General features: G+C 70.6%; 52 protein-coding genes (1 of these 52 only partly in view). 34 read left to right on the forward strand and 18 right to left on the reverse strand.

Annotated features, from left to right (window positions below; genetic code table 11):
• From ACIBH4_RS10745 to ACIBH4_RS10775, 7 genes are all read left to right on the forward strand, one after another.
• Nucleotides 1-361: hypothetical protein (locus ACIBH4_RS10745; RefSeq protein WP_362766700.1), on the forward strand; the 361-nt coding region annotated here is incomplete at its 5' end.
• 260 nt (nt 362-621) lie between these two features.
• Nucleotides 622-2307 (forward strand): serine/threonine-protein kinase, encoded by a 1686-nt coding sequence (locus ACIBH4_RS10750; RefSeq protein ID WP_362516243.1) that lies wholly within the window; start codon nt 622-624, stop codon nt 2305-2307.
• Between the two features lie 349 nt (nt 2308-2656).
• Nucleotides 2657-4087, forward strand: coding sequence for an NADP-dependent phosphogluconate dehydrogenase (gene gndA, locus ACIBH4_RS10755; protein WP_362516241.1), 1431 nt, complete (start codon nt 2657-2659; stop codon nt 4085-4087).
• Nucleotides 4088-4641: 554 nt separating this feature from the next.
• On the forward strand, nt 4642-5418 hold the full coding sequence (locus ACIBH4_RS10760; RefSeq protein ID WP_362766703.1) for a hypothetical protein: 777 nt from the start codon (nt 4642-4644) through the stop codon (nt 5416-5418).
• Between the two features lie 28 nt (nt 5419-5446).
• Complete coding sequence (locus ACIBH4_RS10765; protein ID WP_362516237.1) at nt 5447-6574, forward strand: hypothetical protein; 1128 nt, start codon at nt 5447-5449, stop codon at nt 6572-6574.
• Nucleotides 6571-8040, forward strand: a complete 1470-nt coding sequence (locus ACIBH4_RS10770; RefSeq protein ID WP_362766706.1) for a hypothetical protein — start codon at nt 6571-6573, stop codon at nt 8038-8040. The genes ACIBH4_RS10765 and ACIBH4_RS10770 overlap by 4 nt, the downstream gene beginning before the upstream one ends.
• 100 nt (nt 8041-8140) lie before the next feature.
• Nucleotides 8141-9439, forward strand: a complete 1299-nt coding sequence (locus ACIBH4_RS10775; RefSeq protein WP_362516232.1) for an AAA family ATPase — start codon at nt 8141-8143, stop codon at nt 9437-9439.
• A 128-nt stretch (nt 9440-9567) separates the two neighbouring features.
• Here ACIBH4_RS10775 and ACIBH4_RS10780 read toward each other — a convergent pair whose 3' ends face one another.
• The gene (locus ACIBH4_RS10780; protein WP_362766708.1) at nt 9568-10521 is read right to left on the reverse strand and encodes a GNAT family N-acetyltransferase; all 954 of its coding nucleotides are present in this window, start codon (nt 10519-10521) and stop codon (nt 9568-9570) included.
• A 130-nt stretch (nt 10522-10651) separates the two neighbouring features.
• The gene (locus tag ACIBH4_RS10785; RefSeq protein WP_362516227.1) at nt 10652-12208 is read right to left on the reverse strand and encodes an MDR family MFS transporter; all 1557 of its coding nucleotides are present in this window, start codon (nt 12206-12208) and stop codon (nt 10652-10654) included.
• Between the two features lie 134 nt (nt 12209-12342).
• Between ACIBH4_RS10785 and ACIBH4_RS10790 the strand changes: the two genes are divergently transcribed.
• From ACIBH4_RS10790 to ACIBH4_RS10805, 4 genes are all read left to right on the forward strand, one after another.
• A complete protein-coding gene (locus ACIBH4_RS10790; protein WP_362516225.1) occupies nt 12343-12894 on the forward strand; it encodes a helix-turn-helix domain-containing protein in 552 nt (183 codons plus the stop codon).
• The gene (locus tag ACIBH4_RS10795) at nt 12891-13208 is read left to right on the forward strand and encodes a DUF4031 domain-containing protein (protein ID WP_362516222.1); all 318 of its coding nucleotides are present in this window, start codon (nt 12891-12893) and stop codon (nt 13206-13208) included. The genes ACIBH4_RS10790 and ACIBH4_RS10795 overlap by 4 nt, the downstream gene beginning before the upstream one ends.
• A complete protein-coding gene (locus ACIBH4_RS10800) occupies nt 13208-13786 on the forward strand; it encodes a type 1 glutamine amidotransferase domain-containing protein (RefSeq protein WP_362516220.1) in 579 nt (192 codons plus the stop codon). Before ACIBH4_RS10795 ends, ACIBH4_RS10800 begins: the two co-directional genes overlap by 1 nt.
• Nucleotides 13787-14049: 263 nt before the next feature.
• Nucleotides 14050-14577: an ATP-binding protein gene (locus ACIBH4_RS10805; RefSeq protein ID WP_362516217.1), complete on the forward strand. Its 528-nt coding sequence runs from the start codon at nt 14050-14052 to the stop codon at nt 14575-14577.
• Here ACIBH4_RS10805 and ACIBH4_RS10810 read toward each other — a convergent pair.
• Both ACIBH4_RS10810 and ACIBH4_RS10815 read right to left on the reverse strand, forming a co-directional pair.
• Nucleotides 14464-15939 (reverse strand): wax ester/triacylglycerol synthase family O-acyltransferase, encoded by a 1476-nt coding sequence (locus ACIBH4_RS10810; RefSeq protein WP_362516215.1) that lies wholly within the window; start codon nt 15937-15939, stop codon nt 14464-14466. The genes ACIBH4_RS10805 and ACIBH4_RS10810 overlap by 114 nt on opposite strands.
• A 162-nt stretch (nt 15940-16101) precedes the next feature.
• Entirely contained in the window at nt 16102-17172 is a 1071-nt protein-coding gene (locus ACIBH4_RS10815) for a helix-turn-helix domain-containing protein (protein WP_362516213.1), read from the reverse strand.
• 162 nt (nt 17173-17334) lie between these two features.
• On the opposite strand from ACIBH4_RS10815, the gene glyA reads away from it, so the two are divergent.
• Complete coding sequence (gene glyA / locus ACIBH4_RS10820; protein ID WP_362516210.1) at nt 17335-18642, forward strand: glycine hydroxymethyltransferase; 1308 nt, start codon at nt 17335-17337, stop codon at nt 18640-18642.
• 198 nt (nt 18643-18840) lie between these two features.
• Here the strand turns inward: glyA and ACIBH4_RS10825 are convergent, their stop codons facing one another.
• Complete coding sequence (locus ACIBH4_RS10825) at nt 18841-19938, reverse strand: NADH:flavin oxidoreductase/NADH oxidase (RefSeq protein WP_362516208.1); 1098 nt, start codon at nt 19936-19938, stop codon at nt 18841-18843.
• 136 nt (nt 19939-20074) lie between these two features.
• Between ACIBH4_RS10825 and ACIBH4_RS10830 the strand changes: the two genes are divergently transcribed.
• Both ACIBH4_RS10830 and ACIBH4_RS10835 read left to right on the forward strand, forming a co-directional pair.
• Complete coding sequence (locus tag ACIBH4_RS10830; protein ID WP_362516206.1) at nt 20075-20431, forward strand: helix-turn-helix transcriptional regulator; 357 nt, start codon at nt 20075-20077, stop codon at nt 20429-20431.
• Between the two features lie 178 nt (nt 20432-20609).
• The gene (locus ACIBH4_RS10835) at nt 20610-20828 is read left to right on the forward strand and encodes a DUF2277 domain-containing protein (protein WP_350948434.1); all 219 of its coding nucleotides are present in this window, start codon (nt 20610-20612) and stop codon (nt 20826-20828) included.
• On the opposite strand, the gene ACIBH4_RS10840 is transcribed toward ACIBH4_RS10835, so the two are convergent.
• From ACIBH4_RS10840 to ACIBH4_RS10850, 3 genes are all read right to left on the reverse strand, one after another.
• Nucleotides 20800-21678: a MaoC family dehydratase N-terminal domain-containing protein gene (locus ACIBH4_RS10840; protein ID WP_362516203.1), complete on the reverse strand. Its 879-nt coding sequence runs from the start codon at nt 21676-21678 to the stop codon at nt 20800-20802. The genes ACIBH4_RS10835 and ACIBH4_RS10840 overlap by 29 nt on opposite strands.
• A 117-nt stretch (nt 21679-21795) precedes the next feature.
• Nucleotides 21796-22635, reverse strand: a complete 840-nt coding sequence (locus tag ACIBH4_RS10845; protein ID WP_362516199.1) for a CoA ester lyase — start codon at nt 22633-22635, stop codon at nt 21796-21798.
• A complete protein-coding gene (locus ACIBH4_RS10850) occupies nt 22632-23789 on the reverse strand; it encodes an acyl-CoA dehydrogenase family protein (RefSeq protein WP_362516197.1) in 1158 nt (385 codons plus the stop codon). The genes ACIBH4_RS10845 and ACIBH4_RS10850 overlap by 4 nt, the downstream gene beginning before the upstream one ends.
• 146 nt (nt 23790-23935) lie before the next feature.
• Between ACIBH4_RS10850 and ACIBH4_RS10855 the strand changes: the two genes are divergently transcribed.
• Nucleotides 23936-24874: a LysR family transcriptional regulator gene (locus ACIBH4_RS10855; RefSeq protein WP_362766711.1), complete on the forward strand. Its 939-nt coding sequence runs from the start codon at nt 23936-23938 to the stop codon at nt 24872-24874.
• A gap of 193 nt (nt 24875-25067) precedes the next feature.
• Here the strand turns inward: ACIBH4_RS10855 and ACIBH4_RS10860 are convergent, their stop codons facing one another.
• From ACIBH4_RS10860 to ACIBH4_RS10880, 5 genes are all read right to left on the reverse strand, one after another.
• A complete protein-coding gene (locus ACIBH4_RS10860; protein ID WP_362516193.1) occupies nt 25068-25238 on the reverse strand; it encodes a hypothetical protein in 171 nt (56 codons plus the stop codon).
• Between the two features lie 146 nt (nt 25239-25384).
• Nucleotides 25385-27385 carry a Xaa-Pro dipeptidyl-peptidase gene (locus ACIBH4_RS10865; protein ID WP_362516190.1) on the reverse strand — a complete coding sequence of 667 codons (2001 nt, stop codon included), beginning with the start codon at nt 27383-27385 and terminating at the stop codon, nt 25385-25387.
• Between the two features lie 101 nt (nt 27386-27486).
• Nucleotides 27487-28506, reverse strand: coding sequence for a glycoside hydrolase family 6 protein (locus ACIBH4_RS10870; RefSeq protein WP_362516188.1), 1020 nt, complete (start codon nt 28504-28506; stop codon nt 27487-27489).
• Nucleotides 28507-28596: 90 nt separating this feature from the next.
• Nucleotides 28597-30615 (reverse strand): galactose oxidase-like domain-containing protein, encoded by a 2019-nt coding sequence (locus ACIBH4_RS10875; RefSeq protein ID WP_362766727.1) that lies wholly within the window; start codon nt 30613-30615, stop codon nt 28597-28599.
• Nucleotides 30612-32354, reverse strand: coding sequence for a cellulose synthase catalytic subunit (locus ACIBH4_RS10880; protein WP_362516184.1), 1743 nt, complete (start codon nt 32352-32354; stop codon nt 30612-30614). Before ACIBH4_RS10880 ends, ACIBH4_RS10875 begins: the two co-directional genes overlap by 4 nt.
• A gap of 238 nt (nt 32355-32592) precedes the next feature.
• Between ACIBH4_RS10880 and ACIBH4_RS10885 the strand changes: the two genes are divergently transcribed.
• The 3 genes from ACIBH4_RS10885 (at nt 32593) to ACIBH4_RS10895 (ending at nt 34919) form a co-directional block, all read left to right on the forward strand.
• Nucleotides 32593-33339, forward strand: a complete 747-nt coding sequence (locus ACIBH4_RS10885) for a pirin family protein (protein WP_362766730.1) — start codon at nt 32593-32595, stop codon at nt 33337-33339.
• A gap of 158 nt (nt 33340-33497) precedes the next feature.
• The gene (locus tag ACIBH4_RS10890; protein WP_362516178.1) at nt 33498-34154 is read left to right on the forward strand and encodes a pyridoxamine 5'-phosphate oxidase family protein; all 657 of its coding nucleotides are present in this window, start codon (nt 33498-33500) and stop codon (nt 34152-34154) included.
• Nucleotides 34155-34268: 114 nt separating this feature from the next.
• Nucleotides 34269-34919, forward strand: coding sequence for a DNA polymerase beta superfamily protein (locus ACIBH4_RS10895; RefSeq protein WP_362516176.1), 651 nt, complete (start codon nt 34269-34271; stop codon nt 34917-34919).
• A gap of 78 nt (nt 34920-34997) precedes the next feature.
• Here ACIBH4_RS10895 and ACIBH4_RS10900 read toward each other — a convergent pair whose 3' ends face one another.
• Nucleotides 34998-36179, reverse strand: a complete 1182-nt coding sequence (locus ACIBH4_RS10900) for an MBL fold metallo-hydrolase (RefSeq protein ID WP_362516174.1) — start codon at nt 36177-36179, stop codon at nt 34998-35000.
• 265 nt (nt 36180-36444) lie between these two features.
• Complete coding sequence (locus ACIBH4_RS10905; protein ID WP_362516257.1) at nt 36445-36741, reverse strand: thiamine-binding protein; 297 nt, start codon at nt 36739-36741, stop codon at nt 36445-36447.
• Nucleotides 36742-36867: 126 nt separating this feature from the next.
• On the opposite strand from ACIBH4_RS10905, the gene ACIBH4_RS10910 reads away from it, so the two are divergent.
• From ACIBH4_RS10910 to ACIBH4_RS10920, 3 genes are read left to right on the forward strand one after another with little or no spacing between them, the layout of a single operon-like run.
• Entirely contained in the window at nt 36868-37560 is a 693-nt protein-coding gene (locus ACIBH4_RS10910; protein WP_386208149.1) for an endonuclease V, read from the forward strand.
• Between the two features lie 2 nt (nt 37561-37562).
• Nucleotides 37563-38528 carry an ankyrin repeat domain-containing protein gene (locus tag ACIBH4_RS10915; protein ID WP_362516169.1) on the forward strand — a complete coding sequence of 322 codons (966 nt, stop codon included), beginning with the start codon at nt 37563-37565 and terminating at the stop codon, nt 38526-38528.
• 41 nt (nt 38529-38569) lie between these two features.
• Nucleotides 38570-39121, forward strand: coding sequence for a hypothetical protein (locus tag ACIBH4_RS10920; RefSeq protein ID WP_362516167.1), 552 nt, complete (start codon nt 38570-38572; stop codon nt 39119-39121).
• A 13-nt stretch (nt 39122-39134) separates the two neighbouring features.
• Here ACIBH4_RS10920 and ACIBH4_RS10925 read toward each other — a convergent pair whose 3' ends face one another.
• The 3 genes from ACIBH4_RS10925 to ACIBH4_RS10935 are packed head-to-tail and all read right to left on the reverse strand — an operon-like array spanning nt 39135 to nt 42770.
• Nucleotides 39135-40322, reverse strand: coding sequence for a M20 family metallopeptidase (locus ACIBH4_RS10925; RefSeq protein ID WP_362516164.1), 1188 nt, complete (start codon nt 40320-40322; stop codon nt 39135-39137).
• On the reverse strand, nt 40319-41491 hold the full coding sequence (locus ACIBH4_RS10930) for an amidohydrolase family protein (protein ID WP_362766736.1): 1173 nt from the start codon (nt 41489-41491) through the stop codon (nt 40319-40321). Before ACIBH4_RS10930 ends, ACIBH4_RS10925 begins: the two co-directional genes overlap by 4 nt.
• Nucleotides 41481-42770, reverse strand: a complete 1290-nt coding sequence (locus ACIBH4_RS10935; protein ID WP_362766739.1) for a glutamine synthetase family protein — start codon at nt 42768-42770, stop codon at nt 41481-41483. The genes ACIBH4_RS10930 and ACIBH4_RS10935 overlap by 11 nt, the downstream gene beginning before the upstream one ends.
• A 196-nt stretch (nt 42771-42966) precedes the next feature.
• Here ACIBH4_RS10935 and ACIBH4_RS10940 point away from each other — a divergent pair, with 196 nt between their 5' ends.
• From ACIBH4_RS10940 to ACIBH4_RS11000, 13 genes are all read left to right on the forward strand, one after another.
• A complete protein-coding gene (locus ACIBH4_RS10940; protein WP_362516158.1) occupies nt 42967-43764 on the forward strand; it encodes an SDR family NAD(P)-dependent oxidoreductase in 798 nt (265 codons plus the stop codon).
• Nucleotides 43765-43965: 201 nt separating this feature from the next.
• The gene (locus ACIBH4_RS10945) at nt 43966-45273 is read left to right on the forward strand and encodes an ABC transporter substrate-binding protein (RefSeq protein WP_362516156.1); all 1308 of its coding nucleotides are present in this window, start codon (nt 43966-43968) and stop codon (nt 45271-45273) included.
• Entirely contained in the window at nt 45270-46115 is an 846-nt protein-coding gene (locus ACIBH4_RS10950) for a polysaccharide deacetylase (RefSeq protein WP_362516153.1), read from the forward strand. Before ACIBH4_RS10945 ends, ACIBH4_RS10950 begins: the two co-directional genes overlap by 4 nt.
• A gap of 28 nt (nt 46116-46143) precedes the next feature.
• Entirely contained in the window at nt 46144-47733 is a 1590-nt protein-coding gene (locus ACIBH4_RS10955; RefSeq protein ID WP_362516151.1) for a gamma-glutamyltransferase, read from the forward strand.
• A gap of 63 nt (nt 47734-47796) precedes the next feature.
• Entirely contained in the window at nt 47797-48612 is an 816-nt protein-coding gene (locus ACIBH4_RS10960) for an SDR family oxidoreductase (RefSeq protein WP_362516149.1), read from the forward strand.
• On the forward strand, nt 48609-49349 hold the full coding sequence (locus tag ACIBH4_RS10965) for an ABC transporter ATP-binding protein (RefSeq protein WP_350948408.1): 741 nt from the start codon (nt 48609-48611) through the stop codon (nt 49347-49349). Before ACIBH4_RS10960 ends, ACIBH4_RS10965 begins: the two co-directional genes overlap by 4 nt.
• On the forward strand, nt 49346-50077 hold the full coding sequence (locus ACIBH4_RS10970) for an ABC transporter ATP-binding protein (RefSeq protein WP_362516146.1): 732 nt from the start codon (nt 49346-49348) through the stop codon (nt 50075-50077). Before ACIBH4_RS10965 ends, ACIBH4_RS10970 begins: the two co-directional genes overlap by 4 nt.
• On the forward strand, nt 50064-50939 hold the full coding sequence (locus ACIBH4_RS10975; protein WP_362516143.1) for a branched-chain amino acid ABC transporter permease: 876 nt from the start codon (nt 50064-50066) through the stop codon (nt 50937-50939). The genes ACIBH4_RS10970 and ACIBH4_RS10975 overlap by 14 nt, the downstream gene beginning before the upstream one ends.
• Before the next feature lie 5 nt (nt 50940-50944).
• On the forward strand, nt 50945-51943 hold the full coding sequence (locus tag ACIBH4_RS10980) for a branched-chain amino acid ABC transporter permease (protein WP_362516255.1): 999 nt from the start codon (nt 50945-50947) through the stop codon (nt 51941-51943).
• Nucleotides 51940-53265 carry an ArgE/DapE family deacylase gene (locus ACIBH4_RS10985; protein ID WP_362516141.1) on the forward strand — a complete coding sequence of 442 codons (1326 nt, stop codon included), beginning with the start codon at nt 51940-51942 and terminating at the stop codon, nt 53263-53265. Before ACIBH4_RS10980 ends, ACIBH4_RS10985 begins: the two co-directional genes overlap by 4 nt.
• A gap of 126 nt (nt 53266-53391) precedes the next feature.
• Nucleotides 53392-54330 carry a MurR/RpiR family transcriptional regulator gene (locus tag ACIBH4_RS10990; RefSeq protein WP_362516138.1) on the forward strand — a complete coding sequence of 313 codons (939 nt, stop codon included), beginning with the start codon at nt 53392-53394 and terminating at the stop codon, nt 54328-54330.
• A gap of 549 nt (nt 54331-54879) precedes the next feature.
• Nucleotides 54880-56484: a M4 family metallopeptidase gene (locus tag ACIBH4_RS10995; protein WP_362516136.1), complete on the forward strand. Its 1605-nt coding sequence runs from the start codon at nt 54880-54882 to the stop codon at nt 56482-56484.
• 265 nt (nt 56485-56749) lie between these two features.
• Nucleotides 56750-57297, forward strand: the start of a protein-coding gene (locus ACIBH4_RS11000; protein WP_362766742.1) for an MFS transporter. It continues 904 nt past the right edge of the window; only the first 548 of its 1452 coding nucleotides appear in the window; its start codon is at nt 56750-56752; the stop codon falls past the right edge of the window.

The raw sequence follows: 57297 nt of genomic DNA on the forward strand, positions 1-57297 counted from the left end.
ACTGGCTTTTAACACACTGTTGAGTTCTCAAGAAACGGACGCGTACACCATCACCCACACCCGACCAACCGGTCCGGCAGAACTCCGGGGCGTTCGTTTTATTCTGTTCTTTCGTTGTGCCTTTATTCTTTCAGGCCCGCTTTTTCGTGTCAAACCGACCCGATCCGGCCTACCTGTTTCAAAATTTACTGCTCCCCCTTCTCAGGAGGACCCGCCTAACGTACTTGATGGTCCGATTCATGTCGAATCAAACCCCTTTAAGGGACAAACATCCCATCAAGGCAAAGATCGTCAGAGAGGGTTCCGAGGCCCCGGCGCCACCGCCGTCTCCCTCGGGTCTGGTGAACTTTATGAACCCTGACCCGCATCGTCAAATCAACCGCGCCCCACGTGGAAGCAGGGCGCCTTGGCGTGCGTGCTTCAGGGAAAGCGGCTCCGACAAAACGAAGGATCCGGACACGCCGGCGAGGGGCCGGAGACGGAGTGGGCATGTGATGTCCCGGCGGCGGGCCTTCAACGCGAGGCGGGCGCGGCGCACCCCGGCGGCGAAACGAAGGGAATACGCCCATGGTTCGCGCTGGAAACTCCGGTAATCTGCCGCTCGTCTTCAGGAGGTGGCAGGTGGCCGGAGCTGGCGCCTTTGCGGTACCGGGCTACGAGGTGTCCGGGGTGCTCGGCCAGGGCGGTTTCGGGATCGTCTACCGGGCCAGACAGCTGGCGGTGGATCGTGAGGTCGCGCTCAAGGTGGACAACCGGGTGCTGGTCTCCGAGCGGGACCGGCGCCGCTTCATGCGTGAGGTGACCTCGGCCGGCGCGCTCTCCGGTCACCCGCACGTCGCCCATGTCTACGACGCGGGGGTCCTACCCGACGGACGGCCGTACATGGTCCTGGAACTGTGTCCCGGCGGGTCTCTGCTGGACCGGATGCGGGCCGAGAAGCGGTTGCCGCCGGCCGAGGTCGCCGACATCGGCATCCGGATCGCCGACGCGCTGTCGGCCGCGCACGCCGCCGGGGTGCTGCACCGCGACATCAAGCCCGCCAACATCCTGATCAACCGGTACGGCAATGTGGTGCTCTCCGACTTCGGCCTCGCCACCATGCCGTCCTCGGGCAGCGAGGCGTCGGTGACCCGGGAGTCCCTCACTCCCGCCTACGCCCCGCCCGAGGCGTTCGAACTGACCGAACCCGCCGCCGCCGGTGACGTCTACTCCCTGGCCGCCACGTTGTACGCGCTGCTCTCGGGGCGCCCACCGCGCTTCCCCGAGAGCGGCGTGGTCAACATCGCGGTCATCATGGCCCTGCACCGCCTGCCGATTCCCGAGATCCCGGAAGTGCCGCCGGAGCTGACCGCCGTGCTCAGGGAGGCCATGGCCACCGACCCCGCGCGACGCACCCCCTCGGTGGCCGCGCTGCGCGACGCCCTCACGGACCTGCGCCTGGAGGGAGGCGTCCCGGTCCACCGGTCCCACACCCCGCGCCCCGCCATCCCTCACCTGGCTCCGAGGCCCACTTCGCCGCCGGTTTCGACACCGGAGAAGAACCCGGTGCCCATGCCGCCGCACGCGTCACCGTACGGCACACCGCCGGGACAGCGCGGGGAAGCTGTGCGGTCGCATCTGACGTCACCGGGCGTGAAGGGGTTCTCCGGTACCCAGCCGCCCGCGGCGGCCCCGGAGCATCCGGCCGCGTCGAACGCGCGGGTCTTCGTCGCGGTGGCCGTGGCCTTCGCGATCCTGCTGATGGCCGGAGTAGGGCTCATGTACATCGAGAAGCGCGACCAGACCCCGTCCACCGGGCAGCGGCCCAGCTCGCAGGCCCTCCAGAGCACGGGCGAGGACGGGAGCGCGACCCCGGAGGCGGGCACGTCCGCGGCTCGCGAGGTTTTCGAGGTCGCCACGGTCACGACCCCCTGCCCCGCTGCGGCGGTGACGGGCGCGGGGGCAGTGTGCGTGGCGGAGAACGAGTGCTGGGGCGGCCTCGTCGCGATCGCGGGCGACACCACGGCCAAGCGGATCCGCTGCCAGGAGCCCCATGTGTGGGAGACGTTCGCGATCGCCCCGCTGCCCCGGGACTCTCTCACCTACGATCTGGCCGTCCTGGAGAACCATCCGACGGTGAAGAAGGTCTGCTCGGACCAGGTGATGTTCGCCTCCATGTTCGACGAGCGCAATGACCGGCGGACAAGGTGGCACAAGACGATCCTGCCGCCCTCGCGGGAGCAGTTCCAGGGCGGGGCGCGGACCTACCGGTGCCTGGGCGGCCTCATCGGACGGGAGCTTCCGGGCGTCATCAGCTTCGGCCGCTGAGCCTTCTGGGCGCGGGTTGGTTCCCGCAAGGTCGTCCCCGTTCCCGCCGGAGGTCGGAGCCATCGGAAAAAGCAGGTCGTCCACCGATCGGCACGGTGCCGGGACCTTCTTCGCACGTTCGATCGGGGTGGGTGCAGACTTGCCTTCCCGAACGTGAAAAATTAGACGCGGTTGGACGGAGGTGGAGCGTGAACGTCCGCCTCCCGATCCGCGTAGGTCACAAAGTAGGTCACAAAGGGTGCGGCATTCACCACGAAGTCGCTCAGGTTTTCGAGAAATCGGCCAACGGCATCCCGCCGCGTTCTCCTTCCGGTCGTGAAGACCGGGTTTTTCGAGCTGGAGGTTTTTGATGACTCAGGCACAGATCGGCGTGACAGGACTGGCCGTGATGGGGGCGAACCTCGCCCGCAACCTGGCCAGGCACGGGCATTCGGTAGCGGTACACAACAGGTCCCAGCACAGGACCAAGGCGCTGATCGAGGAGCATGGGCACGAGGGAACCTTTGTCCCCTGCGAGACCCCCGAGGAGTTCGTCGCGGCGCTGGAGCGGCCCCGCCGCATTCTGATCATGGTCAAGGCGGGTGCGCCGACCGACGCGGTGATCGAGGAGTTCGCTCCCCTGCTTGAGCCGGGCGACATGCTCGTGGACGGCGGGAACGCGCATTTTCTGGACACGCGCAGGCGCGAGGCCGCGCTGCGCGAGCGTGGTCTCCACTTCGTCGGCGCCGGGGTTTCCGGTGGGGAGGAGGGCGCGCTGCTCGGGCCGAGCATCATGCCCGGCGGTTCGAAGGAGTCGTACCAGGCGCTGGGCCCGCTGCTGGAGGACATCGCGGCGAAGGTGGACGGCGTGCCCTGCTGCGCGCACATCGGCCCCGACGGTGCCGGGCACTTCGTGAAGATGGTGCACAACGGCATCGAGTACGCCGACATGCAGCTCATCGCCGAGGCCTACGACCTGATCAGGCAGGGACTCGGCCGGACCCCGGCGGAGCTCGCGGACATCTTCGCGGAGTGGAACGAGGGTGAGCTGTCCTCGTACCTGATCGAGATCACCGCCGAGGTGCTGCGTCAGGTCGACGCCGCGACGGGCAAGCCGCTCGTCGACGTGATCGCCGACCGGGCGGAGCAGAAGGGCACCGGCCGCTGGACGGTGCAGATCGCGCTGGACCTGGGCGTTCCGGTGAGCGGAATCGCCGAGGCGGTGTTCGCCCGTTCCCTGTCCGGTCACGCGGACCTGCGGAAGGCCGCACGGGGTCTGCCCGGCCCGTCGGGCGTGCCCGCGGGGGCCGTGGGCGAGGACTTCGCCGAGGACGTGCGGCGGGCGCTGTACGCCTCGAAGATCGTCGCTTACGCCCAGGGGTTCGACCAGCTCAGGGTCGGCAGCACGGAGTACGGCTGGGATCTCGACCTTGGCACCCTGGCCACGATCTGGCGGGGTGGCTGCATCATCCGCGCCGTCTTCCTCGACCGTATCCGCGAGGCGTACGCGGCGGAGGACAAGCCGGTCACCCTGCTCGCCGCCCCCTACTTCGCCGAGGCGCTGACCCTGGCGCAGGACTCGTGGCGGCGGGTGGTGGCGAAGGCCGCCGAGTTGGGCATCCCGGCGCCCGGCTTCTCGACCGCGCTCGCCTACTACGACGGGCTGCGCGCCGAGCGCCTGCCCGCGGCCCTGATCCAGGGCCAGCGTGACTTCTTCGGCGCTCACACCTACGAGCGGATCGACCTCGAGGGCTCCTTCCACACCCTGTGGTCGGCCGACCGCACGGAGGTCAAGGGCTAGCCCTCATATCCCGCATGTCACCCCTCCTCGCCCCGGGGTGACCGTCTGCCGCACTGGATCGGACGCGGTCGCCGACCCGCGACAGGCGGCACATTCAGGGCAGGGACCGGCCGCCCCTGACCCGAGCGCTCAGGGAGGTTCGGGGAGCAGCGCGGTCGGCGGCGACGGCCGAGGAGTGGGTCTCCTCGGCCTTCGCGCCCCCGACCAGGTCAGCCGGTCGCGCCGGGCCGGCACCCGCTGCGCGGCGAGGACCTGATCGGCGACGAACCTAACCGGCGGGGATCGCGGGAACGGGAGAGTGGGGTCCCGACCTGCCCTACGCCGCGCTGACCCGGCCGGATGTGCTGCACCCCTTCCGCTCCCCCGCGTGGTTCCCGCCTGATTCACCGTCCGAGGTGGGATTCGGCCGTGTCGACTGACTCCGCCTCCCACACGATGGGTTTCGCATTAAATGACCTTTTTGTACCTTTATTTCCATTACACGGCTCGCACTTAATACTGGAATTCGCTGGAATTCAAGGGAGGCTGGTGGAACTCCTGTTACGCTCCGGGCCGTGAGTGATTCACTGGACGCGCTGGAACGGCGAATAGCCGAGCTCCGCGCCGAGGTGCGACGGGCGGTCAAGGCGAAGGAGAACTCGCTCGCCCGGTCGCTGCGCGGCGACCTGCGCAGGGCGGAGCAGGCGTGGGACGCGGCGATCACCTCCGAGACCCCCGCGCCGCCACACGAACCCGAGACCTCGCTGGTGCCCATCAGGGAGCAGGTGCACCAGGCGCTGGCCATGCTGGGCGTACCGACGGCGGCCAAACTGATCGTGGCGGTGAACGACGCCTTCTTCTCCCGCGAGTTGCGCGGCTCCCAGCTCACCAGCCTGCGGCGCGACGAGGAGCGCTCGTTCCGCGGTGACCCCTACGCCAGGCCGTACTACCTGTGCGCCGCGCTGACCGACCGCCTCTCCCCCGCCCGCGGGCTGTTCGCCGACAGCACGTGGCCGCCCGAGTCGCGGGTGCTGGGACCGCTGAGCCCGCGCGTCGACTTCCTCGTCTCGGCCATGCGCGTCGCCGAGCACCTGACGCGGCTGGCGGAACCTCCCGCGGGGGCGGTGCGGCTGCTGTCGCGGATGGCGCAGAACATCCCGGGCGCCGTCGAGGGCTTCGCCCCGGCCGACCCGGCGACCGCGATCCGCGCGGCACGGGCCGAGCTGGAGGTGCACCTCGCCGCCGACTCCGCGCAGCGGGTCGAGGTGGCGGCGCGGGCGATGAGGCAACTACCGGACGTGGAGCGCCTGTTCGGCGCCACCGCGATGAACACCTTGAGGGGGGCCTGTTGAAGACCAGGCTGGACGGGGAGACCGGCTCATGAACAAGCTCGGGGAGAGGGCCTTCCTGAACAGGCTTGACGAGCTGCGCGGGCCGATGCCCTCCCGCCCACACGACGCGCGGGCCATCGCGGCGCTCGCCGCCAACCCCGGCTGCGTCCGCCGGGCGGTGATGGACGCCGCGGGTGTCGACAAGGACCTCACGGCCCGGCACGTCGGCTTCCCCGCCCCGTTCGGCCAGTCCCAGTTCGCGATCACCCGCGGGAACGTGTTCGAGACGCTGGTGAAGGAGAACGGGTGCGCGGAGCTGCTGCGCCTCCTGCGCGAGCTGCTCGGCCTGGAGGTCGCCCAGGTCGGCTATCAGGACGTGGAGAGTGTCGGCTCCCACCTGCGTCACTCGCACACCCGGGCGCTGATCGACCGCGCGGCGCGCGAGGACGACGGGACCGCGGTGTTCTACGACCACCCGCTGCTCAGCCTGGAGATCGCCGGGCACACCTCCTACCTGGAACCCGACGTGGTGGCCTTCCAGATCGGGAGGCGCTTCCACATCGTGGAGATCAAGTCGTTCAGCATGATCGACGGGCAGGCCGAGCCGGAAAAGGTCGCGGCGGCGGCGCGACAGGCGTCGGTCTACGTCATGGCGCTGCGCACGCTCATGGCCGACCTCGGGCACGACCCGGAACGCGTCTCCCACGACGTGGTCCTCGTCTGCCCGGAGAACTTCGCCAACCGCCCGACGGCGGCGCTGGTCGACGTGCGCAAGCATCTCTCCGTGCTCAACCGCCAGCTCGCCCGGATGACCAGGGTCGAGCGCCTGCTGGAGGGCCTGCCCGGCGGCCTCACCTTCGATCTGGCCCCCGGCGAGGACGGTGTGCCGACCCGCTCGGCCGAGGAGCTGGCCCAGGCACTGCTCCAGGTGCCCGCCCGCTACGCGCCCGACTGTCTGTCCACCTGCGACATGTGCATGTTCTGCCGTCACGAGGCCCGCTCCTGCGGGACCACCGACCTGCTCGGGCGCCAGGTACGCGACCAGCTGGGCGGCGTCTCCGGCATGGACGAGGCCCTCGGCCTGGCCGAGGGCACCCGCGAGGTGGCCGAGGGCCAGGAGGAGATCGCCCACCTGCTCCGGCTGGCGCATCGGCTGCGCGAGGAGTCGCTGCGGTGAGCACACTGACGGCGCTGGCGCGGCTGCGGGCCGCCAGGGACGGCGTCGCGCAGCGGATCACCACGGTCCGGCACTGCCACGTCTCCGCCCAGCCGCTGGTGTTCATCCCGCTCAAGCTCGCGGGCGAGGCCGCCGCGCCGCTCGCCGCCATGGTCGGCACCGATCCCGGTCATCCCCGGCTGCTCGTCGTTCCCCAGCCCCGCAACCGCGACCTGCGGTTCGCCTTCGCCGCCGGGTTGGCCGAGGTGCTGCTGCCGTACATCGAGGGGTTCCAGAAGAGCACCGAGACGGTCGAGCGAAAGAGCGGCGATCCGTACGAGCGTTGCCTGGACGCGCCACAGATCCTGGTGCCGAACCGGCCCGCGGCCTCGTTCGCCGCGCTGCTCGGCCGCTCAACCCGCTTCCGCAAGGCGGAGGGCCCCTACCCGGTGCACCCGTCGGTGCCGCTGCTCGGCCGGTGGCTGACCTATCTCGCCGACCGGTCGCTGCAGCCGGGCTCCTCGATGCTGCTCCCCGCCACCGAGGCGCTGAGCCTGCACTGGGCGACCGGACAGAGCAACCTGGAGGACGCCAACCTGGCGGCGCTGCTGGGATGGATCGATCCGCCGCGAGGAATGTCCGGGCGGCGGGCGGCCGAGGAGGCCGAGGACCCGCTGCTCTGGCCTCCCGCGGGCCCCGCCACCGACCCCGGCTTCGACAACGAGGTGCTCGGCCCCGCGATCCGCGCCTACGAGGAGGCGCCGACCGATCGCGCCGTCGACCGGATCAGCCAGGCGTTGCGCACCCAGCTCGAACCCACCTGGCGGCTGATGTGGCGCAGTGTGGAGCTGCTGCGCTCGCTGCCCGAGGGGGCGCGGGTGAAGGACCGCTGGGAGATCGACCGCGGGTCGTTCACCCGGTTCGTCGAGCGGATCGCCGAGGGCGGGCCGCCTCAGGCGCGCAGGGACGGGGCGGTCGGTGCCGCCGCGCGGCTGGCGGGGCTGGAACGGGCGCGGGCGAGCTACGACGTGCAGCGCGCCCATGACGACCCGCTGCTCATGGCCGAGTACCGGCTGAGCGGCGAGGCCTTCGCCGGGACGGTGACGTCCGCCGATCTTGAGCACACCGAGGGCGAGGGTCGCTCGCGCAAGCTCAGGCCCCTGATCACGGTGCGGACCGACGACCCGGTGCGGCTTTCCCCCAAGACCACGGTCGGCAGCCCCGACCGGCGTGGCCACGCCGCCGAGATCGTCGAGATCGGGAACGGGGAGATCACCCTCAAGGTCACCAAGGGGATGGGGCGGGGCAGGACACCCGTCCCCGGTTCCGTACCCGAACCGGGCGAGCAGGTCTCCTACACCTCACTGACGGACGACTTCCAGTCGTCGGCGGCGCTGCCCGATCCGGAGCAGACGCCGTGGACCCACGGCGGCCCTCCGCAGGAGTACGAGCCCGGCGACGACGACGCGCAGGAGGAATGGCTTTGAGCGTTCACCGGATCCCGTGCCGCCGGGCGATGCCCCGTCCCGCCGCGTGCGGGACGGGCCGTGACGGGGGCCTTTACGGGGGCCTTTACGGGGGCACGGCATGACGACCCCGCAGCGGGAGGCCGCCGCCGTGGTGGAGGCCGTGCTGGCCGACCTGCCCCGCCATCGCGGCGTGGTCGTGGACTCGCCGCCGGGCGCGGGCAAGTCCACGCTGGTGGTGAGGGCGGCGGGGCACATCGCGGAGACCGGCGAGCCGCTGATGATCGTCGCCCAGACCAACGAGCAGGTCGACGACCTGGTGGAGCGGCTCGCGGTCGAGCACCCCGACCTGCCGATCGGCCGCCTGTCGGCGAGCGGCTACGTCACGCCCGGCCGCGTCCTCGCCCACCCCAACGTCTCGGTCGCGGGCAAGCTGCCCGACCTGGGGGATCCGGCCGTGGTGATCGCCACTGCCGACAAGTGGGCCTGGATCGGCGACCGCACCTGGCCCTGGGCCATCGTCGACGAGGCGTACCAGATGCGCTCGGACAAGTTGCTGCGCATCGCCTCGCTGTTCGAGCGGTCGCTGTTCGTGGGCGATCCCGGCCAGCTCGACCCGTTCTCCATCGTGGACGGCGACCGGTGGGCGGGCCTGTCGTGGGATCCGGTGCAGAGCGCGGTCTCGGTGCTGCTGCGGCACAACCCCGACCTGCCGGTGCACCGGCTGCCGGTCTCCTGGCGACTGCCCGCCTCGGCGGCGCCGGTGGTCTCCGAGGCGTTCTACCCGTTCACCGGGTTCCGCGCGGGGACGGGTCCGGACGACAGGTCGCTGGAGTTCACCGTGAACGGCATGCGCACCTCCCACGACCTGGCGCTGGAGGAGGCGGCCGTCTCCGGCTGGGCGCTGTACGAGCTGCCGAGCCGTCACACGGTGCGCACCGACGCCGAAGCCGTCGCGGCGACCGCGATGCTGGCGACGCGGCTGCTCCAGCGGGGCCCGGTCGCGCACTCCGAGCGCGGCAGCCATCCCGTCACCGCCGACAGGATCGCCATCGGCGCCGCGCACCGCGACCAGGTCGCCGCGATCAGGGCCGCCGGGGTGCCGCCGGAGATCACGGTGGACACCGCCAACCGCCTGCAGGGCCGGGAGTACGACGTGACGATCGTGCTTCACCCGCTGTCCGGGCGCCGCGACGCCACCGCGTTCCATCTGGAGTCCGGGCGGCTGTGCGTGCTCACCTCCCGGCACCGCCACGCCTGCGTCGTGGTCGCCAGGGCGGGCATTCCCGAACTCCTGGACGCCCACCCGTCGTCCGAGCCGGTCCAGCTCGGCGTGCCGGTGAAGTTCCCCGACGGCTGGGAGGCCAACCAGGCGGTGCTGGCCCACCTCTCCAAACACCGGGTGACCCCGGACCGATGACCCGGACGCGCCGCGCCGGAGTCCGCACCGTCGCGCCGCAGTGATCCGCAGTGATCCGCAGTGATCCCCACTGTGATTTCCACGGTGATCCCCACGGTCTCGTGCGGCGAGGCCCGTACGGCGGGAGGTCAGATCGTGCGCCGCCAGACGTCGATCGCCAGCACCTGACGCATGCCCACCGAGAGGTAGAGGTCGAGGGCGGGCGTGCTGTTGTTGGCGTCGACGTGGAGGTAGGTGCCGACCCGCCCGCGGCGGGCGTCGTCGGCGAACGCCCCACGCAGCATGACCTTGCCCAGACCCCGGCCCCTGAAGGCGGGGAGCACCGCCAACTGGCGCACGTACCCGCAGTTCTCGTCCCCCAGGAAGGCGTTGGTCCCCAGCAGCATCGCCACGGGCTCGCCGTCGAGGCGGGCGACCGTCAGCTGCGCCCAGTCGGTGGTGACCGAGGAGTCCAGCTCCTCGTACCACTCGTCGTAGTCCTTCGGGGCGAACCCGAAGTGTTCGGCGAAGCCCGCCTGCTGCACGGCGTGCCCCTGACGGCGTACCTCCTCGGTGAGCCCGTCGTGCACCGTCACCCCGGCCGGGAGTTCGGGCCCGGGGACCGTCCCCTCGTGGTCGGCGCGAAGCCGGATGAAGCTGGTGGCGGCGGCGAAGCCGCGGGACGCGGCGATGGCGCGCTTGCCGCTGTCCTCGCGGTAGAGGCCGATGTCCACCACGGCCCGGTCGTGGCCGAGTCCGGCCGTGATCTGCCTGGCCCGCTCGGTCACGGTGTCCCAGAGCGGGCCGGTCAGCTCCGGTGCGGCGGGGTGTACGACGACGTCGATGTCGACGTTGTCGCTGCCCCCCTTGCGGCAGGCCCAGGCCCACGCCACCAGGCGCCCGCTCTCGTCGTGAACTAGCCAGCCGTCGGACTCCCCGTCGAAGGAGGAGTCGTTCAGATGGTCGGCGACGTCGTCGAGGGTCATGTCGGCCTTGCCGATCACCTGGGTGTCGCAGAGCGAGATCAGCTCGTGGATCTCGCGGACGTCCTCGGCCAGTGGCCGCCGGGTGACGTACCCGGCGGCGGGGATGGTTGACTTCATGACCCCATCGTCGCGAGGGCGACTTGGGGATCGCTGGGTCGGGACTTGGCTGCCGGCTCATCGATCGACCTGCCGATGAGCCGGTCAGCCGGATGCTCCGGTGGTCGTCAGGCGACAGGAGCGAAGCCGGTCAGTCGAGTGCCGGGACCGCCGCCGGGGTGTCCTCGGAGGCCTCGGGCGCGCCGCGCAGCGGGATCTCCTTGATGAAGGCCGCCAGCAGCGGCACCAGGACGGCGAACAGGATCGCCCACCAGAAGACGCCGGAGATCGACTCGGCCAGCGACTCCAGGAAGCCGACCCGCACGTTGGCGGGAAGCTCGTGCAGCGCGGCCGGGTCGAACTGGGCGCCTCCGGAGGCGAGCCGCTCGCCCGCGGCGCCCAGCTTGCTCTCCAGGCCGGAGGTGAGCTGGTTGTTGAAGATCGCGCCGAACAACGAGACGCCGAACGAGCCGCCGATGGAGCGGAAGAAGGTCGAGGCACTGCTGGCGACGCCGAGGTCCTTCTGCTCGACGCTGTTCTGGGCGATCAGCATGGTGGTCTGCATCAGGAAGCCCATGCCGACGCCGAGCACCGCGATGAACACCCCGGTCTGCCAGGCGGGGGTGTTGACGTCCATCAGGGAGAGCAGCCACATCGCGACCGCCATACCCACGCCACCGAGGATCGGATACATCTTGTACTTGCCGGTCCTGGTGATGGCGCGGCCGACGAAGAGCGAGATCACCATGGCGGCGCCCATCATCGGGAGCAGCAGCAGGCCGGAGTTGGTGGCGCTCGCCCCCTGGACGGTCTGCTGGAACAGCGGGAGGAAGTTGATCGCACCGAACATGGCGAACCCGAGCAGGAAGCCCACTCCAGAGATCAGGCTGAAGTTGCGGTTGCGGAAGACGTTGAGCGGCATGATGGGCTCGGCGACACGGCGCTCCACCAGGACGAACACCGCCAGCGTGATCACGGCGAGCCCCGCCAGGCCGAGGATCTGCCACGAGCCCCACGCGTAGTCGTTGCCGCCCCAGGTGGTGATGAGGACGAGCGCGGTGATGCCGACCGAGAGCAGGGCCGCGCCCAGCCAGTCGATGCGGTGCTCGGTGCGGAGCTTGGGCAGTTGCAGCTTGACCGCGAGCAGGGCGAGGGCGACGAACCCGATGGGCAGGTTCACGTAGAAGGCCCAGCGCCAGTCGAGGTGGTCGGTGATGAACCCGCCGACGAGCGGACCCGCGATCATGGCGAGTGACATCACGGCGGCCATGATGCCCTGGTACTGGCCGCGCTCGCGGGGCGGGACGAGGTCGCCGATGATCGCCATGGCGTTGACCATCAGGCCCCCGGCTCCCAGGCCCTGGAGCGCGCGAAAGGCGATGAGCTGCGTCATGCCGTCGGACGGCCCGCCGAGCATCTCGGATCCGGCCATGCCGCAGAGCACGGAGCCGATCATGAAGATGACGATGGAGGCGAGGAAGATGCTCTTCCTGCCGTACAGGTCGCCGATCTTGCCCCAGATGGGGGTCGAGACGGTGGTGCCGAGCACGTAGGCGGTCACCACCCAGGACAGGTGCGTCAGTCCGCCGAGTTCGCCGACGATGCGGGGCATCGCGGTGCCGACGATCATGTTGTCGAGCATGGCCAGGACCATCGCGAGCATCAGGCCTGGCAGCACCACCATGACCTCGCGACGCCGCGCCGGCACGGCCGCGGTCTCCTTCACTTCTGCGCCCCCAGTTTTTGTGATCTTGCTTACTTGCCGACCGGCTAGCGTCGGCTATGCTGGAATGTAGGCCGCTTACTTGCCGGCCGTCAAGTTAATTTCTCGGTAAGGGAACCATGAGGGAAAACGCCGACACACGGACGCGCATTCAGGAGATCGCCCTGAAGCTCTTCACCGAGCAGGGCTACGAGGCCACCTCGCTCCGCGAGATCGCGGAGGCCCTCGGCGTGACCAAAGCGGCACTTTACTACCACTTCAAGACCAAGGACGACATCATCGCCAGCCTGGCGGAGGACCGGGTGAGGGCGGTCGAGGAGCTGATCGCCTGGGCCCGCACCCAGCCGCGAACCGACGAGACGCGCGAGGAGCTGATCCGCCGCTACGCCCACGACCTGCAACGGGGCAGGCACCACGAGATCATGCGGTTCTTCGAGCGCAACCAGACCTCACTCAAGAACCACCCGATGACGGAGAAGACCCGCGAGCGGATGTTCGAGCTGCTCACCTTCCTCGTCGATGCTGAGGACCCCCTGGCCACGCAGCTGAAGCACTCGATGTCCCTGTTCGCGCTGCACGCCTCGTGGTTCACGCTCAGGGACGAGTCGATCACCGACGAGGAGCGCCAGGCGGCCGCCCTGGAGGTCGCGCTCGACCTCGCCAGGCGGTGAGCGTTCTCATCGACCCGCCCAGCTGGCCGGGTCCGCGCGGTCTGTTCTGGTCACATCTGGTCAGTGACACCTCCACCGGGGAACTGCACGCCTTCGCGGAGCTGCTCGGCGTGCCGCGCCGGGCCTTCGACCGTGACCACTACGACGTGCCGGAGACCGTCTACGAGCAGGCCCTCGTGCTGGGCGCCGAGGCCGTCTCCTCCCGCGAGCTCGTCACCCGTCTCATCGCCGCCGGTCTGCGCCGGCGCAGGGTCCGCCCTGGGATCGACACTTCTCGCATAGATCCCGGCAGTGCGGGCATGGCATCCCGTTGATGGCATATCCGCACGTCAACGAAGGGAACGACATGCTGAGCGGCAAGACGATCGCGTTTCTCGTGGCTCCCGAGGGGATCGAGCAGGTCGAACTCACCGAGCCGTGGAAGGCCGTCAAGCAGGCGGGGGGCACGCCCAAGCTGATCTCCACCGAGCAGGGTCAGGTCCAGGCGTTCAACCACCTCGACAAGGCCGACACGTTCCCGGTGGACGCGACGGTGGAGCAGGTCTCCGTCGCCGACTTCGACGGGCTGCTGCTGCCGGGCGGCGTCGCCAACCCCGATCTCCTGCGGACCGTACCCGCGGCCGTGGGCTTCGTGAAGGGCTTCTTCGACGCGGGCAAGCCCGTCGCGGCCATCTGCCACGCGCCCTGGGCACTGATCGAGGCCGACGTGGTACGTGACCGCAAGGTCACGTCCTGGCCGAGTCTGCGGACCGACCTGCGCAACGCCGGGGCGACCTGGGAGGACAACGAGGTCGTGATCTGCTCCTCGGGCCCGAACACACTGATCACCAGCCGTAAGCCCGACGACCTCAAGGCCTTCTGCCAGGCCGCGACGGACGCCTTCTCCGGGTAGCGTCCCTCGATCACCGAAGCGCGGGGCAGGGGTCGGTGACCCCTGCCCCGCCGGCGTTCCACGTCCGGCTCCGGACCACCTCGTGAACCCTGAACCCTGAACCGGAGAGAATCCTCCGCACACCCGATTTCAAGTCACGAAAGAAATGTTTTGCCGTTTTTTGCCGCATCCCAGGGACACGATCACCCATCCCCGGTTAGGACGGTTTCCCCAGGGCAGGGCTTCTACGTCGGCTGTGAATCGGCGGTGAAAAGGGGGAGACCGTGGAGGCCACCATCGCGTTGCGTCTACCGCGTGACGCTGCGAGTGTTCCCGTGATCAGACAGCTTCTCGACTCCTCGCTGCAGGCCCTGGGGGTGGTGCCCCAGATTCGCGAGGACATCCAGCTCATGCTCTCCGAGGCGTGCTCCAACGTCATCCAGCACGCCGTCCCCAGCGACGACTACATGGTCAGCACCGAGCTGACCAGGGGTCGGTGCGTGATCAAGGTGGTGGACGCCGGCAACGGCTTCGACTTCTCCGAGACCTCCTCCCCCGCCCCCACCTCCGAGCACGGTCGCGGGCTGCTGATCATGCAGGCCCTCGCCGATGACATCCGGTTCGTCAAAAGGCAGGAACGGGGCTCGATCGTCTGCCTGGAGAAGACTCTGCGCTTCACCGAGGACGCTCCCGGGCTGTCACTGCTCCTCAACGAGGAACTTGAGCTCCAGCAGGGTGTCCCTGAGGTAGTCGGTAACGGTCCACACGTCGGGAACCATCTCCCTGCAGGCGATCACGCCGACGTCAAGTGAGCCGTCGTAGGAGAAGACCGTGATGTTGATGCCGCCGCTGGCGTCGGTCACGACGGAGACGGGGTGGTACGCCAGAAGCCTGGCGCCGCTCACGTAGAGGGGGATCTGCGGGCCGGGCACGTTGGAGATCACCACGTTGATGGGGCCCGCGCTGCCGGCGAACAGGTTGAAGGCGGCGCGGGAGGCGAGGCCGGTCAGCGCGGAGGGCATCATGTCGCTCAGCTCCTGGAGCCAGCGCGCCGGGGCGAGCGACGAGCGGTCCTTGATCAGCCGCATCGCGTCACGCACCGCCAGCAGCCGTTCCACCGGGTCGGCGACCTGTGTCGCCAAGGTGGTGATCATGATGCTGACCTGGTTTCCCGCGCTCTGGTCACCGGGCAGGCGGAGCGAGAACGGCACCCCCGCGACCAAGGGCTGCTCGGGCAGCGCGTCGTGCTTGAGCAACCACTGGCGCAGCGCACCGGCGCACAGGGCCATCACCACGTCGTTCACCGTGACACCGAAGGCGTTCTTGACCAGCTTGACGTCCTCCAGCGGCAGGGCGGTGTAGGCGAACCGCCGATGCGCGCTGATCCTGCCGCTGAAAGGGGTGCGGGGAACGGTCATGCGGGGCATGGCGGGCACCTCGGCGGCCCCGGATCCGGACAGGCGGGTGGCGAGGTCCCTGGTGATCCGTGAGACCAGCCCCGCCCCGGGTGCCTGGGAGATCAGCGGGATCTCGTCGAGGTGCGGGACGGCGTTGATCAGGAACCGTATCGCGTTGGCCGGGTTGACGGCGACCTTGGCGAGCCCTCTGACGACCATCTCCCCCGTGTCGATCTCCTCCTCCGGCTCGCCCGGGGGCGCCAGCTCGACCTCCGCGGGCTCGGGTGAGGTGTCCAGCAGGCCGGCCAGCACGTCGGCGCCGGTGACGCCGTCGACCGCGGAGTGGTGGACCTTCATGTAGAGGGCCGTACGGTCCCCGTACAGGCCGTGGATGAGATACATCTCCCAGAGCGGGCGGCGCCGATCCAGGCGTCGGGCGTGCAGCCTGGCCACCTGCTCGCCCAGTTGCATATCACTGCCCGGTTTGGGCAGCGCGATCTCGCGCACGTGGTAGTCGAGGTCGATTCTGGAGTCCTCGGTCCAGTAGGGGTGGTCCAGACCGAACGGGACGAAGGCGAGCCGCATGCGGAAGGGCGCGGCCAGGTGGAGCCGGCGGGCCAGCAGCGACACCAGGTCACCGCGGGTCAGGCCTCCCGACAGGATCGCGAGTCCCCCGATGTTCGCGACGTTCGTCGAGGTCTCGAAATTCAGGAACTGCGTATCCACCGCGTTGAGCTGCCGCACCGTCTTACCTCCGCCGGGATGTCGTTCTCCCATCCTGCTCCCGTGAAGTCACCAGAGCCAACGCGGCCAGCGCGAGGAGGACCACAACGGACACGAGAATTAACGACAGCGGAATGAGTACGAGCACGACGACGATGGCCATGATCTCGCTGATCAACTGCAACACCGGAAAGCTGTGCCCGGATTATCCGGCCGTTACACCGCATTCCAGCGACCGAGCTTCAGCGCGAGATGGAGTTCTAACCTGTGGGTTCCGTTCTTGAGGTTGCGGCCGGCCAGGTGCTCGATTCTGGTGAGGCGGTAATAGAGGCTGGTGCGGTGCAGGTGGAGCAGCCTGGCGGTCTCCTGGGCGTCTCCTCCGCTGTCCAGATAGGTCTCCAGGGTGGTGAGGAGCGCCGGGTGCTCGCGCAGCGCGTCGAGCGGGCCGCCGGCCGACCCGTGCGGGCCCGCGACCGGCTCGGCGAGCAGCCGGTAGACGCCCAGATCCGGCCAGCGGGCGACCGGCCGCAGCGCGGGTTCGGCCGCGGCGGCCCTGGCCGCGGTGAGCGCCTCCTCGTGCGCCCGTACGGCCGATTCCAGTCCGGGGTGCGGCGCGCTGAGCCCGGCGCCCGCGCGGGTCCTGGCGGCGAGCCGCTCCCCCAGTGCCACCGCGTCCTCGCCGCGGTTCAGCAGCAGCACGGCGTGGCGGTCCAGGATCGTGAAGGCCGGCGGGCGGCGCACCCTGGCGAGCTCCGCGCCGACCGCCTCGCGCAGACCGTCCGGATCGCCCCGCAGCGCCAGGACGCGCAGCGGCCCCTCGCCGAGCACACCGGCCGCACGCCGCACGCCGATCTCACCGGTGAGCAGCTGGCTCAGGATGTGGGAGCTGCCGCCGTCGTCGAGCAGGGCGGCGATCGCGGCGGCGTCGCGCACGGCCCTTTCGCGCTCCTGCGGGTTGAGCGGGCCGGGACCCTCGATGATCCACAGGTAGCCGACGCGGCGGTCCTGGTGGAGGAGGGGGACACAGAGCCTCGCCGCCATCCCCAAGTCAGGATTTTTCGGGATCTGTACCGGCTCGCGGGTCGTGGTCACCCCGTGCGCCTCCTGCCAGGCCCCCACCTCGGCGGGAACCGAGCGCGAGAGGATGGCCTGTGCCCTGACCGGATCGACCTCCCCGTGGTGGGCACTGTGCGCGACGACCCGGCCCTCCAGGTCGTCCACGGACATCCCTCGGCCCACGGCCACGGCGAGCGACTCCAGCAGATCCTGAACATCATCCGCTATCACGGTCCAATCCTACAGATGTAGGAAGTATCTCCGGCGCCGGAACGATGACTCGACCTGGCGTGAGCCGTAGCGTCGCACTTACTCATTTCGGGGGACCCGCCTCCTGGGAGTCGGGGAGCCCGCCTCGTGAGAGTCGTCCGATCGCCCGGTGAAAGGAACCTCGTGGAGGAGCGCAGCCGCGTCGCCCCGTGGGCGCCGCCACGGGCACAGTTGCGCCTGGCCGAGCTTGAGGCCGAGGTGGGCGGGCTGGGGTTCGACGCGGTATCCCGGCTGGTCGACGCGGTACTGGCCGAGCACCGCGGCCGCCTCGACGAGGACGGCGTGGTGCTGTACGCGGGAACCAACACGATGAGCGAGCGCGCCAGGGCCGCGCACGAGATCTCTCTGGGGTGCCGCCCTTCGATGGGCTGGCCGGGCGAGAAGTTCCAGACCGGCCTGGAGGAGCTGGACGTGCTGGAGGTCCTCGCCCCGCTCCAGGTCGCGGCGCTGATGGGCGGTGAGTTCGCCGAGGTGCGCCTGCAGAGCGCCACGATGGCCAACCTCGCCTGCTACAGCGCGTTCACCAGCCCAGGCGACACGATCGCGGTGCTTCCGGAGGCCGCCGGGGGTCACGCCAGCCACCACGCCCAGGGCGCCGCCGGGATCCGGGGCCTGCGAGTCGCCGACCTGCCCTACGACGCCGAACGGCTCGACGTCGACCACGTGGCCCTGCCGGCGTTCCTGCGCGCACACCGGCCCGCGCTGGTGGTGGTCGGCGCGAACCTGATGCTGTTCCCGTACGACGTCGCGAGGGTACGGGCGGCCTGCGACGAGGTCGGGGCCCTGCTGGTCTACGACGCCTCGCACGTGGCGGGGCTCATCGCGGGCGGCCGGTTCCAGCGCCCGCTGGACGAGGGCGCGCACCTGGTGACCATGTCCACCTACATGTCCTTCGGCGGCCCGCCGGGCGCGGCCGTGGTGACCCGCGACGAGGATCTCGCCCGCCAGGTGTCGGCGGCCGCCTATCCCGGCCTGACCGCCAACTACGACGCCTCACGCCTGGCGCCGCTGGTCCTCGCCTCCGCCGAGCACGCCGCGGGCGGTTCCGCGTACGCCGACCGCTGCGTCGCCAACGCCGGGGCGCTGGCCGCGGCACTGGACGGCGAGGGCTTCACCGTGGCCGCCGCCCATCGAGGCTGGACCGTCTCGCACCACGTGGCGGTGGACGCCGCCGCGTTCGGCGGCGGGGACGAGGCCGCCAGGCTGCTGGCCGAGGGCGGCGTCTATCTCAGCGGCGTCCGCCTGCCGGGGCAGCCTTCCGGTGAGCCCGCGCGGGGCCTGCGGATCGGCACCCAGGAGGTGACCCGCCGCGGCTTCCGCCCGGAGACGATGGGTGAGGTCGCGGTCCTGATGCGCCGCCTGCTCGTCGACGGTCACGCTCCCGCCGCGGTCCACCGGGACGCGGTGGCCCTGCGCCGCACCACCCCATGATCCCGGACCGGCCCGCTCGACCCCCGGGGGTTCGCCCCCTGGCGGGTCGGTCCGCTCATCGCCACTCCCCCTGACAGACGGACCGGCCCGCGCCCCCCCTGGCGGACCGCTCCGTCTTCCCCCCAGCGCGTCCCCTCACCGGACGGGTCACCTCCCCGTCCGGTGGGAGGGACGCGCCGGGTGACGGCCACAGCGGGGTCAGACCGCGCGGTGATACTGGTCGGGCCAGCGGGCGGCGGAGCCGAGCTCGCGGGCGGCGAGGTTCGGCCAGTACGGGGTGCGGAGCAGTTCCCTGCCGAGCAGGACCGCGTCGGCCTGACCGGAGGCGATGATCTCCTCGGCCTGCCGGGGCCGGGTGATCTCACCGACCGCGCCCACCCGCAGGTCGGTCTCGGCCTTCACCCTGGCCGCGTACGGCACCTGGTAGCCGGGCCCGGTGGGGATGCGCACCCTGGCGACGTTGCCGCCGGTCGAGGCGTCGAGCAGATCGACGCCGTGGGCCAGCAGGTCCTTGGCGAAGCGGACGGTGTCGTCGGCGCCCCAGCCCTCACGGTCGTCGGCGGGGTTCTCCGCCAGCCAGTCGGTGGCCGAGACGCGGAAGAAGAGGGGAAGCTCCTCCGGCCATACCTCGCGCACCGCCTCGACGACCCGGAGCGCGAACCGGGTGCGGTTCTCGTACGAGCCGCCGTACGCGTCGGTGCGGTGGTTGCTGATGGGCGACAGGAACTCGGCGATCAGGTAGCCGTGCGCGCCGTGGATCTCGGCCACCTGGAAGCCCGCGGCCAGCGCCCTGCGCGCCGCGGCGGCGAAGTCGCCCACGATTCTGTCGATGTCGCCGGCGTCCAGCTCCGTGGGAGTGGGGTGACCTTCGTCGAAGGGGATCGGGCTCGGCCCGACCGGCTGCCAGCCGTGTTCGCCGGGTCCGGTGGGCGCGCCGCCTCGCCAGGGGCTGCGGGTGGAGGCCTTGCGTCCCGCGTGCGCGAGCTGGATGCCGGGAACGGCGCCGTGCTCCCGCAGGAAACGGGCGATGCGGGTGAACGCCTGCTGCTGGCGGTCGTTCCAGAGCCCGAGGTCGGCCGGGCTGATGCGGCCCTCCGGCGCCACCGCGGTGGCCTCGGTCAGGATGAGCCCGGCACCGCCCACCGCGCGGGCGGCGAGGTGGGACAGGTGCCAGTCGGTCGGCACTCCCCGCTCCGGCCCCTCGACCGCCGCGGAGTACTGGCACATCGGAGCCATCCAGATCCGGTTGGGAATGGTGAGGGATCTCAGTGTCAGGGGCTCGAACAGGGCGCTCACGGTCGTACTCCTTGCTGGAGAGGGATCTTTGGGGCGGCGCCCCGACTTAACACTAATACGATAATCTACGTACTACGATAGATGTCAAACTACGACCACCCTCGTACAATTGAGCCACCCAAGGGAGGGAATCACCGTGTCGACCTCGTCCGTCAGGGCTCTGGAACACCCCGCGCGCGAGGACATCCGTCTGGAGGGCGTGCTGCACGCGCTGTCCGACCCGATGCGCCTTCAGATCGTGCGTTTCCTGTGGCAACTGGGCGAGGACGGGGAGGCCCCCTGCTCGGCGATCGATCTGGCGATCACCAAGTCGACCACCACCCACCACTTCCGGGTGCTGCGCGAGGCAGGGGTGATCAACCAGGTCTATCGGGGCACGGCCAAGATGAACGCGCTGCGCCGGCGTGACCTCGACGTGCTCTTTCCCGGGCTTCTCGGCGCCATCCAGGGTGCCGACGCGATCCAGTGCGAGCGCGACGGCCACGACGGCTGACCGTCGGCGCGCGGCGACCGGCCCCGGCGTGATCCGGCCTCGGACCGCACGGTTCCGGCCGATCCGGAGTCGAGCCGAGCGGCTCGGGCGTGACCCGGTGGGTCAGGACACCCCCGTCGGCCGGTTCCGGCGGAGCCTGTCGGATCGGGAGAGTCGCGAGACGCAGTACGGTCCTGTCATGTGCCGGAGCATCAAGACCCTTCGTGAGCCCTACGCCAGCGACGTGACCGACGACGACGTGCGAGCCGCCGCGCTCCAGTACGTCCGCAAGGTGTCGGGCTTCCGCTCCCCGTCGACGCGCAACGCGGAGGCCTTCGAGCGGGCCGTCGAGGCGGTGGCCGCCGCGACCCAGACCCTGCTCGACGATCTCAGGCTGAGGCACGTCTCCCGGGATTGACCGCGGACGAGTGGACATGCCCCTTCGCCGTGATCCGGCCGCCGAGGTCACGGACGGAGACCTCGTGGCCGGAACCGGCCGGGACGCCCCGTGCCACCAGGCCCTGGTGGTCGAACAACGGTGCGACCAGGCGGTAGTCGATCGCCGTGGCGAGCACGCCCTTTCCTCGCACGCACTCCGCCATGGCCAGTGCCTGCAGCGGACCGTGGGTCACCAGCCCCGGGTAGCCTTCGACGTCGCGAGCGTAGTCACGGTCGTAGTGGATGCGATGCGCGTTGTAGGTCAACGCCGAGAACCGGAACAGCAGCACCGGGTCCACGGACAGCGGCCACTCATCCTCTCCGAGCGCCATCGGTGTGAACGTGTCCGCTTCGGCACGTGGGCCGGTGGCGACGGCGTCGCGATAGACGATGTCCTGTTCCTCGACGACCTTGACCTCGCCACCCTGGCGTACGGTGTGGCGCACGACGACGAAGGTCAGCGGCCCCGTGCGTCCTTCCTTCTCGGTCAGTGACACGACCTCGGTGCGTCGCGTCGCGTCACGCCCCACAACGAGCGGGCCGAGCAGCCTGACCCGGCCGCCGGCCGCCATCCGGCGCCGTCCCGGCGCGGGCGGAGCGGGAATCACATCGCGGACCGGATGGCCGTCGGCTCCAAGGTCGACCTGGCGCGGCCGCTCCAGCAGGTAGACCCAGTGCCACAACAGGGGCAGCCCTTCGCTCTCCAGATCCGGTAGGTCGACGCCGAGGAGCCGGGCGAGCGCGACGGCGGGCTCCGGCTGGAGCGTCTCGGTGCGCTCGACGACCTCCGTCTCGGCGCCCTCCGTCTCGGTGTCCCCTGCCTCGGTCATTCGGCGACCTCCTCGCGTCGCGGGCCGTACTCGGCCCGGATGCTCTCGTTGTACTCGCCCGGATGGGCACGGTCCCCATCACCGTCTCCTGGCCGACGGCGGACGCATGCGGCACTCTCACGTCCCCGGTTCGGCCGTCGCCCGATGGCCGGCCCGCGCCATTATCCGGCGGGCTCGCTCCAGGACCGGCTTGTCGACCATCTGGCCGTTGCTGGTGAAGACCTCGGCCCCGCCGTCCCCGGGCACCTCGGCGAGCACCGCCCTCGCCCACTTCAGATCCGCGTGGTCGGGAGCGAAGGCGGTGTTGACGGGTTCGACCTGAGCGGGGTGGACGCACAGCTTTCCCCCGAAGCCGAGTCCTCTGGCGCGGGCCGCGGCCGTCCTGACCGCGGCGGTGTCCCGGAGTTCGACGGTGACGCCGTCGATCGGGGCCGGCAGGGACGCCGCGCGGGAGGCCACGACGAGTGCGCAACGGGCGAACAGCAGGGCCTCGTCCGTATGCTCGGCGCCGATGTCGAGCGCGAAATCGATCGATCCGAACGCCAACGCGGTCACCGCGGGGAAGGCGGCGATGGCTGCCGCCTCCTGAACTCCCAGCGCGCTCTCCACCAGGGCGACGATCCCGGCCTCGGCCGGCAGCCGCTGGGCGACCCTGCGCAGGACGGCCGGCCCCTCCGTCTTGGGCACCATCACCCCGCGCAACCCCCGGCAGGAGGCCAGCGCCGCGAGATCGGCCTCGTGCCACCGGGTGTTGGCCGCGTTGACACGCACCCAGGCCGTCGCGCCGCCGGCCAGCCAGGCCGCGACCTCGTCACGAGCGGACTCCTTGTGCTCGGGGGCGACCGCGTCCTCAAGGTCGACGACGACCTCGCCGGCACCGGCGCGGGCGGCCTTGTCGAACCGATCCGGCCGGCTGCCGGGGACGAACAGCCAGGATGCCGCGACCGGGGCCGTCACGGCCGCACCTGGTGGCGCCGGACCAGCTCCCGCGCGATCACGTTGCGTTGGATCTCGTTGGTGCCCTCACCGATGATCATCAGTGGGGCGTCACGGAAGTACCGTTCGACGTCGAACTCGGTCGAGTAGCCGTATCCACCGTGGATACGGACAGCGTCGAGAGCGATCTTCATCGCCGTCTCCGAGGCGAACAGTTTCGCCATGCCTGCCTCCAGGTCGGCTCGCTCACCTGAGTCGTAGCGGCGAGCGGCGTACTGGACGAGCTGTCGAGCGGCTGTCAGCTGGGTCGCCATGTCCGCGAGGTAGTTGCCGATCGACTGGTGCTTCCAGATCGGCTGCCCGAAGCTCTCGCGCTCCTGGCTGTAGCGCAGGGCGTCCTCCAACGCCGCGGCGCCGACGCCGACCGCTCGCGCGGCCACCTGGATGCGTCCGATCTCCAGGCCGCGCATCATCTGCGCGAAGCCGTGGCCCTCCACGTCGCCGAGCAGCGCGGAGCGGGGCACGCGGAAGTCGTCGAAGGACAGCTCGCAGCTCTCCACCCCCTTGTAGCCGAGCTTCGGAAGGTCGCGTGACACCTCGAAGCCGGGCCCCTTCTCGACCAGGAGGATGCTGACGCCGCGGTGCGCGGGCTCGGCCGTGGGGTCGGTGAGACACAGTAGGGCGATCAGCTGGGACCGCCGCGCGTTCGTGATCCACGTCTTGGACCCGTTGAGCACGTACTCGTCGCCCTGCCTGCGTGCCACGGTGCGCATGGCCTGCAGGTCGGATCCTCCGCCGGGCTCGGTGAGCGCCATGGTCGCCCGGATCTCGCCGACGGCCATCTTCGGCAGGTAGTGGTCCTTCTGCTCCTGGGTTCCGTAGGCGAGAATCAGCTTCGCGACCACGCTGTGCCCGCCCATCGCGCCGGCCAGGCTCATCCAACCGCGCGCGAGCTCCTCGGTCACCGCGGCGTAGCAGCGCGCGGAGACGCCGGCGTCGTTCCACGGCTCGGGGATCGCGAGGCCGTAGATGCCCATCCGCTTCATCTGCTCGATGAGCGCCTCGGGATAGGTGTTGGTGTGCTCCAGCTCCCGCACGACGGGTTTGACCTCGTGGTCGACCCATTCCCGCACCAGGGCGACGATCGCCGCTTCATCCGCACTGAGTTCGCACATGGGAAGCCCTCCCGGGCGTGATGGTCAGGAACGGGACACACGGTGCGCTTGGCCGCCAGGCCATCTTATTTTGCGATGATAGATCCTGTGAAATGCTGATATGTGATGACCTCACTCGTTTCACGCATGACCACGTAAAGGACCCGATGGACCTCAAGCAGCTCACGGCGCTCGTCACCGTCAGCGACGTCGGCAGTGTCACCAAGGCGGCCCGCCTGCTCCGCGTCGTGCAGCCCGCGGTCAGCCGGCACATCCGCTCACTGGAGGAGGAGGTCGGCGTCCGGCTCTTCGAGCGCACCAGCCAGGGCATGACACTCACTCCCGCGGGTGAGATCCTGACCGAACGCGCGCGCCGAGCGCTCCTCGAACTGGAGCGGGCACGGGCCGAGATCAGGCCCGATCGCGGGCAGGTCCAGGGAATCGTCACGGTCGGGCTGCTTGAGAGCACCATCGAGATCCTCGCGGCGCCTCTGATGGAGTCGGTCGCGCGGCGGCACCCGGACATCGATCTGCGCCTGCTCAGCGCCTTCTCCGGTCACCTGCAGCAGTGGCTGGACGACGGCGCCGTCGACATGACCCTGCTGTACAACCTCGCGTCGACACCGTCGATCTCCGTCACACCGCTGCTCCACGAGTCGCTGTGGGCGGTCGCGCCGCCCGACGCGACTCTCACCGACGCCGGCGCGCTGACCTGGGACCACGTGACGAAACAGCCACTGGTGCTGCCTGTCGCCGGGCACGGACTGCGGACCCTCATCGACGAGGCGCTCGACACCGCCGGCGTCGAGCCCACGGTGGCGTGCCAGACCAACTCGATGCTGCTGCAGAAGAAGCTGGTGTCGTCAGGAACCGGCTGGAGCATCCTGCCCGCCGCGGGCGTCGCCGAGGACGTGGCGACCGGACGGCTGAGCGGCGGCCCGCTGACCGATCCCGAGGTGTCCCGCACCGTTGTCCTCGCCCTGCAACGGGGCAGCCGGATACCGGCCGCCGTCGAGGTCGTCGCGACCGAAGTCTTTCGGGTGACGCGCCGGTTGGTCGAGAACGGGGCGTGGCCGACGGCGCGTGCCGTCGAGCGGCGGGACTGACATCGGTCCGCGTGGTCTCGGAGGGCCCGCTCCCGCCTCGCGGCCAGGGCGCGCCCGGTGTCACCGGGCGCGCCCTGGCCGCAGTAGTTCTCGGTGTCGTCGCGGACGACGCCGCACGCGCGGGCGTCGGTGCCGCGGCGTCGTCAGGTGGGCGACGTTTCACCGGCCACCGGTCTCGCCCGGTGGGCTGCGGTCAGTCGCGCGCGTTCGAGGAGCGGAAGAGCCTGCTCGCGAACATGACCACCACACCCACCAGTCCGATGATCAGAGCCCACTTGAGGAGCGTGAAGAGGAAGCCCAGTACCGAGCCCAGCAGGAGGAAGCCGATCACCACGGCCGCCACGATCAGAAGAATTCGTCCCATGCACCCCACGCTAGGCCCCGGCCCGGCCCGGCGGCAGGCCTGGGCCCCGATCTCAGGGACAAGCCGGGGTTTCCCCTCATGCCCGTCCCTTCGCCCGAGTGCCGCAGGCCACGCGAAGGGTCCGCGTTCCCTGACCGGGCCGGGGATCAGCGGAGGGCGGAGCTCCCGCCGACGAGCGGGAGGACGACCGAGCTGGATCCGGGCTCGACCGAGACGCCGGTCCCCGGGGGCAGGCGCAGGGTGAAGTCACGGTCGGTGGACAGGAGCACGACGCCGATCCGGTGGCCGGCCTTGACGACGTAGTCGTTCGGCTGGAGGTCGAAGCGGAAGTCGTAGAAGTGGCCCTCGCGCAGGAGCTCGGTCTTGGAGACGGAGTGGCGGTTGCGAACGTCGAGCCAGCCCCTTGTGATGATCTTGTAGGGGGCGGTCACCGTGGTGTGCTCGGCCAGCCGGGTGCAGCCGGTGTCGCCGGGCACGCCCTGGCCGTAGCAGACCTGGGTGTCGCCGTAGACGACGCCGCCGTACGCGCGGGTGTCGGTACCGTAGTCGACGAGCAGCGCCGTCAGGTACGGCGAGCGCCCGCCCTTGAAGGCGGCGCGCACCGAGACCTCCGGGGTGCCCGACAGGCGCGCGTCGCGGGCCAGGGAACCCGACAGGTAGGCCAGGCGGTTGGGATCCGTGGCCTCGGCGTTCTCGGCGAGCTGCTCGGCGGTGCGGGCGCTCTGGTCGACGAAGGACTCGACGGTGCGGCGGTCCCGGGGGCGGTCGGCGCTCAGGGTGCCGTTGCGGCCGTCCTTGCCGGCGGCGAGGTGGAGCCGCACGTCGCGGGTGCCGGGCAGCGGCCACGAGGCGTGCTGCGCCCACTGTCCCGGGCCCGACTCCACATCGGCCTGCGGCTCGTCCATGATGCCGTTGCGCAGGCCGTACAGGTGGAAGTCGAACCAGCGGTGGAGCTGGCGCAGCCACTCGGCGTTGCGCCCGGCGAAGGAGAACGGGTTGAAGTGCGCGCCCTGGTGGAGCCAGATCTTACGGGGCACGTTCCGTTTCGCGAGGGCGTCCCACCACTGGACGGCCTGCTTGGTCTTGACGTTCCAGTCGTTGAGGCCGTGCACCAGGAAGACCGCGGCGCGGACCTTTCGCACGTCGTTGAGGTAGTTGCGCCGGTCCCAGAAACCGGAGTAGTCGCCGGTGACCCGGTCCTGGTCCTGCTCGATGCGGTCCATCAGCGCGCCGCAGGTCTGCGTGGCGTTCTCGCGGGTCAGGACGTAGCGGGCGAGCACGTCGGCGTCCTCGCCCTGGTAGCCACCGGGGGCGAGGACCCCGCCGTTGGCTCGGTAGTAGTCGTACCAGGAGGAGATGGCCGCGATCGGCACGATCGCCTTGAGCCCCTTGACCCCGGTCGCGGCGACGGCGTTGGGCAGCGTGCCGTTGTAGGAGACGCCGATCATGCCGACGTTCCCGGTGGACCAGTCGGCCCTGATCTCGTTTCCTGCCGCGTCGAACCCCCGGGCGCGGCCGTTGAGCCAGTCGATCGCGGCCTTGGGGCCCGCGGTCTCGTTGTCCAGGCCGGTCGTGGGGCAGCCGGTCGCCCGCCCCGAGCCGAGGTTCTCCACCAGCGCGATCGCGTAGCCGCGCGGCACGAAGTAGTTGTCGTAGTAGCCGCGGAAGGGCGGCGCGACCGCGCGGTTCACGTCGAGGCCGTCGATGCCGAACATCTCGTCGCGCAGGTCCTGGAACTTGTTGCGCCGGTACTCCATACCCGCGGGGTCGGAGCCGTCCAGGTCGACGACGTGGTTGGGCACGTCGTTGCCGCCCGCGTAGTAGGGGCTCGCCTCCATGATGACCGGGACCTTCAGCCCCGAGGCGCTCTCCTTGGGGCGCATGATGTCGACGGCGACCCGGTCCGGGCGGCCGTCGGCGTCGCTGTCGACCCCGGCGACCTCGACGAACACGGTCTCGGTGAGCGCGTCGGCGCGCGAGTAGACCGGCTGGGTCTCGCCGTTCTCGATCGGGGAGGCCGCGGATCGCGCGGCGGCGGCGGGCAACACGTCGGTAGGCAGCACGCCGGCGGGTAGCACGGCGGCCGGCAGTACGCCGCTTGGCAGGGTGACCGCCAGTGCGACGATGGCCGTTTTCCATCTGTTCATCGAGGAAAGCTCCCAGAGGGTCGCTGAAAAACTGACAACTCCGGTCAATCTCCTGCGAAGCAATCTTGACCTGCAAGATCGAAGATATAACGAATAAGCGGCTATCTCGCGTTACGCGCGAGTTCCAGCGCGTATTCGGGGAACCAGTCGCCGGCGCGGGGTTCCCCTCGGTGGCACTCGCCGTCCGACTCGCCGGGCCGCTTGATCCACAGGAAGGCGTCCACCCGCTCGTGGCCGGTCTCGGTGGTCGGTTCCGCGCCGAGCGCGCGGCCCCTGGGGTTGCACCACGCGTCGTCGCCCTGCGCGTCGCGGACGGGGCCGTTGCCGTTGCGGGAGGTGTCGATGACGTAGTGGGCCCCGTCGACCGCGTCCGAGAGCCGTCTCGCGACGGCGACGCTCTCCTCGACGGTGAAGAAGTTGCTGACGTTGAAGGCGAAACCGTCCGCCTGGGGCACCCCTGCCCTGCGCATGGGTTCGGCCCACTCGCCCGGGTTCTTGATCCAGCCGGCGTTCCCCGCGTCGAGGTAGACCTTGGCCTCAGGCTGTTTCTTCAGCGTCTCCACCGCGCCGCGCAGCAGGTCGAGGCGCTCGCCCGCCTGACCGCCCTGGGTGCAGTTGTCCAGGATGTGGGCGAGCGCGTCGGGTTCGACGACGACCAGCGCGGGCCGGTCGCCGATGCCCTCGGCGAACCGGCCGATCCAGGAGCGGTACTCCTCCGCGTCGGAGGCGCCGCCCGCGGAGAACTGGCCACAGTCGCGGTTGGGGATGTGGTACGCCACCAGGACGGGGATCCGGCCCGCCTGCCGGGCCTTGGTGGTGATGGCGGCGACCCTGTCCTTCGGGTCCTGGTCACCGATCCAGATCGCGTTGGGCCGGTCGGCGATCTTACGGATCAGCCCGGCCTCCTCGGTCCTGCCCTCCCCTTCGAGTTTGCGGACCTCCTGGGCCGCGGCGCCGTCGGGGTCGACGTAGAAACCGCCCGCGGGGCCCGAGACGGCGTCCCCCGAGGGAGCGCTGCCGGAGGTGGCGTTCCCGGAGGCGGTGGGCGGCGCGGGATCGCCGGTGCAGGCCCCCGTCGCGAGAGCGAGAGCCAGCGCGGCCGCGAGGCCGTACCTGTTCATCGAATACCTCCGGCGTGGGGACCCCGGGCCGACCCCGGGGAACAGAAGTGGGAGGGCGCCGTATGCCGCGAGAGGGCCGCGGGGATCATGTCAGCCCTCCCCTCGGATGTGGACCCAGCGTGCCGGGGACGGCGTTCCCCGTTCGGTGACTCCGAACAGCATGTACCACCCTGGGGGCACCAGGGCTGGATTGGAGGGGATCTCCGCGATTATCCCGGTAGGCACCCGGGTGAACTCCAACTTGATCGAGCGTTGCTCCACATCGGTGACGTGGGTGACGGCACTCGGGCGCATCAGCCGTACCTGGTGGATGCGTGCGGCGTCGGGGGTCCGGAAACCGGCCCTGCGCCCCAGGGACACGCTCTCGCGCCCGCCGGTGAACACCGGCGCCTTCTCGCCGTTGTGCAGGTAGGTCGGCGTGTAGATCTCGATGCGCTGGTCGAAGGTGCCGGGCAGGGAGCCGGCCTTGTCGCCGAAGAGCGGGTCGGAGCCCATGCCGAGCACCCGTCCGTCGGGCAACAGGAGCCCTTCCGCGTGGTAGTTGCGGCCGACGGCGGGCGCCGCGGCCTCGTGGAAGCTGTTGCTCTCCGGGCGGTAGACCTCCGCGCGCAGGACGTCACTGGCGCCGCGTCCCCGGTAGTCGCTGGAACCGTTGAAGGAGAGCACGCTGTCGTCGGGCAGCAGCACGGCGTTCGGGTAGCGCACCGGGTCGGACAGGTCTGGGCCCCTGACGTAGTGCGGGCTCGCCTCGGTGAGATCGACGATGGCGGTCCTGGCGGTGGCGTTGGGCAGACCCGGCTGGCGTTCCCCGACCGGTCCCCCGCCCATCACCATGATCCGCTGGTCCTGCGCGGGCGGCAGCAGCACCGAGGCGCCGGTCTCGTTCAGCTCGGGCTCTGGCAGTCCGGGGACGGGGGTGAACGCCTCCATCTCGTCGGGCGCCATGCCTCCGATGCCGCCAGGGGTCTTCACCAGACGGTCGGTGTCGCGGCGGTAGTCCCAGATTCCGGGGGGACGCAACTCGAGCTGGCCGGGGCCGTACCCGGCGCTCATACCGGTGAAGAAGAGGGTGTCGTCCTCCAGCAGGAACAGCGCGGGGTAGGTCGGGAAGAACCTCTTGGGGCCGGGCCGCCAGGTCTTGGTCCTGGGGTTGTAGATCTCGTTGTCCCTGGTGACCTCCCCCACGACGTCGAGTCCGGAGACGGTCATGACCCTGCCGTCGGGCAGGTTCGTCATGGTCGGGTACCAGCGCCCCTCGGCCATGTCCTGGACCTTGGTGTAGCGCTCGGTGACGGGGTCGAACTCGTAGGCGTCCCTGATGCCCTGGAAGTCCTGCTTCTCCATCGTCATGCTGCCGCCCATGGCGTACAGGTCGCGCTTCTCCCTGCCCTTGAGTCCCTGGATCTCGTAGTTGACGGAACCGGCCGGCGCGGTGAGCAGGCCGGCCGCGCCCTCGGTGACGGCCTCGGCGAAGACCTTGGTCTCGCTGGGCCGGATCCTCACCTTCCCCGGCACTCCGGTCTCGATCTTCTTCGCGGGCGGCACGCTGATGTGAGCGGTGGTGCGGTAGACCTGACCGCTGGGGGCGGTGAGCAGCGTGCCGGGATGAAACTGTCTGGGCTTGGCGTCGGGGTTCTCGTTCTTGATGGTCAGGGCGCCCGCGGCCCGCTTGACCTTCGCCTTCAGCACCTCGAAGCGGCCCGTACCGCCCGCGATGAGGAGCTTGCCGTCGGGCAGCATCGTGTGTCCCGCGCAGAAGAGGTCGACGGGGGTGTCGATCAGCTTGAACTCGTCGGGCCCGCCCGGCTTCGCCGGGTCCCACAGCACGGTCTTGAAGGTGCCCTTGTCGAAGTTGGCGGCGTTGTTCCCCGATCCGGCGACGATGAGCACCTTGCCGGTGTGCAGCAGCGCGGCGTGGATGGCGTTGACCTTGAACCTCTCGGGGACGCCGAGGAAGGTCCAGTGGCCGTGGGAGGCCTTGTAGTCGTCGCGGTTGATGCTGTAGTCGCGCCACTTCTCCGTGGCGAAGCCCGCGACGGCGGGCAGGTTGATGGCGAGGACCGCGGTCACCACCGCCACCCCGACCAGGTGCTTGCGCAGGCGGCTCACGACTCGTCACCGACCGGCCGCAGGCCGCCCTTGACCGCCCGCAGGTTCCAGGCCCAGGTCACGAGGGGTCCCAGGCAGATGACCAGGGCGAGGATGCCCCACAGGGTCATGACCAGGTGGATGTGGCCGGTCCAGAAAACGGTGAGCAACAGTCCTCCGCCGAAGATCGCCGCCCACCACAGGTGGATACGGAACGTGGCGATCTGGTCGGGGCTGGCCGAGTCGCCCTTGGGGGTGACCACGAACTTGCTGGGCCTGCGCAGCGCGGCGCCGATCAGCGAGGTGACGTAGATGGGCGCCGACAGCGCCGACATGACCATTCCCGCCACCCCGGAGGAGCCCTCCGGCTCGTGCGGGCTGACGTTGTGGCGCCGGTTCCAGGTGTAGAGCATGACCTGCAGCAGCGCCGCGTCGCCGTACAGCATGAGCCACATGTCCATCGGCACGGTCACGCCGGAGCCGCCGACGGCCATGAACAGGGTGGCGCTGAGCCCGGCCAGCAGCCAGTTGAGCGCGGACATCGGATAGAAGGTCACCATCAGGGAGTAGTTGAAGAACCGGCCGGGCGAGAGCTTCGGCGCGGCCTTCCAGAACTGGGTGAGCAGCGTCTCGTAGGTGCCCCGGCTCCAGCGCAGCTGCTGGGTGAAGAAGTCGGTCCACGAGGACGGTCCCTCCCCCACGGCCAGCACGTCGGGGGTGTAGACCGACATCCAGCGCTGCCCGGTCTCCGGGTCACGGGAGCGGTGGAACTCGATGCCGGTGGCCATGTCCTCGGTGATCGAGTCGTACAGGCCGCCGATCTGCTTGAGCGCGCGGATGCGCACGGCGTTGTTGGTGCCGACGAACATCGGCGCGCCGTACAGGTTGCCCGCCCGCTGGATCAGCGAGTGGAACAGGAACTGCTGGCTCTCGGCGGCCTTGGTGACCCCGGCGTCGTAGTTGCCGTAGACCTGGGGACCGACGACGAAGGCCACCCTCGGGTCACGGAAGTAGCCGAGCATGCGCTCGCAGAACTCCGGGAGCGGTACGTGGTCGGTGTCGACCGAGACGAAGAAGTCGTAGTCGTCGCCGTGCGCGTCCAGCCAGCTGTTGTAGTTGCCGTGCTTGGTCTTGGCTCGGAACGTTCCCTTGGGCTGGTTCCACTCGGGCACGCCCTTGCGGGTGAAGTGGCGGGCGCCCAGCCAGTCACAGAGTTCGCGGATGTCGGGGTCGTCGCCCTCGTCCAGCAGCCAGACGTCGAGCACGCCGTCGTGGCGGATCTTCAGCGCGGCGGCCAGGGTCTCCCTGACCATCTCCAACGGCTCCTTGCCGGGTACGCAGGTGGTGATGAAGGCCACCCGGGTGCCGGGTTCCGGCTCGACCGGGACCGGGTCCCTCGCCGCCAGCATGGCGTGCACGTTGGAGACCACGCTGACCAGCCGGAAGACCTCGATGAAGGCGATCGCGACGAGCATGATCCGGTCGGCCACCGGCAGATACCACGGGATCGTGCCATAGGGGTCGGGACGGACGGTCCAATGGTCGGGCAGCAGCAGCCAGACCATCAGGGTGAACTCCACGAGAAGGGCCGCGACCATCAGCAACACCGCCCGCACCCGGTGCGGCTCGGTGGCCAGCAGGGAGCGGTAGCTCACGCGGTAGGGCACCCCGGGTTCCGGTTCGGTCACGGGCCCGGCGAGCCTGCTGAACTTTCCGTAGTCGTAGGTGGCGGTTTTCGCGGCGTCTGCGGGGGAGCTCATCGATCCAGCGACCTCGGAGCACACGAAAGCAGGCCCAACACTGTGTTCCCCCAGGTAGATCGCAGAGGCCGCTCCCCGTCAAGGTAGGGTCACCCGCGGCCCGCGTGGTGATAAATCGTCACACATCATATTCGGATCGGTAAGCAAGATCTGCCCAACCCGGAGATGGGAGGAACATTTCACGCGGCTGTCTAGTTTAAGTTTCAACAAACGAGATGAGATGAGAGGACCACCAGACATGAACGTCGACATCCGCAGGTCCGACGAGCGCTACGCCACCAAGATCCCGTGGCTGGACTCGAAGCACTCCTTCTCCTTCGGCCGCCACCAGGACCTTTCCAACACCCACCACGGTGTGCTGCTCGTCAACAACGACGACATCGTCAAGCCGGGCACCGGCTTCGACACCCACCCCCACCGGGACATGGAGATCGTCACCTGGGTGATGCGCGGATCCCTCGTCCACCAGGACTCCGAGGGCCACTCCGGGGTGATCTATCCAGGACTGGCCCAGCGGATGAGCGCGGGGACGGGCATCCTCCATTCGGAGAAGAACGACTCGTGGCGACTCCAGGGCGAGCAGCACACCGACCCGGTGCACTTCGTCCAGATGTGGGTGGTTCCCGACGAGGGTGGGCTCGCCCCCGGGTACGAGCAGCTGGAGATCGACTCCGAACTGCTCGGCGGCACCCTGGTCCCGGTCGCGTCCGGCATGGCCAGAGACGAGGGCCGCAGCGCCATCCGGATCAACAACAGGTACGCCGCGCTGCACGTGGCCAGGCTCCAGCCGGGCCAGGGCGTGCAACTGCCCGAGGCGCCGTTCCTGCACCTGTTCGTCCCGCGCGGCACCGTCGACCTGGAGGGGGCCGGGCACCTCGCCGAGGGCGACGCCGTCCGCTTCACCGCCACCGGCGGCCAGCGCGTCACCGCGATCGACCCGGCCGAGATCCTGGTCTGGGAGATGCACGCCGCCCTCGCCGCCTGACGGTGAGATCAGGCCCGCCACCGGGCGGCCTGGGACTTCGGCGGGATCCGCCCCGCCGAGCCCTGGCTCGAAAGGCCGCTCACTCGCGCCCACCGGGAAGGCCAGAGACGCCCAAGAGGACGTTGAGCCGGGATTCCCAACAAGGCTAGCCTTACCTCATGACTTCCCTCGAGACCAGTGAGACCGGTGAGACCGGCCAGATCGTCACGGTCACCTCAGAAGAAGAGCTGCGCCGGATCGCCGGGGAGGTCACGGACGTCGTCCTGCGCAAGGACATCGGCCACCTCGACGAACATGCCCGCGACTTCATCGCCGCCTCGCCGTTCGTCCTGCTCGCGACCTCGGCCCCCGACGGTACCTGTGACGTATCCCCGCGCGGCGAGGAGCCGGGCGGTGTCCTCGTCCTCGACGACCACACGCTGGTGATCCCCGACCGGCCCGGCAACCGCCGGGTCGACAGCCTGCGCAACATCGTCGCCAACCCGAACGTCGGCCTGCTGTTCGTGGTGCCCGGCACCGAGGAGACCCTGCGCGTCAACGGGCGGGCACAGGTGGTCAGCCAGGCCCCGTACATGGAGCGCCTGCGCGTGAAGGGCAGGCTCCCCACGCTGGCGGTGAGCGTCGAGGTGCGTGAGTGCTTCTTCCACTGCTCCAAGGCCTTCCGGCGCTCGGCGCTCTGGCAGCCGGAGCGGTGGCCGGAGCGCGAGTCGCTGCCCACACTCGGCCGGATCCTCAAGGACCAGCTGAACCTGGAGTGGTCGGCCAAGCTGATCGACGACGACCTGAGGGCCGACGCCCGCGAGAACCTGTACTGACGGTGAGGATGTCGACGAACGTCTCCCGGTGAGGTCCCGGCCGGCCGCCTTCCTCCCCGTCCCGCGGGCGAAAACCTGTACCCGAGCCGGGAGCGGCCCTGACAGGCTGTGCGGATGGATACGCGGTACGTCCCGGATCACCTGGTCTTGTCGGTGGTGGTCGGCTCGCGAGCATACGGGCTGGAGACCGAGGAGTCGGACATCGACCGGCGCGGAGTCTTCGTGGCGCCGACCCGGCTGTTCTGGCGGCTGGCCAAGCCGCCCACTCACGTCGAAGGACCGCTGCCCGAGCAGTTCTCGTGGGAGGTCGAGCGGTTCTGCGCTCTCGCGCTGGAGGCCAACCCGACGATCCTGGAGTGCCTGTGGTCGCCGATGGTCGAGCGCATCACCCCGGCGGGCGAGGAACTGCTCGCCATCCGGGACGCCTTCCTGTCCGAACGCGCCAACCAGACCTTCGTGGGATACGCCGACGCCCAGTTCCGCCGCCTGGACCCCGGGCGTCCCAGGTGGAAGCGGGCGATGCACATGATCCGTCTGCTGCTCAGCGGCCTGCACCTGGCCCGCCACGGCGAGCCGCTGGTGCGGATGGACGCCCACCGCGACCGACTGCTCGCCGTACGCAGGGGAGAGCTCCCCTGGGAGGAGGTCGAACGCTGGCGCTCCGAGCTGACGGCGAGATTTCGCGGCGGTGGCGTGCTGCCCGCCGAACCCGACCGGCGGCGCGTGGAGGACTACCTCGCGCGCACCAGGCAGGCCGCGCTGTGACGGGTCGTCCCGCCCTGCCGACCGGCCGAGACTCCCGCCGTGGTCGAAGGGGTCACCTGTTGGCTCTTTCCCGAAGGATCAGAGCCTGGGGCCGGAGCCTCGGTGCGGGGAGTTCGGCACCCGGCCGGGCGTGCGGGACGTCTCGGCGCCGTACGACACCTCCCACCAGCTCTCCAGCATGGGCACGTCGGCGGTATCGACGCGCTCGCCCGGGCGGGGAACGGTGATGCGGACGTCGCGGGCCTTGGCCTCGCGCCACAGGCGGTCGACCGGCTCGGCCCAGGGGTGCGTGGCGAGGGCGAAGGTCGCCCAGTGGACCGGCAGGAGCAACCCGCCGCCCAGGTCGAGGTGGGCGTCGACCGCCTCCTCGGGATCCATGTGGATGTCGGGCCAGGCGGCGTTGTAGGCGCCGATCGGCATGAGCGTGAGGTCGAACGGGCCGTGCGCGGCGCCGATCCTCGCGTAGCCGTCGAAGTATCCGGAGTCGCCCGCGTAGAAGACCCTCTTCTCCCCGGCCGCGATCACCCAGGACCCCCACAGGGTGACGTTCCGGTTGAGGGTGCGGCCGGAGAAGTGGCGGGCGGCGGTGGCGACGAACCGCAGGCCCGCGACGTCCGCCTCCTCCTCCCAGTCGAGCTCGATGATCCGTGAGGCGGGCACGCCCCACCGCTCCAGATGCGCGCCGATGCCCAGCGGCACCAGGAACGGGGCGGCCTGCAGCGTGGTGAGCCCGCGGACCGTCGCGCGGTCGAGGTGGTCGTAGTGGTCGTGCGAGATGACGATCGCGTCGAGCGGCGGAAGGCCCGCCAGCGGCCCGGGCACCGGGTGCAGACGGCGTGGGCCGACCAGCTGGGAGGGCGAGGCGCGCCTGCTCCACACCGGGTCGACGAGCACGCGGCGCCCCTCGATCTCCAGCAGCGCGGTGGCGTGGCCGTACCAGATGACGCTCAGCCCCGCCGGGGACGGCCCGCCCAGCGGGGAGGTCACCACGGGGACCGGTACGGCCGGGCGGCGCTCCTCGCGGTTGCGCACCATGTTCCAGGCGACCTCTCGGGTGCTCTGCGTGGAGGGGACGAATCCTCCGGGCATGGAGTTACGGAAGACGCCGTCGTGGAACTGCGGCGAGCGGCGCATCCGCTCCAGCCGCTCCCCCTCGGCCTTGCCACCGAGTTCCGCGGGGATGTCCTTCAGCGCCCACCCGGCGGCGGCCAGCGCCAGCCCGCCCGCGAGGAGACGCCCGATCGATCTGTTGCCCGCCATGCGGTTTCACGCTCCTGAAGTCGCCCGTGCCTCCAGAACGATCTCGACTCCGCGGGCATTCCCCTTACGTTCCGGGCGAGCCTGGCCCTCGCGGAATCCGAGAACACGCGGGCAGGAGAGGCCATCCCAGGCACGAAACACCACCTGACAGCGCCCGCGCGCCTCCGGCCAGGAAAGGCGTCACGAGCTCTTCGAGGAGCGAGCGCGCACCGACCGGCGTGTGGCATCACGAGGTCGCCGCGGGGTGGACCCGGCCGCGAGGATCTTACGGGGCGAGATGCCGTTCGACGGTGGCGACCTTGGTCTCCAGGCGGCCGCCCGGCCCCTCGCGGATATCCGCCTTGAGGACGAGGCTGACCCGTCCGGCGCGGGCCTCGACCGCCGCGACAGCGTCCCTCACCACCGTCATGACCTCGTCCCACGTCTCACCCTCGACCGTGGTGAACATGGCGTCGGTCCTGTTGGGCAGGCCGGAGGCCCGGACGACGCGTACCGCCTCGGAGACGAGTTCGCCGACATCCTCCCCCGCTCCGATGGGGGTCACGCTGAACGCCACGAGCACCGACATGGACAGTCCCTTCCCCGAATCCCCGCGGCGACCTCACCGGTCGCCGAAGAACCCGATGAACAGTACCGAAATATGACGTCATACTATAAAAGTAGCGATCATGGAGTCATGAAGGTACAAATGCCGCGCACTGTCACGGAGGCCGAGGCCATCCAGGACGAGCTCAGGGCACTGCTCGACCTGGCCGGTCCCGGACCCCGTCACCCCGCGAGGATCGCGGGAGTGGACGTCGCCTACGACAGGGACCGACTCGCGGCGGCGGTGACCGTCCTGGACGGAACGACACTGGAGATCGTCGAAGAGGTCGCCGTCACCGGCAAGGTGACCTTCGACTACGTCCCCGGACTGCTCGCCTTCCGTGAGGTCCCCGCGCTGCTGGGCGCCCTTGAACGGCTGTCCGCACCCCCCGACCTGGTCGTCTGCGACGGATACGGCCTGGCGCACCCGCGCCGCTTCGGCCTCGCCTGTCACCTCGGAGTGCTCACGGGACTGCCCTCGATCGGAGTCGGCAAGACCGCCTTCGTCGGCACCTACCCCGAACCTGCGCCCGAGCGGGGCGCGTGGACCGACCTGACGCTGGACGGCGACGTCGTCGGCCGCGTGCTGCGCACCCGGGACGGGGTCAAACCCGTCTTCGTCTCAACCGGTCACCGCGTCGACCTCGACACCGCCTGCCACAACGTACTGAACCTGACGCCCCGCTACCGCCTCCCCGAGACCACCCGCGCCGCCGACCGCCTCTCGCGACGGACCCTCGCCGAGAAGTGTCGTACGGACCTGGTTGGATCCGCTCAGCACAACAAGATGGGATAAAAGTGGGCGAAGACGAGTGGGCCGAGGACGTCGACGTGTGGCGCGACACCAACCTGGCGCAGATCCGCCAGCGGCTGGCGGGCGGGTTCGACCCCGGCCGACGGCTGCCGTGGCTGCGCACGACCCCCCTGCACCAGGCCGCCCAGGAGGGCGCCACCCAAGTGATCGAGCTGCTGCTCGCGTCGGGCGCGGAAGTCGACCCCGTCGACACCGACGGCGCCACCCCGCTGTGGGAGGCCGTCCGCCACGGCTGGGAGGACGCCGTACGAATCCTGCTCGCCGCGGGCGCCGACCCCTGGCGGCCGTGCATCGCGGGCCGCTCCCCCGGCGCCCAGGCCCTCTTCACCGAGATGGCCGACCTGTTCACCCACCTGCCCGGGGCTCCCAGCGTGAGCCCCAGGTTCCGCGAACTCCAGGACACCGTCGACGCGATGATGTTCTCGTACGAGGACTACAACGAGGAACTGTGCGTGGCCTTCGTCGGCGAAGTGCCCGAGGACGAGGTCATCCGCCGCCTGGGCGTCGCGCCGGAGTCGTGCCCGCCGATGGGGATCGGTGAGCTGTGGGGCGCGGAGCAGGCCTCCACCGTGGAGGTCCTGCGCGTGGCCAGCCCGCCGGGAGGAGGGGTGGTGCTCTTCCAGTCCGGTGGCATCCTGCCGGTTCACGACGAGGTCGGGCGGGCGGTCACCTCGGGCGGCGGGGTGCTGGCCGGGGCGTTCCCGTCCACCAGCCCGTCGGTCGACATCTGGCGGGACGGGTTTCCCGCGGGACGGCCCTCGGTCCACGAGCAGCTCTCCGACGACAGCATGGTCGAGCTGTGGATGTGCCGCTTCGGCGACTGCGGCGCCCACCCCTCCACCGCCACCGAGCGGACCCTCGGCCTGATGACGCTGCTCACCTCCACCTACATCACCGAGGAGTGGCTGTGGAGCACCCCGATGAGGCTGGTCCCGGTCATGCTGAGGTGACAGGACCGGGATCGCCGGGAAATGGGTAGAGTCGCACGACGATGAGAATGCACACGATCACCGCCCTGTGGGAAGAGGTCCCCGACGACGCCGACGACCTCGTCGTGGTGAGCGGCGGGTTCCGGATCTATCTGTGCGTGTGCGGCAGTCAGCTGTCCGACCGGGCGGCGGCCGAGTCGCACGCCTCGGAGACAGGCCAGTGCACCACCTGCCTGGGCACCACCGTCGAGGACATCGTGCCCGGCTTCTCCCAGCCGTGCACCGCCTGCGCCGGAACCGGCCGGCGCACGGTTCAGCTGACCTGGCAGCTCGCCCACCTTGAGGCCGAGAGTGTGATCACCGTCGAGATCGTCCGCGGCCTGATCTCCGGTCTCACCGAGCCGTTCCGGCTCTCGCAGGTGGCCGACCTGGTCCGCGAGACCCTTCACCTCCCGGTGGGCCGCCTGCCGGTCGGCCCCCGCGTCCGCGACGTCCTGCGCGGCCTGGAGGCGGCGGGCGAGCTCGTGCTCGTCTCCGCCCCCGACGAGTTGCTCCGCGGCACCTCGGTCACGCTCTACCGCGACCCCTACTGGGAACACGCCACCGGCGGCTGAGCACCTCTCGCGACTACGTCATCTCCGCCGCCGCGAGGTATCCCGCCAGCATGGCCAGCGCGACATCGCGCACCGCGCCGTCGTCGGGCAGGAAACCGGCGCTGTGCATGCGCACGTCCGTGCCGTCACCGACCCCGACGAACATCATCAGGCCGGGCAGCACAGCGGAGAGATAGGAGAAGTCGTCGGCGCCGAAGGAGAGCAGTGGCCGCGAGAGCGTGAGGCCGAGGTGGGCCAGATGGGCACCGGCGCGGGTGGCGAGCCCGGGGTCGTTGTGCAGAACCGGCTCCCCCCGGGTGATGCTCACCTTGGCCTCGCAGCCGTGGGCCCGCGCGACGAGGTCCGCGACCTCCTCCAGCCGAGCGTGCACCTGGTCGCGGATGTGCTCGCTCAGCGACCTGACCGTACCGCCGGCCGTGGCCTCGTCCGGGACGACGTTGGCCGCGCTGCCGGCCGCCAGCGTGGAGACGCCGAGGACCGCCGAGTTGGTCGGGTCGACGTCACGGCTGACCACCTGTTGCAGGGCGACGACGACGTGCGCGAGCGCGAGTACCGGATCTCTGGTCAGGTGCGGGTAGGCGGCGTGCCCGCCGCGGCCCCTGACCACGACCGTGAACTCGTCGGCGGCGGCGTTCACCGTACCCGGGGTGGCCGCGACCTCGCCTCGCGGCAGGGTGGGCTGGACGTGCGCGCCGATGACGGCGGTGATCTGGTGTTCCGCCAGCGACGACGACCGGGCGATGTCGTGGGCGCCGGAGGGATAGGTTTCCTCGCGCGGCTGGAGCATCGCGATCAGCGGGGGCGTGCCGGCGGTCTCACCGACCGCGTGGCAGAGCGCCACCAGGGCGGCGAGGTGCACGTCGTGCCCGCAGGCGTGCATGCGGCCCGGCTTCGTGGACGCCCAGTCGACGCCGGTCCGCTCGGTGACCGCCAGCGCGTCGAGTTCGGCCCGCACGGCGACCGCGGGTCCGGGACCGCCGATGCGCACCAGCGCGCCCGTACCGGCCACCGCGTCCACCGGGCGTCCCGGCAGCTCGGCCAGGATCAGGTCGCGGGTCGGCCCCTCCTCCCCCGACAGGTCGGGGATGGCGTGCAGTCGGCGGCGCAGCTCCGTCGCGGCGGGCAGCCGCCGCTCCAGCGCCGCCCGGAGCCTGGCCGCGACGGAACCGGCGGCCGAGCCGCAGACAACAGACTCGATCATTCGGCCGGTCCCAGACCGTAGACGCGCAGGGCGTTGCCGACACCGATCATGGTGGCCACCCGGACCGCCTCCTCCTCGGCCCACTCGCCGGCGTCGACCCACCCGCGCAGCGCCCGGCCGAGCCCGCGGCGGAACAGGTGGGCCCCCAGCATGTGCAGCTCCGCGGGGCCCCAGGCGTCCGACGAGAACAGGATCTTGGCGAACGGCGCGAGCTCCAGTGACTCGGCGATCAGCGCGTCCGACCGGCTGCCGGTGTAGTTGACACCGAGACCGACGTCGAAGTAGACGTGCGGGAAGACCTGCGCGAGATAACCGGCATTGCGATGGTAGGGGTAGCAGTGCAGCAGCAGGACGTCCACGCCGTGTGGCTCGATGAGCTTCAGCCAGCGGGTGAGCAGCAGCGGGTCGCACATGTGCAGTTCCACGTCGGGATCCCCGTAGCCGGCGTGTAGTTGCAGCGGCAGCCCGCGCTCCACTCCCGCCCAGAGCCCGAAGCGGAGCAGCACCGGATCGTCCACCCGCCACCGGCCGCTCTCCTCGCCGGCGGACAGCCAGCGGTCCGCCGCGAGGGCGACCTCCCGCTCCCCGGGCGGCGCCGGGTCGAAGGCGAAGCCGTACCGGTAGGCGACGATGCTCTTGAGACCGACGGCGTCGGCGGTGCGGCGCTCCAGTTCCTCGCGGAACCGGCCCGGCAGCTCCGCGGCCGAGACCCCCGAGGCCGCCACCTGCTCCAGCACCCGCTCGATGCGGACCACCTCGTGCGCGGGCCGCCCCGACGCCTGCGCCATCCCGGCCGGGTCCAGGACGTCGTCGCCCCGGTAACCGGTCTCCAGCAGGAAGCGGCCGATACCGCTGGCGGCCAGCAGCCGCCGGTTCACCTCGGCGGCGCCGAGTTCGGTGCGGCGCGCCAGGTAGTCCTCCGGTGCGGCGTGGGCGGGCAGGCCGAGGACGGGTGCGCACCAGCGGCGGATCGCGAAGCCGAGCTGGGAGTCGAACTGAGTCATGAACGCCGGGATCGGCCGGTCGGACTCGGTCACCAGCGTCTCGAACTCACCGCGGCCGAGGTCTCCGGAGGAGGCGCCGTGCACATGGTGGTCGACCAGGGGCAGGGTGGCGAGCACGCTCTCCAGACCGCCGGCCGCGCCCGCCGGGGAGCTCTCAGTAGACATCGGCGACCTTCCGGCAGAGCTCGTGGTCGGGCAGTCCCGCGACGTGGGCCAGTTCGCCCCGTCGCACGGCGAGGAAGGTGTGGAGCAGTTCGTGGGGGAACCAGCCGCGGGCGACCTCGTCGGCCTCCAGCGCGGCGAGCGCCTCGGGCAGGGAACCGGGAAGCGCGGGCTCTCCTGCCAGGTCGGCCTCGGTCGAGCTCTCCGGCCACACCCGGGCGGCCTCTGCGCCGGCCAGTCCCGCGAGGCCCGCGCGGATCAGGACGCCGAGCACCAGCCACGGGTTGGCGGTGGCGTCCGCCGCCCGATACTCCAGGTGGAGCTGGTCCGCGGGGTCGGCGCCCCCGATCTCGACGGTCGGCGCGATGCGCAGCAGCGCCTCGCGGTTGCGTTCGGCGAGGAAGACCCCGCCGGCACTCCACCGGTGCGGGGTGAGCCTGAGGTGGGAGCCGACGCTGGGAGCGGTGACGGCCACCACCGCACCGGCGTGCCGCAGGATCCCGGCCGCGAACCTGGCCGCGGTCGAGGAGAGCCTGCCGGAGGCTTCGGCGTCGAACATCACCGGGCCGCCGCCGACCTCACGGAGCGAGAAGTGCACGTGGACGCCGTTGCCGACTCCCGCGGGATCGGCCAGCGGGACGAAGGTGACCGGGTGCCCGCGTCTGCGGGCGAGGTCGCGGACGAGTTCGCGCAGCAGGACCGCCCGGTCGGCGGCGACCATGCCGGGGGCGGGACGCAGGGTGATCTCGAACTGGCCGTCCCCGTACTCGGGAAGCCAGCTCTCCGGCTCCAGCCCGGCCTCCTCCAGCAGCGCGACCAGGTCGGTGCCGAACGGCTCGACGCCGCGCAGGCGCTGGAAGGAGAAGGGCGGTGCCTCCACCTGGCCACCGAGCATGAACTCGTGCTCGAAGGAGACGTTGATCTCCAGGCCCGCGATCTCCTTCAGGTCCGTCAGCGCGCGGGCGAGAAAGCCACGCGGGCAGCCGGGCCAGGGGCTGCCGTCCAGGCCGACCTGGTCGGCGAGGTAGAGCCGGGTGCCCGGCACCGGGCCGTCGGCCGGCAGGTCGACGGCCGTCGCGGGGTCGGGGAGCAACCTCAGGTCGCCCACCGAGCCGAAGACGTTGTCGTCGACCAGCTGGCCGAAACAGGTCAGCGCCAGGTTGGCGGGGACCCATCCCACCCCGGTGCGCAACGTCTGGTCCAGCCGCGCCGTCGGGGTCGCCCGGCCACGCACCTGGGCCGCGAGGTCACAGGTCGCCACGAAGGCGGTCCCTGTCGTCATCGGCTCTCTCCTCCCAGTCCGGTCCGCACCTCGCGTCCCGGCCGCCCTAAGTGAAACATACGATTCACATATATGGTCAAGGCGACGGAATGAAACTTAGCATGCGTGTTACCTGCTGGCCCGGAAGAAACGACCAGGTCACATGTGTCGCGTCGGCAGGAGACCGCTCCCGCCCGGCATCACCGGAAGGCATCCCATGACGGACCACTCCTCTCCCGGCAGGCTCGACGGAACGGTCGTCCTGGTCACCGGCGGAGCCCGGGGCATCGGCCGGGGCATCGCCGACGCCTTCCACGACGCCGGGGCGACGGTCGTCGTCGCCGACCTCGACGAGACGCGCACGGAGCAGGTCGCCGCGGAACTCGCCGCCACCTCGGGCGCATCGCCCGCGCCGGTCTCGGCGGTGCGCCTGGACGTGCGCGACCCGGGGTCGGTGACCGCCGCCTTCGAGCACGCGACCACCCGGCACGGCGGGGTGGACGTGCTGGTCAACTGCGCCGGGGTCTATCCGAACACCTCGGCCCTCGACATGACCGCCGCGGAGTGGGACGAGGTGTTCGCCGTCAACGTCCGCGGCGTGATGCTGACCTCGCAGGCTTTCGCCCGCACCTCCGGCGCCCTCGGGGGCGGGCGCCGGATCGTCAACGTCTCCTCGGGCGCGGCCCGCTCGGCCCGGGTGGGCGCCGCCCACTACTGCTCGTCCAAGGCGGCGGTGGAGATGCTCACCAGGGTCCTGGCGCTGGAGTTCGCACCGTCGGGGATCACCGTCAACGCCGTCGCCCCCGGACTGATCGAGGTCCCGGCCACCCTCGCGCTCTCGGCCGAGTACGTGACGACGCTGGTCGCCGGGCAGCCGGTGCACCGCATGGGCACCCCGGCGGAGATCGCCCGGGCGTGCCTGTTCCTCGCCGATCCGGACTCCTCCTTCATCACGGGGAGTGTTCTCGACGTGGACGGAGGCTTCCTGGCCGGAACGGCCCTGCCGCCGAGCTGATCCACGTTTTACGAGATCAGGGCGGCAGGACGGATCGAGTTTAAGTAACAAATCTTTTACAGGCCTAGTCTTTGCCGCAGTATGCAACGTACGTTTCAATCGTCGAAAGTGACAGAACGGTGCAAAGCAGGCATGTGACGCCCGCAGGCATGTCCCGCACGCGTTCGTCCCCTCGTCCAACAGACGCAGAGAGGCTTCACCGTGGCCCGTTCCCCCTTCCTCCGTCCCCGGACGCCAGTCCGGGCGATCACCGCCGTCGCGGTGACGGGCGCCCTGGCGGCGCTCACCGCGTGCTCCTCATCCACTTCCACCTCCGCAGCGGAGAACGGCGGTGAGGCCGGCACGAAGGAGATCCAGATCGGCCTGCTCGCCCCGCTGACCGGAGGTCTGGCATCCGACGGCCTGGGCATGAAGCAGGGGGCCGAACTCGCCGTCAAGCAGCTCAACGCGGCCGGCGGCGTCAACGGGTACACGTTCAAGCTCAAGGTCGCGGACGTGCAGAGCCAGTCCAACGACGCGGTGACCAAGGGCGTGCAGACCCTCACCGACGACGAGTCGGTGAAGGCGGTCGTCACCGGCTACGCCTCCACGTCCAACTTCGAGATCGACGAGTTCGCCGCGGCGGAGAAGGTCTACCTGATCGGCGGCAACACCGCGCAGACCCAGGAGATCATCGAGAAGGACCCGGCGAAGTACCCCACCGTCTGGTCGATCACCCCCAACTACGACGCCTACGGCACCGAACCGGTCGACCTGGCGGAGTCCTGGGCCGAGCAGGGGCTGTGGAAGCCGCGCGGCAAGTCCGCGTTCATCGTCCGCTCCGACAACCCCTACAGCGAGAGCATCGCCGACGGCCTGGTCAAGCAGTTCGAGGCCAAGGGCTGGACCATCGCCGGCCAGGAGAAGGTGCCGTTCGGCACGGTCAACGACTGGGGCACGGTCCTCGGGAAGATCCGCTCCGCCGACCCCGACTTCATCGTCAACACCGACTACCAGGTCTCCAACGAGGCCAGCTTCCTGCAGCAGTTCCTGCAGAAGCCCACCAACTCCCTGCTCTTCATGCAGTACGGCCCCAACCAGCCCCAGTTCTTCGAGCTGACCAAGCAGCAGGCCGAAGGTGTGCTGTTCAACAACCTCGCGGGCATCGTGCCCTCACCCGACTACGAGCCGGCCGCGCAGTTGCAGAAGGACTGGAAGGCCGAGTACGGGACCGACGACGTCGACCCGCAGGGCGTGATGACGTACGTGGAGACCATGATCTACGCCGATGCGCTACGCGAGGTCGGTGACCCCGACGACGCGCTGGCGATCGGTGCCGCCATCGGCAAGAGCGACAGCGAGCGGGCCTCCGGGCGGATCGCGTTCGACCAGGCCACGCACCTGGCCAAGCAGGGCGACGACTACGTGCCACTGCAGTCCTTCCAGTTCCAGGACGAGAAGCGGACGCTGATCGCCCCCGAGAAGTACAAGTCGGGCTCCTTCCGGCTCCCGCCGTGGATGAAGAAGTGACCTCGGCTCCCCTGGCGCTGCCGCAGGGCAAGCGGATGGCCGTGGCGCTGACCTTCGACTTCGACGCCCACTCCCCCTGGATGGGCACCCTGGGCCGCACCTCGCCGTCCTACCTGTCGCGTGGCGACTTCGGCGCCGAGCAGGGGGTGCCCCGGCTGCTGGAACTGCTCGGCCGCAACGACCTGCCCGCGACCTGGGCCACCCCCGGCCACGACCTGGTGACCTTCCCGCACCGCATCGAGCAGATCCTGGCGGCCGGGCACGAGATCGCCGCGCACGGCTGCTACCACGAGGTCGTGCCCGACCTGGGGCCCGACGAGGAGCGCCGGCTCATGGAGGTCGCGCTGCGCCAGCACGAGCAGGTCGTCGGGCGCCGCCCCCGCGGCTACCGCTCGCCCGCCTGGGACTTCTCCGAGAGCACGCTGGGTCTGCTCGAGGAGTTCGGCTTCGACTGGGACAGCTCGCTGATGGGCCGGGAGTTCGAGCCCTACCGGCCCCGGCGGGTCACGGTGAACTACGAGTCGGCCAGTGAGTTCGGCCCGGAGAGCCGGATCGTGGAGATCCCCGTGTCGTGGTACCTCGACGACTGGCCCTCGGTGGAGTACGTCGCCGGGGTCTCCCCGCTGGGTTCCCACCGCGACATGGAAGACCGCTGGAACACCATCTTCGACTACGCCCACCAGCGGGTGCCCGGTGCGGTCTACGTGCTCACCATGCACCCGCAGACCATCGGCCGAGCCCACCACCTGCTCGTCCTGGAGGCGCTGATCGATCGGATGCTGGCGGCGGGCGACGTCTGGTTCGCGACGCTGAGCGAGATCGCCGATGCCTGGCAGGGCTGAGCCTGGCCCCGCCCAGGGAGCCGGCGGGATGGTCACCGCGCCCGACCCGAGGGCGGCGCGCGCGGGGGCGTCGATGCTGCGCGCCGGCGGCAGCGCCGTGGACGCGGCGGTCGCCACCGCCTTCGCCACCGGAGTGGTCGAGCCCTACATGAGCGGGCTCGGCGGCGGCGCGTGGCTGGTGGTGCGCGAGCCGGGCGCCCCGGCCGCGACCGTCGTGTGCGGCCCGATCCGAGCCCCGGGCCTGGCTCACCCGCGGATGTTCCCGCTGACGTCCTCCGCGACCGGCACCGGCCTGTACAACTGGCCGGCCGTGCGCGACGACGCGAACATCGTCGGCCCGCTGTCGGTGGGCGTCCCCGGAGCGGTCGCCGCACTGTGCCGGGCGCACGCCAGGTTCGGCCGCCTGCCGCTGGCCCAGGTGCTCGCCCCGGCGATCGAACTGGCCGAGGCCGGACACGAGACCAACTGGTTCGCCTCCTCGGCGATCTGCGCCGAGGCCCGGACGCTGCGGGCCTTCCCCTCCTCCGCGGAGCTCTTCCTGCCCGACGGCCTGCCGCTGCGCGGCCCGTCCCAGGGCCCGGGCGACACGCTCGTCCAACCCCGGCTGGCCCGGGTGCTCCGTGAGATCGGCGCCGGCGGCCCCGACGCGTTCTACCTGGGCCGGGCCGCCCGCGCGATCGCCACGACGGTCACCGAGGCCGGCGGGCTGCTGTCTGAGGAGGACTTCGCCGGGTACACCGTCGACGAGTCCGAGGTCCTTCCCGTCGAGATCGGCCCGATACGGCTGTACGGCCCGCACGCCACCGGGGTGATCTCGGTGATCGAGGCGCTGCAACTGGTCGAGGCCGCCCGGCGGCGCGGGCTGGATCCGGGGGCCCGGCTGTGGGCACGGGTGCTGTCCCACGCGTTCGAGGACCGGCTGCGCGAGGTCACCACCTCCTGGGAGAGTCCCGCGCCATGGGCCCGGCTCGCCTCCCCCGAGTACGCCGACGAGACGGTGGCCCGCTGGATCGCGGGCCGAAACCACCCACCCGCGCCTCCCGGCGGCTCCGCCAGGGCGGGATGCACCTCGCACATGTCGGCGGTCGACGACCAGGGCATGACGGTCTCGCTCACCCAGACGGTGCTCGACCTGTTCGGCTCCCGCATGGTGGAGCCGGAGACCGGCATCGTGCTGAACGACGGAATGATGTACTTCGACCCCCGTCCCGGCCGGGTGACCAGCGTCGCTCCGGGCACGGCCGGGCTCAGCGCGGTCAGCCCCGTCGTACTGACCGGGCCCGGGGAGGCCGAGGCGACGCTCGGCGCCTCGGGCGGGCGGCGGATCATCTCCGCCGTCGCCCAGATCGCCGCCCGCTGGCGTGACGGCGCGGACCTCCAGGAGGCGATCTCGGCGCCGAGGATTCACGCCGAGGGCGACCGCGTCTGGCTGGACCCGCGCGACGCGGGGGCCTCGGCCGACCTCTCCGCCGCGGGGTTCGACGTCCTCGTCGTCGCCGAGGAGCCCACCACCTGGCACTTCGCCCGGCCCAACGGCATCGCGCGGCGCGGCGGCGGGGCGTGGTCCCCCGGCGTCGACCGGATGAAGCCGTACGGGGTGGGTCTGCCCGGCGAATGAGACAGGCCGGCCGAGCCGGCCCACCAACACCACGAGTACCAGCGGATTGAGGGAGATATCGCGATGGCGAGCACTCTGACCGGGCGACGCGCCCTGGTCACAGGCGCGGCGGGCGGGATCGGCGCGGCCATCGCGCACCGCCTGCGCGCGGAGGGGGCGCGGGTCATGATCGCAGACGTCGACGTGGAACGCGGCACGCGTACCGCCGCGGAGCTGCCGGGGGACGGTCCCGCGTGTGTGTTCCAGGAGGCGGACGTGTCCGACGAGGGCAGCGTCGAGGCGCTGTTCACGCGGGTCTCGGACGAGTTCGGCGGCCTGGACATCCTGGTCAACAACGCCGGCATCGCCGAGAGCGGCGGCGGCGTCACCGGTGTACCGGTCTCCGAGTGGCGAAGGGTGATGGACGTCAACGTCACCGGGACGTTCCTGTGTGCCAGGGCGGCGTTCCCGCTGCTGGCCGCGAGCGGTACGGGCGCCATGGTCAACCTGTCGTCCATCTTCGGGGTCACCGGCCTGCCTGCCTTCCCCGCCTACTCCGCGGCCAAGGGCGCCATCGCCAACCTCACCCGGCAGCTCGCCGTCGAGGGCGGCCCGCTGGGAATCCGGGTCAACGCCGTGCTGCCCGGCTACGTCGACAACGACATGGGCGACTCGCGGAGCCTGCTCGACGCCGAGGCGGCCGCGGAGTCCCTGCGGCAGCGCGAGGCGGCGGCGGCCCGCCAGCCGGCCGGGCGGCAGTGCTCACCGGACGAGATCGCCGCGGCGGTCGCCTTCCTTCTCGCCCCGGACGCCTCGTTCGTCAACGGCGTGCTGCTGCCGGTCGACGGCGGTTTCCTCGCCCAGGGTGACTGGCGCGGGCCGGGGCAGGCCGCGTCGTGAACGCCCAGGTCATCCTCGCCGCGCACGAGGTCGGCAAGTCGTTCGGCAGCCTGCGGGCCGTCGACGGCGTCTCGATGTCGGTGAGACGCGACGAGGTCTTCGGTCTGGCCGGCCCCAACGGTGCGGGCAAGAGCACGTTGTTCAACCTGCTCACCGGCATCCCGATCCGCCCCGACTCCGGAAAGGTGATCTTCGACGGCCACGAGATCCAGAACCGCTCGCCGCGCTGGATCGCCAAGGCCGGCCTCAAGCGCACCTTCCAGACCGAGGCCGTCTTCGAGTCGCTGAGCGTGCTGGAGAACGTCCGTATCGGCTCGGCGTACGGCGGCGCGGGCAAGGCCAGGCGCTGGGCCCCTGCCCGGTGCCGGGAGGCGCTGGACGCGGTGGAACTCGGCGGCGACCCGAACCGTCCGGCCGACGGACTCTCGCTGATCGACCGCAAACGCCTGATGATCGCCGGCGCGCTGGTCAGCGGCCCCTCCGTACTGCTGCTCGACGAGCCCGCGGCAGGCCTCGACCCGGCCGACCAGGACGCGCTGATCCGGTTGCTGGCCGGTGTGCGCGGCACGGGCGTCACCATGGTGATCATCGAGCACGTGCTTTCCGTGCTGGAGGCGCTCGCCGACCGGATGGCGGTCCTCGACAGCGGCCGGATCATCGTGACCGGCAGGCCCGCCGAGGTGCTGTCCGACCCGAGGGTCGTCGAAGCCTACCTGGGACCGGGGGCCGCGCGATGAGCGATCTGCTGACCGTGGAGAACCTCACCGCCGGCTACGGCCAGGCGAAGGTGTTGCGCGGCATCTCGCTGCGCGTCGGAGAGAACGAGGCGGTCGGGCTGCTGGGGCCGAACGGCCACGGCAAGACCACACTGCTGCGCTGCGTCTCCAACCTGCACCGGGCCGCCTCCGGCACGATCGCCTTCGCCGGACGCGACACCAGGGGCGAGTCCCCCGGCAGCCTGGTCAGGCGCGGGCTCGTCCACGTGCCACAGGGCTCGCGGTTGTTCCCGCAACTCACCGTGGAGGAGGCACTGCGGCTCTCCGCGTCCTCCAGCGGGCACTCCTCGACCTGGCGGGACGGGATCGACCAGGTCTTCTCGGTCTTTCCCAAGCTCAAGGAACGGCGCCGGCAACTCACCGGCACGCTCAGCGGCGGGGAGCGCCAGATGGCCAGCCTCGGCATGGGCCTGATGGCCCGGCCCACGCTGCTGATCCTCGACGAGCCCACGCTGGGCCTGTCACCGAAGGTCAAGCACGAACTGAGCGAGTGCATCGTGCGGGTCCGGGCCGAGGTCTCGTCGGTCGTCCTGATCGACGGCGACATGGACCTGGTGCTCGACCTGACCGACCGCTACCACGTCGTCCTGCACGGCGACGTGGTGGACAGCGGCGCCTCGGACGGCAGCCGCAGCCGCGACGAGATGATGTCGCTCTTCCTGGGAGGGACCGCCGATGGACGGCATTAGTGTCATCGTGACGAGCACGCTCGTCCTCGGCGGCCTCTACATGCTCATGGCGGCGGGGCTGACGCTGATCTGGTCCACGCTGCGGGTCTTCAACTTCGGGCACGGCGCGCTGATGATGTTCGGCGCCTACCTGACCTGGACGCTGCTGGACTCAACCGGGCTACCGGTCGCGGTGGCGCTGCTCGGCGCCGTGGCGGCGATGGCGCTGATCGGAGTGGCCTACGAGTTCCTGCTGGTCAGCCCGTTCATCCGGCGGCCGGGAGGCGACATGCTGGTGATGGTCGCCACGCTGGCGGCCACGATGCTGCTGCAGAGCGGCGCCCAGCTGATCTGGGGACCGGAGATCAAGCAGCTCCCGCCGTTCGGCGGCGCGCGCGTCGAGGTCGCCGGGGCGGTCGCCCAGGGCAGCCAGCTCGTCACGATCCTGCTCGCCCCCCTGCTGGTGGGCCTGCTCGCCCTGGTGCTCAAACGCACCGGCATCGGGCTGACCGTACGGGCGCTGGAACAGAACCGCGAGCACGCCCAGCTGCTCGGCATCGCACCGCGCCGGGTCTACGTCTTCGTGGTCGTGGTCGCGATCGGCCTGGCCACCGTGGCCGGGGCGCTGCTCGGCAGCATGCAGTTCATCTCCCCGGGCATGGGCGGCGACCCGCTGCTGCGGGCCTTCGTGGTGCTCGCCTTCGGCGGGGCCGGCAGCCTGGCGGGCACCATCGCCGGCGCGTACGCCATCGGCCTGCTCGAGGCCGTCACCACCTACTACTTCGGGCTCTCCTGGAGCCCGGTCCTGGTCTTCCTCGCGATGATCGTGATCATGCTGGTCAAACCCGAGGGACTGCTGCGGACCAAGGTGAGGAGCGCGTGAACGCCATGACCAACCTGCGCTCCTGGGCCGGCTGGCCGGTCTACGCGGCGGTCCTGGTGGCCCTGCCTCTGGTCTTCACCGACCCGCACTCCCGGCTGCTGCTCATCCTCTTCACGATGTACGGCGTGCTCGCCATGAGCTGGAACCTCACCCTCGGTTTCGCCGGCATCTTCAACTTCGCCCAGATCGGGTTCTTCGGCATCGGCGCCTACACCACGGGCATCCTGGCCACCCGCACCGGCATCGACCCGTGGCTGGCCCTGCCGATCTCGGGGGTGTCGGCCCTGCTGGCCTCGCTGGTGGCGTTCCTGCCGGTGCTGCGGCTGCGCGGCATCTACGTGGGCCTGGCCACGTACGTCTTCTCCCAGCTCTGCATCTACCTGGTGCTCGGGCAGGCGGGTCTGACCGGTGGATCCAACGGCATCGTCGGCATCCCCCGGCTCAGCCTGGGCGACGTCAGCCTGCGGGCCGACGGCCGGATCGGCTACTACTTCCTCGGCGCCGCGCTGTTGTTCGCGGTCACCGTGCTGGTCCGGGTACTGACCCGCTCGACCCTGGGCATGTCGCTGCTGGCACTGCGCGACAACGAGGCGCTCGCCACCAGCCGGGGCGTCTCCCGGGTGCGCCAGCACCTGATCGTCTTCATGATCGGCGCGGCCGTGGCCGGGGTGGCGGGCAGCTTCAACGCCTTCCTCAACGGCGTGGTCAGCACCGACGTCTTCGGCTTCGGCTACCTGACCCTGCTGCTCAGCATGATCTTCCTGGGCGGCAGCGGCAGCGTCTACGGGCCGATCGCCGGTGCCGTGGTCGTCACCCTCGTCTCCGACGTGCTGCAGGACGCCGGGGCCTGGCGCGACATGGCGATCGCCATGCTGATCCTCGTGGTGCTCTGGATCGCCCCCAAGGGCCTGGCCGGCATCACGAACTCCGTCCTCACCTCGCTCCGGCGGCCCCCTACCCCCGCTCAGGAACCACTTCCCACCACCTCGAAGGAGACCGCATGACCGCCGAACACGACGTGACCCGCCGGGTGCTGGAGCAGGTCGACCTGCTCGCCGAGCGGATGGTCTCCAGCCTGGCCGACGCGATCGCCATCCCCAGCGTGAACCCGCGTTACCCCGGCCAGGAGTACGACAAGATCGTCGGCGCGGAGGGCGATGTGAGCGCGCTGCTCGGCGACCTGTACGCCGAGGCCGGGGCCGAGGTCACGAAGGTCACCGTGGAGCGGGGCCGCGACAACGCCTGCGGCGTCGTCTCCGGCGCCGGTGGTGGCCGGTCGCTGCTGCTCAACGGGCACGTCGACGTGGTGCCGCCGGGCCGCCTGGACCGGTGGCGCGGCGACCCGTTCCGCGCCCAGGTCACCGACGACGCGGTGATCGGGCGCGGCGCGACGGACATGAAGGGCGGTCTGGTCGCCGCGGCCTACGCGGCCCTCGCGCTGCGCGGGGCCGGCGTGCGCCTCGCCGGTGACCTGGTCCTGCAGGGCGTCGTCGGCGAGGAGGTCGGCGACCACGAGGCGGGCACCACCGCGGTGCTGGAGGCCGGGTTCGGCGCGGACGCGGCCATCGTCTGCGAGCCGTCCGGACAGGCCGGCACCCTGCCCGCGTCGGTGCCGGTGACGCCGGGCCTGCTCTGGTTCAGCGTCTCCCTGGAGGGCAAGACCGCGCACTCCGGGCTGCGAGGCATGACCGTGCACCCGACGCTGGAGGGCGACGCGCTCGGCGTCAACACCGTCGACAAGTTCTGGGTGGTCTACCAGGCGTTGCGCGCCCTGGAGGACGACTGGGCCCGGCACAACCGGCACCCGCTCTTCCCGCCCGGCTACTTCAACCTGCTGCCCGGTGTGCTGCGGGCCAACCCCTCGGGCATCCTGGTGCCCTTCTTCCTCGCCGACGAGCTGGTCGTGGAGTACTGCGTCTACCACCACCCCGACCGGTCCAACGAGGAGGTCATGGCCGAGATCGAGTCCCGGGTGCTGGACGCCTGCCGCACCGACCCGTGGCTGCGCGAGCACCCGCCGGTGTTCGAGTGGAAGCTGCTCTGGCCGCCGTACTCGCTGCCCGACGACGCCCCGTTGAGCGCGGCACTGGTCGGCGCGCACACCACGGCGACCGGCGGGCAACCGCCGCTCACCACCGGCTTCATGGGTGTGTGCGACCTGACCTGGATGGACCGCAAGGGCATCGGCGGCCTGGTGTACGGCCCCGGCGTCGGGTACACCGCGCACGCGGAGAACGAGTACGTGGAGATCGCCCAGCTGGTGCAGTCGGCGAAGACCTACGCGCTGACCGCGATCGACTGGTGCGGGCTCGCGGATGAGCGGTGAGCGGTAGCCGGCCCCGGACGGTCGGTGCGCGATCCGAGAGCGACGTTCTCATTTCGCACGGTTCGTGGCATGATCCCTACCTGCCGACGTGCCGCGCGAGCCGGCGGCCGTTTCGGAGGAGGCATCATGTCCGGCACCCCTGAGCCGCGCACCGTCGCGGCCCAGCTCCGCGATGTGCTGCCCAAGCTGCCCCGCGCGGAGCAGCGGGTCGCCCGTACCCTGCTCGCCGGCTACCCGACCGCCGGCCTGGAGCCGCTGGCGACGGTCGCGAGCCAGGCCCAGACCAGTCCGGCCACCGTGCTGCGGCTGGCCTACCGGCTGGGTTTCGAGGGCTATCCGGAGTTGCAGCAGGCGCTCAAGCGTGAGACCCAGCAGCGCTACTCCTCTCCCCTGGCCCAGTACGGCAGCGCCGAGGAGGACACCGGCAGGGTGCTGAGCCGGTCCCGCCGGGTGCTGCTGGACGCCACCGCCATGACCTTCGACCAGCTTCCCGAGGGGGAGCTGGTCAAGGCCGCGGAACTGCTGGCCGACCCCGGCCGCCGCATCTCGGCGGCCGGGGGGCGGTTCAGCACCATCCTGGCCCAGTACCTCATCGCCCACCTGCACCAGTTGCGGCCCAACGCGACCTACATCACCGGGTCCACCGCCGACCACGCCGCCCACCTGCTCGACATGGGCCGCCGCGACGTGCTGGTGCTCTTCGACTACCGGCGCTACCAGCGCGAGACGATCGCCTTCGCCCGCGCCGCGGCGGCGCGCAACGTGAAGATCGTGTTGCTGACCGACCCGTGGCTGTCGCCCGCCGCCGCGGTGGCGGACGTCGTGCTGCCCGCCCAGGTCCGCTCGCCCTCGCCGTTCGACTCGCTGACCCCGGCGGTGGCGCTGCTCGAAACGCTGGTCGCCGCCGTGGTCGAGCAGCTCGGCGAGGCGGGCAGGAGCCGGGTGGCCGAGTACGACCAGATGGCCGACGACGTGCTGCGCGAGGGTGACGGGCCGCTGCCTCCGGCCGAGCCCGGCACCGGGCCACCCCGCAGGACCCGGACGTCCGCGGAAACCCCGTCCTGACGGCGCCCGTCCTGATGGCGCCCCTTCCGACGGCGCCCCTCCCGACGGTGCCCCGTACGCGTTGACCGGCGGGTCCTGCGTGACTCTTCACGATCCCACCACCGACCGCGCGATCGGAGCCGTGGAGGCCCTCGCCGCCACCTCGACGGTCCCGCATCCGCGCCGAACGTGGTGTCGGGGTGGCGATTCGCGCCAACACCTCGGTGTGGGCCTCTGTGATTTCCTCGCTCACCGGAGCCTGCCCACCAGGACATCCCCGTACCGAAACGATCGGTTCCGCCGTGAGTGATCTTCGATCAACCTGACGAAAAACAGCCGTACACCAGGGCAATCAACCCCAGGAACCTCCAAAGCACGGTGCCCTTTCCCGCACCGGCGAGCCGCGGCGACACGGGCTCTTCGGCATGGATAACCGCCCATATCACGACGTTATGGGACTTTGCGAGGTATTCAGCCGCCCGTCTCGATGCCACCTTAAGGGAGCCCGGACTTCTTAGGGCTCCTTGCATCCCTCCTACCCCCCAAGGGACATCGAGAGGAATCACCCGCGTGAATCCGAAGGTCAAGCTTGGCGCCGTGGCCGTACTGGTCGTCGCCGCCATGACCACCCCCACGGCGGTGAACGCCGCCACCCCGGCGGACGCCGCCGCAGCCCGCACCGTGTCCGCCGACCCGCCGGTGTACGCGCCGCCGGACGCGGAGGCGCGCAACCGCGCGGTCACCACCGCCAACGCGACCCTCGCCGCCAGGTCGGAAGCCGTCCTCAAGGGACAGAACGAGAGGTTCACCCTCACCAGGAACATCGCCGGCGCGTACGGCCTGCAGTACCTGACCTACGCGCGCACCTACCGCGGACTTCCGGTCTACGGCGGTGAGGTGATCGTCTCCACCGACAGGGCCGGAGAGCTCGTCGGATCCGTGAGCTCGGGCCAGCAGTCCAGGATCACGATCGACGTCACAAGCAAGGTGGACGCCGCCACGGCGACCGCCACCGCCCGCGCGCAGCTGCCCGTCGTGGAGAGCGTGGCCGCGCCCAAGCTGCTCGTGCACGCCACCACCACGACGCCCAGACTGGCCTGGGAGGTGGTCGTCAGCGGCGCCACCGCCGAGGCTCCGAGCGTCCTGCACGTCTTCGTGGACGCCCTCGACGGATCGGTCTTCGACTCCTACGACGACGTGCACGCCGGAACCGGCAACAGCTACTACAACGGCAACCCGGTGACCATCCAGACCTCGGGCTCGGGCAGCTCGTACTCGATGACCGACACCACCAGGCCCGGCCTGCGCTGCGGCGGCCAGAACGGTTCGGCCTACACCGGGACCGACGACTCCTGGGGCAACGGCTCGGGCACCAACCTGGAGACCGCCTGCGTCGACGCGTTGTACGCGGCCCAGACGGAATGGAACATGCTCAGCAGCTGGCTGGGCCGCAACGGGTTCACCGGCTCGGGCGGCGCCTTCCCGGCCCGGGTCGGCCTGAGCGCCGTCAACGCCTACTGGAACGGCAGCTACACCAGCTTCGGGCGCAACTCGGCGAACACCAGGCAGGCCACCCCGATGGACGTGGTCGGCCACGAGTACGGTCACGGCATCTTCCAGTACTCCGGCGGCAGCGGGGGCAGCGGCAACGAGGCCGGCGGCCTGAACGAGTCGACCGGTGACATCTTCGGCGCGCTGACCGAGCACTACGCCAACCAGCCCGCCTCCCTCGACCCGCCGGACTACCTGGTGGGCGAGGAGGTCAACCTGACCGGCTCGGGCGAGATCCGCAACATGTACAACCCCTCCGCCAAGGGACACCCGAACTGCTACAGCTCCTCCATCCCCTCCACCGCGGTTCACGCGGCGGCAGGCCCGCAGAACCACTGGTTCTACCTGCTCGCCGAGGGCACCAACCCGGTGGGCAAGCCGGCCAGCTCCGTCTGCTCGGGTCCGACGACCCTGACGGGCATCGGCATCCAGAAGGCCGGCCGGATCTTCCAGGCCGGGCTGAACACCAAGACCTCCCCGTGGACGCACGCCAAGGCACGCCTCGCCACCGTGGCAGCCGCCAAGTCGCTCTACCCCGGCGGCTGCACCGAGGTGAACGCGGTCAAGGCCGCCTGGACCGCGATCAACGTCCCGGCCACGAGCAGTGAGGTGTCGTGTCCCTGACATGAGGAGCTCCCCGCGCCGACGGTGACCCCCGGCCTTCGCAGACCCGGAAACCACCCCGGCGCGAGGACTTCCCCCCGGCCCTCGCAGGCACGACCTGCGAGGGCCGGATCACGCTCCGGGGCGCGAACCATGATTGGAAAGGCTACAAAGGGTACATACGCCCTGCTGAAAGCTGGAAAGCTCGACCGAAGACGGGGAACGGGGCGGTCATGACGATCCTCAAGCGATCACGGGCCGGAACGCCGCTCCCCCACACGACCGGATGAGCACCGGCCCCGACAGGACGACGTCCCCCCGGCATCGCGAGGGAGCCGATCCGCGCCGCTGGAAGGCGCTCACCGTCTGCCTCGTCGCCGGTTTCATGACCCTGCTGGACGTCAGCATCGTCAACGTGGCGCTGCCCTCCATCCGTACCGGGCTGGAGGCCCCGCAGAGCACCCTGCAGTGGGTGGTCTCCGGGTACGCGCTCACCTTCGGGCTGGTGCTGGTCCCCGCCGGGCGGTTCGGCGACACACACGGCCGACGCAACGCGTTCGTCTTCGGCGTCGTGCTGTTCACCGCGGCGAGCGCGGCGGCCGGGCTCGCCCAGAACCCGACCTTGCTGGTCATCGCGAGACTCGTGCAGGGGATCGCGGGCGGAGTGATCAATCCGCAGGTCAGCGGGCTGATCCAGCAGCTCTTCCGGGGAGCGGAGCGAGGCAGGGCGTTCGGGATGCTGGGCACCGTCATCGGCATCTCGACCGCGATCGGCCCGCTGCTCGGCGGGGTGCTCATCAACCTCGGCGGCTACACCGACGGCTGGCGCCTCGT

Source organism: Streptosporangium sp. NPDC050284 (assembly GCF_044459525.1).
In the GTDB taxonomy this organism is placed as follows: Bacteria; Actinomycetota; Actinomycetes; order Streptosporangiales; family Streptosporangiaceae; genus Streptosporangium.

Excerpts from the sequence above, each read along its gene's own strand:
- ACIBH4_RS10975 (WP_362516143.1), top strand. The coding sequence starts at position 50,064 with ATGGACGGCATTAGTGTCATCGTGACGAGCACGCTCGTCCTCGGCGGC.
- ACIBH4_RS10890 (WP_362516178.1), top strand. The coding sequence starts at position 33,498 with ATGACTTCCCTCGAGACCAGTGAGACCGGTGAGACCGGCCAGATCGTC.
- ACIBH4_RS10940 (WP_362516158.1), top strand. The coding sequence starts at position 42,967 with ATGACGGACCACTCCTCTCCCGGCAGGCTCGACGGAACGGTCGTCCTG.
- ACIBH4_RS10935 (WP_362766739.1), bottom strand. The coding sequence starts at position 42,770 with ATGACGACAGGGACCGCCTTCGTGGCGACCTGTGACCTCGCGGCCCAG.
- ACIBH4_RS10925 (WP_362516164.1), bottom strand. The coding sequence starts at position 40,322 with ATGATCGAGTCTGTTGTCTGCGGCTCGGCCGCCGGTTCCGTCGCGGCC.
- ACIBH4_RS10840 (WP_362516203.1), bottom strand. The coding sequence starts at position 21,678 with ATGACCGAGGCAGGGGACACCGAGACGGAGGGCGCCGAGACGGAGGTC.
- ACIBH4_RS10970 (WP_362516146.1), top strand. The coding sequence starts at position 49,346 with ATGAGCGATCTGCTGACCGTGGAGAACCTCACCGCCGGCTACGGCCAG.
- ACIBH4_RS10800 (WP_362516220.1), top strand. The coding sequence starts at position 13,208 with ATGGCATATCCGCACGTCAACGAAGGGAACGACATGCTGAGCGGCAAG.
- ACIBH4_RS10960 (WP_362516149.1), top strand. The coding sequence starts at position 47,797 with ATGGCGAGCACTCTGACCGGGCGACGCGCCCTGGTCACAGGCGCGGCG.
- gndA (WP_362516241.1), top strand. The coding sequence starts at position 2,657 with ATGACTCAGGCACAGATCGGCGTGACAGGACTGGCCGTGATGGGGGCG.
- ACIBH4_RS10885 (WP_362766730.1), top strand. The coding sequence starts at position 32,593 with ATGAACGTCGACATCCGCAGGTCCGACGAGCGCTACGCCACCAAGATC.
- ACIBH4_RS10980 (WP_362516255.1), top strand. The coding sequence starts at position 50,945 with ATGACCAACCTGCGCTCCTGGGCCGGCTGGCCGGTCTACGCGGCGGTC.
- ACIBH4_RS10895 (WP_362516176.1), top strand. The coding sequence starts at position 34,269 with ATGGATACGCGGTACGTCCCGGATCACCTGGTCTTGTCGGTGGTGGTC.
- ACIBH4_RS10775 (WP_362516232.1), top strand. The coding sequence starts at position 8,141 with ATGACGACCCCGCAGCGGGAGGCCGCCGCCGTGGTGGAGGCCGTGCTG.
- ACIBH4_RS10930 (WP_362766736.1), bottom strand. The coding sequence starts at position 41,491 with ATGTCTACTGAGAGCTCCCCGGCGGGCGCGGCCGGCGGTCTGGAGAGC.
- ACIBH4_RS10765 (WP_362516237.1), top strand. The coding sequence starts at position 5,447 with ATGAACAAGCTCGGGGAGAGGGCCTTCCTGAACAGGCTTGACGAGCTG.
- ACIBH4_RS10835 (WP_350948434.1), top strand. The coding sequence starts at position 20,610 with ATGTGCCGGAGCATCAAGACCCTTCGTGAGCCCTACGCCAGCGACGTG.
- ACIBH4_RS10860 (WP_362516193.1), bottom strand. The coding sequence starts at position 25,238 with ATGGGACGAATTCTTCTGATCGTGGCGGCCGTGGTGATCGGCTTCCTC.
- ACIBH4_RS10955 (WP_362516151.1), top strand. The coding sequence starts at position 46,144 with ATGGTCACCGCGCCCGACCCGAGGGCGGCGCGCGCGGGGGCGTCGATG.
- ACIBH4_RS10880 (WP_362516184.1), bottom strand. The coding sequence starts at position 32,354 with ATGAGCTCCCCCGCAGACGCCGCGAAAACCGCCACCTACGACTACGGA.
- ACIBH4_RS10910 (WP_386208149.1), top strand. The coding sequence starts at position 36,868 with ATGCCGCGCACTGTCACGGAGGCCGAGGCCATCCAGGACGAGCTCAGG.
- ACIBH4_RS10810 (WP_362516215.1), bottom strand. The coding sequence starts at position 15,939 with ATGGGAGAACGACATCCCGGCGGAGGTAAGACGGTGCGGCAGCTCAAC.
- ACIBH4_RS10900 (WP_362516174.1), bottom strand. The coding sequence starts at position 36,179 with ATGGCGGGCAACAGATCGATCGGGCGTCTCCTCGCGGGCGGGCTGGCG.
- ACIBH4_RS10850 (WP_362516197.1), bottom strand. The coding sequence starts at position 23,789 with ATGTGCGAACTCAGTGCGGATGAAGCGGCGATCGTCGCCCTGGTGCGG.
- ACIBH4_RS10870 (WP_362516188.1), bottom strand. The coding sequence starts at position 28,506 with ATGAACAGGTACGGCCTCGCGGCCGCGCTGGCTCTCGCTCTCGCGACG.
- ACIBH4_RS10865 (WP_362516190.1), bottom strand. The coding sequence starts at position 27,385 with ATGAACAGATGGAAAACGGCCATCGTCGCACTGGCGGTCACCCTGCCA.
- ACIBH4_RS10790 (WP_362516225.1), top strand. The coding sequence starts at position 12,343 with ATGAGGGAAAACGCCGACACACGGACGCGCATTCAGGAGATCGCCCTG.
- ACIBH4_RS10920 (WP_362516167.1), top strand. The coding sequence starts at position 38,570 with ATGAGAATGCACACGATCACCGCCCTGTGGGAAGAGGTCCCCGACGAC.
- ACIBH4_RS10990 (WP_362516138.1), top strand. The coding sequence starts at position 53,392 with ATGTCCGGCACCCCTGAGCCGCGCACCGTCGCGGCCCAGCTCCGCGAT.
- ACIBH4_RS10855 (WP_362766711.1), top strand. The coding sequence starts at position 23,936 with ATGGACCTCAAGCAGCTCACGGCGCTCGTCACCGTCAGCGACGTCGGC.
- ACIBH4_RS10780 (WP_362766708.1), bottom strand. The coding sequence starts at position 10,521 with ATGAAGTCAACCATCCCCGCCGCCGGGTACGTCACCCGGCGGCCACTG.
- ACIBH4_RS10985 (WP_362516141.1), top strand. The coding sequence starts at position 51,940 with ATGACCGCCGAACACGACGTGACCCGCCGGGTGCTGGAGCAGGTCGAC.